Source organism: Mesorhizobium sp. B2-4-17 (assembly GCF_006441275.1).
GTDB lineage: Bacteria > Pseudomonadota > Alphaproteobacteria > Rhizobiales > Rhizobiaceae > Mesorhizobium.
Genome location: NZ_VFUX01000021.1, coordinates 1 through 57,091, shown reverse-complemented (window position 1 = coordinate 57,091; position 57,091 = coordinate 1). Strand labels below are relative to the sequence as shown.

Annotated in this window: 53 protein-coding genes and 2 tRNA genes (1 of these 55 cut by a window edge); 31 read left to right on the top strand and 24 right to left on the bottom strand. The window is 63.0% G+C overall.

Annotated elements, in window-relative coordinates; all coding sequences use genetic code 11:
• Positions 1-244: the 5' portion of an SDR family oxidoreductase gene (locus FJ548_RS17815; RefSeq protein WP_140610355.1), read on the bottom strand. The gene continues 503 nt to the left of window position 1, outside the view; only the first 244 of its 747 coding nucleotides appear in the window; the start codon lies at positions 242-244; its stop codon lies beyond the left edge, outside the window.
• A 309-nt stretch (positions 245-553) separates the two neighbouring features.
• Here FJ548_RS17815 and zwf point away from each other — a divergent pair, with 309 nt between their 5' ends.
• The 3 genes from zwf (at position 554) to edd (ending at position 4,618) form a co-directional block, all read left to right on the top strand.
• A complete protein-coding gene (zwf, locus tag FJ548_RS17810; RefSeq protein ID WP_140696677.1) occupies positions 554-2,023 on the top strand; it encodes a glucose-6-phosphate dehydrogenase in 1,470 nt (489 codons plus the stop codon).
• Positions 2,005-2,721, top strand: coding sequence for a 6-phosphogluconolactonase (gene pgl, locus FJ548_RS17805; protein ID WP_140696680.1), 717 nt, complete (start codon positions 2,005-2,007; stop codon positions 2,719-2,721). The genes zwf and pgl overlap by 19 nt, the downstream gene beginning before the upstream one ends.
• A gap of 73 nt (positions 2,722-2,794) precedes the next feature.
• Positions 2,795-4,618: a phosphogluconate dehydratase gene (gene edd / locus FJ548_RS17800; protein ID WP_140696683.1), complete on the top strand. Its 1,824-nt coding sequence runs from the start codon at positions 2,795-2,797 to the stop codon at positions 4,616-4,618.
• A 68-nt stretch (positions 4,619-4,686) separates the two neighbouring features.
• Here the strand turns inward: edd and FJ548_RS17795 are convergent, their stop codons facing one another.
• The 4 genes from FJ548_RS17795 to FJ548_RS17780 all read right to left on the bottom strand — a co-directional run bounded on the left by FJ548_RS17795 (position 4,687) and on the right by FJ548_RS17780 (position 9,648).
• The gene (locus FJ548_RS17795) at positions 4,687-6,339 is read right to left on the bottom strand and encodes a VWA domain-containing protein (protein WP_140696686.1); all 1,653 of its coding nucleotides are present in this window, start codon (positions 6,337-6,339) and stop codon (positions 4,687-4,689) included.
• Between the two features lie 128 nt (positions 6,340-6,467).
• Positions 6,468-7,466: a GlxA family transcriptional regulator gene (locus FJ548_RS17790; protein WP_115144991.1), complete on the bottom strand. Its 999-nt coding sequence runs from the start codon at positions 7,464-7,466 to the stop codon at positions 6,468-6,470.
• A gap of 27 nt (positions 7,467-7,493) precedes the next feature.
• A complete protein-coding gene (gene folD / locus FJ548_RS17785; protein WP_140696689.1) occupies positions 7,494-8,393 on the bottom strand; it encodes a bifunctional methylenetetrahydrofolate dehydrogenase/methenyltetrahydrofolate cyclohydrolase FolD in 900 nt (299 codons plus the stop codon).
• Between the two features lie 178 nt (positions 8,394-8,571).
• Positions 8,572-9,648 (bottom strand): hypothetical protein, encoded by a 1,077-nt coding sequence (locus FJ548_RS17780; RefSeq protein WP_246673432.1) that lies wholly within the window; start codon positions 9,646-9,648, stop codon positions 8,572-8,574.
• Positions 9,649-9,942: 294 nt separating this feature from the next.
• Between FJ548_RS17780 and proC the strand changes: the two genes are divergently transcribed.
• Positions 9,943-10,758, top strand: a complete 816-nt coding sequence (gene proC, locus FJ548_RS17775; RefSeq protein ID WP_140696691.1) for a pyrroline-5-carboxylate reductase — start codon at positions 9,943-9,945, stop codon at positions 10,756-10,758.
• A 3-nt stretch (positions 10,759-10,761) separates the two neighbouring features.
• Here proC and FJ548_RS17770 read toward each other — a convergent pair whose 3' ends face one another.
• On the bottom strand, positions 10,762-12,078 hold the full coding sequence (locus tag FJ548_RS17770) for an NAD(P)H-dependent oxidoreductase (protein ID WP_140778550.1): 1,317 nt from the start codon (positions 12,076-12,078) through the stop codon (positions 10,762-10,764).
• Between the two features lie 83 nt (positions 12,079-12,161).
• On the opposite strand from FJ548_RS17770, the gene FJ548_RS17765 reads away from it, so the two are divergent.
• Complete coding sequence (locus FJ548_RS17765; RefSeq protein ID WP_246678699.1) at positions 12,162-12,410, top strand: hypothetical protein; 249 nt, start codon at positions 12,162-12,164, stop codon at positions 12,408-12,410.
• Between the two features lie 36 nt (positions 12,411-12,446).
• Here FJ548_RS17765 and FJ548_RS17760 read toward each other — a convergent pair whose 3' ends face one another.
• The 4 genes from FJ548_RS17760 to FJ548_RS17745 all read right to left on the bottom strand — a co-directional run bounded on the left by FJ548_RS17760 (position 12,447) and on the right by FJ548_RS17745 (position 17,332).
• A complete protein-coding gene (locus FJ548_RS17760) occupies positions 12,447-13,841 on the bottom strand; it encodes a multicopper oxidase family protein (RefSeq protein WP_140778549.1) in 1,395 nt (464 codons plus the stop codon).
• A gap of 197 nt (positions 13,842-14,038) precedes the next feature.
• Positions 14,039-15,721, bottom strand: a complete 1,683-nt coding sequence (locus FJ548_RS17755) for a DUF882 domain-containing protein (protein WP_140778548.1) — start codon at positions 15,719-15,721, stop codon at positions 14,039-14,041.
• Positions 15,722-15,929: 208 nt separating this feature from the next.
• Entirely contained in the window at positions 15,930-17,072 is a 1,143-nt protein-coding gene (locus tag FJ548_RS17750) for a hypothetical protein (RefSeq protein WP_140696702.1), read from the bottom strand.
• Positions 17,073-17,257: 185 nt separating this feature from the next.
• A tRNA-Thr gene (locus tag FJ548_RS17745) sits at positions 17,258-17,332 on the bottom strand.
• 161 nt (positions 17,333-17,493) lie between these two features.
• Between FJ548_RS17745 and FJ548_RS17740 the strand changes: the two genes are divergently transcribed.
• The 9 genes from FJ548_RS17740 to yacG all read left to right on the top strand — a co-directional run bounded on the left by FJ548_RS17740 (position 17,494) and on the right by yacG (position 23,365).
• Entirely contained in the window at positions 17,494-17,670 is a 177-nt protein-coding gene (locus FJ548_RS17740; RefSeq protein ID WP_140778547.1) for a hypothetical protein, read from the top strand.
• A gap of 129 nt (positions 17,671-17,799) precedes the next feature.
• Positions 17,800-19,092, top strand: coding sequence for a UDP-N-acetylglucosamine 1-carboxyvinyltransferase (murA, locus tag FJ548_RS17735; protein ID WP_140778546.1), 1,293 nt, complete (start codon positions 17,800-17,802; stop codon positions 19,090-19,092).
• Positions 19,093-19,417: 325 nt separating this feature from the next.
• On the top strand, positions 19,418-19,852 hold the full coding sequence (locus FJ548_RS17730) for a DUF2948 family protein (RefSeq protein ID WP_140778545.1): 435 nt from the start codon (positions 19,418-19,420) through the stop codon (positions 19,850-19,852).
• A gap of 7 nt (positions 19,853-19,859) precedes the next feature.
• Positions 19,860-21,152 carry a histidinol dehydrogenase gene (gene hisD / locus FJ548_RS17725; protein ID WP_140778544.1) on the top strand — a complete coding sequence of 431 codons (1,293 nt, stop codon included), beginning with the start codon at positions 19,860-19,862 and terminating at the stop codon, positions 21,150-21,152.
• Positions 21,153-21,158: 6 nt separating this feature from the next.
• Positions 21,159-21,644, top strand: coding sequence for a UPF0262 family protein (locus FJ548_RS17720; RefSeq protein ID WP_140696707.1), 486 nt, complete (start codon positions 21,159-21,161; stop codon positions 21,642-21,644).
• Positions 21,645-21,692: 48 nt separating this feature from the next.
• Entirely contained in the window at positions 21,693-22,103 is a 411-nt protein-coding gene (locus tag FJ548_RS17715; RefSeq protein ID WP_140778543.1) for a low molecular weight phosphatase family protein, read from the top strand.
• Between the two features lie 199 nt (positions 22,104-22,302).
• Positions 22,303-22,521, top strand: coding sequence for a translation initiation factor IF-1 (gene infA / locus FJ548_RS17705; protein ID WP_006200926.1), 219 nt, complete (start codon positions 22,303-22,305; stop codon positions 22,519-22,521).
• Positions 22,522-22,544: 23 nt separating this feature from the next.
• Positions 22,545-23,171, top strand: a complete 627-nt coding sequence (locus tag FJ548_RS17700) for a Maf-like protein (protein WP_140610325.1) — start codon at positions 22,545-22,547, stop codon at positions 23,169-23,171.
• On the top strand, positions 23,168-23,365 hold the full coding sequence (yacG, locus tag FJ548_RS17695) for a DNA gyrase inhibitor YacG (protein ID WP_140778542.1): 198 nt from the start codon (positions 23,168-23,170) through the stop codon (positions 23,363-23,365). The genes FJ548_RS17700 and yacG overlap by 4 nt, the downstream gene beginning before the upstream one ends.
• Positions 23,366-23,452: 87 nt before the next feature.
• On the opposite strand, the gene FJ548_RS17690 is transcribed toward yacG, so the two are convergent.
• The gene (locus FJ548_RS17690; protein WP_140778541.1) at positions 23,453-24,850 is read right to left on the bottom strand and encodes an alpha-glucosidase/alpha-galactosidase; all 1,398 of its coding nucleotides are present in this window, start codon (positions 24,848-24,850) and stop codon (positions 23,453-23,455) included.
• A gap of 125 nt (positions 24,851-24,975) precedes the next feature.
• Here FJ548_RS17690 and FJ548_RS30845 point away from each other — a divergent pair, with 125 nt between their 5' ends.
• Entirely contained in the window at positions 24,976-25,281 is a 306-nt protein-coding gene (locus FJ548_RS30845) for a helix-turn-helix domain-containing protein (RefSeq protein ID WP_348640943.1), read from the top strand.
• Positions 25,282-25,316: 35 nt separating this feature from the next.
• A tRNA-Phe gene (locus tag FJ548_RS17680) sits at positions 25,317-25,392 on the top strand.
• Between the two features lie 55 nt (positions 25,393-25,447).
• Here FJ548_RS17680 and FJ548_RS29880 read toward each other — a convergent pair.
• The 5 genes from FJ548_RS29880 to FJ548_RS17650 form a co-directional block, all read right to left on the bottom strand.
• The gene (locus tag FJ548_RS29880; RefSeq protein ID WP_181168824.1) at positions 25,448-25,648 is read right to left on the bottom strand and encodes a hypothetical protein; all 201 of its coding nucleotides are present in this window, start codon (positions 25,646-25,648) and stop codon (positions 25,448-25,450) included.
• A gap of 333 nt (positions 25,649-25,981) precedes the next feature.
• Positions 25,982-26,995: a zinc-binding alcohol dehydrogenase family protein gene (locus tag FJ548_RS17665; protein WP_140778540.1), complete on the bottom strand. Its 1,014-nt coding sequence runs from the start codon at positions 26,993-26,995 to the stop codon at positions 25,982-25,984.
• Between the two features lie 74 nt (positions 26,996-27,069).
• A complete protein-coding gene (locus tag FJ548_RS17660) occupies positions 27,070-27,990 on the bottom strand; it encodes a sugar ABC transporter substrate-binding protein (RefSeq protein ID WP_140610332.1) in 921 nt (306 codons plus the stop codon).
• Positions 27,991-28,078: 88 nt separating this feature from the next.
• The gene (locus FJ548_RS17655; protein ID WP_140696721.1) at positions 28,079-28,864 is read right to left on the bottom strand and encodes an ATP-binding cassette domain-containing protein; all 786 of its coding nucleotides are present in this window, start codon (positions 28,862-28,864) and stop codon (positions 28,079-28,081) included.
• Positions 28,864-29,868 (bottom strand): ABC transporter permease, encoded by a 1,005-nt coding sequence (locus FJ548_RS17650; RefSeq protein ID WP_140778539.1) that lies wholly within the window; start codon positions 29,866-29,868, stop codon positions 28,864-28,866. The genes FJ548_RS17655 and FJ548_RS17650 overlap by 1 nt, the downstream gene beginning before the upstream one ends.
• A gap of 207 nt (positions 29,869-30,075) precedes the next feature.
• Here FJ548_RS17650 and FJ548_RS17645 point away from each other — a divergent pair, with 207 nt between their 5' ends.
• Positions 30,076-30,972, top strand: coding sequence for a GntR family transcriptional regulator (locus FJ548_RS17645; RefSeq protein ID WP_140778538.1), 897 nt, complete (start codon positions 30,076-30,078; stop codon positions 30,970-30,972).
• A 407-nt stretch (positions 30,973-31,379) separates the two neighbouring features.
• Here FJ548_RS17645 and FJ548_RS17640 read toward each other — a convergent pair whose 3' ends face one another.
• The 3 genes from FJ548_RS17640 to FJ548_RS17630 form a co-directional block, all read right to left on the bottom strand.
• On the bottom strand, positions 31,380-32,888 hold the full coding sequence (locus tag FJ548_RS17640; protein ID WP_140778537.1) for a tripartite tricarboxylate transporter permease: 1,509 nt from the start codon (positions 32,886-32,888) through the stop codon (positions 31,380-31,382).
• A gap of 27 nt (positions 32,889-32,915) precedes the next feature.
• Entirely contained in the window at positions 32,916-33,389 is a 474-nt protein-coding gene (locus FJ548_RS17635) for a tripartite tricarboxylate transporter TctB family protein (protein WP_140610336.1), read from the bottom strand.
• A 131-nt stretch (positions 33,390-33,520) separates the two neighbouring features.
• Positions 33,521-34,495, bottom strand: coding sequence for a tripartite tricarboxylate transporter substrate-binding protein (locus FJ548_RS17630; RefSeq protein ID WP_140778536.1), 975 nt, complete (start codon positions 34,493-34,495; stop codon positions 33,521-33,523).
• A 251-nt stretch (positions 34,496-34,746) separates the two neighbouring features.
• Here FJ548_RS17630 and FJ548_RS17625 point away from each other — a divergent pair, with 251 nt between their 5' ends.
• The 6 genes from FJ548_RS17625 to FJ548_RS17600 all read left to right on the top strand — a co-directional run bounded on the left by FJ548_RS17625 (position 34,747) and on the right by FJ548_RS17600 (position 39,318).
• Complete coding sequence (locus FJ548_RS17625; RefSeq protein ID WP_140610357.1) at positions 34,747-35,424, top strand: response regulator transcription factor; 678 nt, start codon at positions 34,747-34,749, stop codon at positions 35,422-35,424.
• Between the two features lie 22 nt (positions 35,425-35,446).
• On the top strand, positions 35,447-36,802 hold the full coding sequence (locus FJ548_RS17620) for a sensor histidine kinase (protein WP_246673436.1): 1,356 nt from the start codon (positions 35,447-35,449) through the stop codon (positions 36,800-36,802).
• Positions 36,799-37,890, top strand: a complete 1,092-nt coding sequence (locus FJ548_RS17615; RefSeq protein ID WP_140778535.1) for an ABC transporter substrate-binding protein — start codon at positions 36,799-36,801, stop codon at positions 37,888-37,890. The genes FJ548_RS17620 and FJ548_RS17615 overlap by 4 nt, the downstream gene beginning before the upstream one ends.
• A gap of 99 nt (positions 37,891-37,989) precedes the next feature.
• A complete protein-coding gene (locus tag FJ548_RS17610; RefSeq protein WP_140696738.1) occupies positions 37,990-38,184 on the top strand; it encodes a hypothetical protein in 195 nt (64 codons plus the stop codon).
• A gap of 33 nt (positions 38,185-38,217) precedes the next feature.
• Entirely contained in the window at positions 38,218-38,652 is a 435-nt protein-coding gene (locus FJ548_RS17605) for a hypothetical protein (protein ID WP_140778534.1), read from the top strand.
• A gap of 330 nt (positions 38,653-38,982) precedes the next feature.
• Positions 38,983-39,318 (top strand): hypothetical protein, encoded by a 336-nt coding sequence (locus FJ548_RS17600; RefSeq protein WP_140778533.1) that lies wholly within the window; start codon positions 38,983-38,985, stop codon positions 39,316-39,318.
• A 68-nt stretch (positions 39,319-39,386) separates the two neighbouring features.
• Here the strand turns inward: FJ548_RS17600 and ggt are convergent, their stop codons facing one another.
• The 3 genes from ggt to FJ548_RS17580 form a co-directional block, all read right to left on the bottom strand.
• On the bottom strand, positions 39,387-41,126 hold the full coding sequence (gene ggt, locus FJ548_RS17595; protein WP_140778532.1) for a gamma-glutamyltransferase: 1,740 nt from the start codon (positions 41,124-41,126) through the stop codon (positions 39,387-39,389).
• Positions 41,127-41,410: 284 nt separating this feature from the next.
• Positions 41,411-42,703: an L-rhamnose catabolism isomerase gene (rhaI, locus tag FJ548_RS17585; protein WP_140778530.1), complete on the bottom strand. Its 1,293-nt coding sequence runs from the start codon at positions 42,701-42,703 to the stop codon at positions 41,411-41,413.
• Positions 42,704-42,820: 117 nt separating this feature from the next.
• A complete protein-coding gene (locus tag FJ548_RS17580; RefSeq protein ID WP_140778529.1) occupies positions 42,821-44,923 on the bottom strand; it encodes a bifunctional rhamnulose-1-phosphate aldolase/short-chain dehydrogenase in 2,103 nt (700 codons plus the stop codon).
• Positions 44,924-45,107: 184 nt separating this feature from the next.
• Here FJ548_RS17580 and FJ548_RS17575 point away from each other — a divergent pair, with 184 nt between their 5' ends.
• The 7 genes from FJ548_RS17575 to FJ548_RS17545 all read left to right on the top strand — a co-directional run bounded on the left by FJ548_RS17575 (position 45,108) and on the right by FJ548_RS17545 (position 52,548).
• Entirely contained in the window at positions 45,108-45,911 is an 804-nt protein-coding gene (locus tag FJ548_RS17575) for a DeoR/GlpR family DNA-binding transcription regulator (protein ID WP_140778528.1), read from the top strand.
• Between the two features lie 55 nt (positions 45,912-45,966).
• Entirely contained in the window at positions 45,967-46,962 is a 996-nt protein-coding gene (gene rhaS / locus FJ548_RS17570; RefSeq protein ID WP_140610348.1) for a rhamnose ABC transporter substrate-binding protein, read from the top strand.
• Between the two features lie 113 nt (positions 46,963-47,075).
• Positions 47,076-48,632 (top strand): sugar ABC transporter ATP-binding protein, encoded by a 1,557-nt coding sequence (locus tag FJ548_RS17565; protein WP_246678694.1) that lies wholly within the window; start codon positions 47,076-47,078, stop codon positions 48,630-48,632.
• Complete coding sequence (locus FJ548_RS17560; protein WP_140778527.1) at positions 48,629-49,606, top strand: ABC transporter permease; 978 nt, start codon at positions 48,629-48,631, stop codon at positions 49,604-49,606. The genes FJ548_RS17565 and FJ548_RS17560 overlap by 4 nt, the downstream gene beginning before the upstream one ends.
• Before the next feature lie 223 nt (positions 49,607-49,829).
• Positions 49,830-50,834 carry an ABC transporter permease gene (locus FJ548_RS17555; RefSeq protein WP_140778526.1) on the top strand — a complete coding sequence of 335 codons (1,005 nt, stop codon included), beginning with the start codon at positions 49,830-49,832 and terminating at the stop codon, positions 50,832-50,834.
• Positions 50,834-51,151 (top strand): L-rhamnose mutarotase, encoded by a 318-nt coding sequence (gene rhaM / locus FJ548_RS17550; protein ID WP_140778525.1) that lies wholly within the window; start codon positions 50,834-50,836, stop codon positions 51,149-51,151. The genes FJ548_RS17555 and rhaM overlap by 1 nt, the downstream gene beginning before the upstream one ends.
• On the top strand, positions 51,148-52,548 hold the full coding sequence (locus FJ548_RS17545) for an FGGY-family carbohydrate kinase (protein WP_140778524.1): 1,401 nt from the start codon (positions 51,148-51,150) through the stop codon (positions 52,546-52,548). Before rhaM ends, FJ548_RS17545 begins: the two co-directional genes overlap by 4 nt.
• A 290-nt stretch (positions 52,549-52,838) precedes the next feature.
• On the opposite strand, the gene FJ548_RS17540 is transcribed toward FJ548_RS17545, so the two are convergent.
• Together FJ548_RS17540 and galE are read right to left on the bottom strand one after the other, a co-directional pair.
• Positions 52,839-54,089 carry a D-amino acid dehydrogenase gene (locus tag FJ548_RS17540; protein WP_140778523.1) on the bottom strand — a complete coding sequence of 417 codons (1,251 nt, stop codon included), beginning with the start codon at positions 54,087-54,089 and terminating at the stop codon, positions 52,839-52,841.
• Positions 54,090-54,291: 202 nt separating this feature from the next.
• A complete protein-coding gene (gene galE, locus FJ548_RS17535; protein WP_140778522.1) occupies positions 54,292-55,287 on the bottom strand; it encodes a UDP-glucose 4-epimerase GalE in 996 nt (331 codons plus the stop codon).
• Between the two features lie 199 nt (positions 55,288-55,486).
• Here galE and hemA point away from each other — a divergent pair, with 199 nt between their 5' ends.
• Positions 55,487-56,764 (top strand): 5-aminolevulinate synthase, encoded by a 1,278-nt coding sequence (hemA, locus tag FJ548_RS17530; RefSeq protein WP_140778521.1) that lies wholly within the window; start codon positions 55,487-55,489, stop codon positions 56,762-56,764.
• The last annotated feature ends 327 nt before the right edge of the window (positions 56,765-57,091 follow it).

The following is a 57,091-nucleotide window of genomic DNA, read 5'->3' as shown; positions in this document are numbered from 1 at the left end:
TGTCGATGCGGCCGAAGGCGCTTCTGGCGGCATAGACCATCTCGTCGAATTCAGAGCGCAGCGAAACGTCGGTCTGCGTCCAGATCGCCGCCTCGCCGATCTCGCCGGCGACGCGCTCCGCGCCCTTGGCGTTGAGATCGGCGACAACGACCCTGGCGCCCTCCTCGGCAAAGCGCCTGGCCATGCCTTCGCCAAAGCCCGAGGCCGCGCCGGTGATGACGGCAACCTTGTTTTCCAGACGCATGCTTTTCCCGCTCATTGATGTCCTCGATATCATTCCCCAGCTTGCACAATAGGCTGACGGCCGATGCGGTCCACACCGCGAGATTTCTCCCTTAGCTTTCGTCACATTCACGTTCTATGCTGCAACTGCGAAAGCTTCTGGAGTCTTCGTTCACCGACAAGACTCCGGCTGTCGCCAGTGTCAAGCGCACATGTGGACCCACGCATTATCCTGCGATTGGTCCTGATGTGACACCATGGCACTGGAAAATTTAAATCGATTAGAATATACCAGCCGCGTACTCGCGAGCGGCGTCAAAGCGGACAGACCATGACCAGCCAGATCATCCCCGTCGATCCTTTCGACTTCATCATCTTCGGCGGTACCGGCGACCTGTCGGAGCGCAAGCTTCTGCCGTCGCTCTACTATCGCCAGCGCGACCATCAATTCTCGGAGCCGACGCGCATCATCGGCACGTCGCGCTCGAAGATGAGCGACGAGGAATTCCGGGCCTTTGCCAAGCAGGCGATCTCGGACCATGTGAAGCCAGCAGACATCGACCCGAAGGAACTGGCAACATTCCTGGCCAGGCTAACCTACGTCGCGGCGGACGCGACCAACGGCGCCGGCTTCGACAAGTTGAAAAAGGCGATCGGCGACAGCGATCGCATCCGGGCCTTCTATCTGGCGGTGGCGCCGGCGCTGTTCGGCGATATCTCGCACCAGCTCCAGGAGCACAAGCTGATCACGCCGAACTCGCGCATCGTGCTGGAGAAGCCGATCGGCCGCGACCTTGCCTCGGCGCGCGCGCTCAACGACGCCGTGGGCGACGATTTCCACGAAAGCCAGATCTTCCGCATCGATCACTATCTCGGCAAGGAGACGGTGCAGAACCTGATGGCGCTGCGCTTTGCCAATGCTCTGTACGAGCCTTTGTGGAATTCCGCTCAGATCGACCATGTGCAGATCACCGTCGCCGAGACCGTGGGACTGGAGGACCGCGTCACCTACTACGACAAGGCCGGCGCGCTGCGCGACATGGTGCAGAACCACATGCTGCAGCTCCTGTGCCTGGTTGCCATGGAAACGCCGTCCTCGATGGACGCGGACGCCGTGCGCGACGAGAAGCTGAAGGTGCTGAGGGCGCTCAAACGCATCAACGGCAACGAAGCGCCGAAGCACACGGTACGCGGCCAGTATCGCGCCGGTGCGTCCGCCGGCGGTCCGGTCAAGGGATATGTCGAGGAACTCGGCAAGGACAGCACCACAGAGACCTTCGTCGCCATCAGGGCCGAAATCGGCAACTGGCGATGGGCCGGCGTTCCCTTCTATCTCAGGACCGGCAAGCGGCTGGCGACCCGCGTCTCGGAAATCGTCATCGAATTCAAGCCGATCCCCTATTCGATCTTCGGCGACAGTGCCGGCCCCATCTTCGCCAACCAGCTGGTCATCCGGCTGCAGCCGGACGAAGGCGTCAAGCAGTTCATCATGATCAAGGATCCGGGTCCGGGCGGCATGCGGCTGCGCCAGATCTCGCTCGACATGAGCTTTGCGCAATCCTTCGACGGCCGCGCGCCCGACGCCTATGAGCGGCTGATCATGGATGTCATCCGTGGCAACCAGACGCTGTTCATGCGCCGCGACGAAGTGGAGGCCGCCTGGAAGTGGATCGACCCGATCCAAAATGCCTGGGAAAGCGCCAGGCAGGAGGCGCAAGGCTATACGGCAGGCACCTGGGGCCCGTCGGCCTCGATAGCGCTGATCGAACGTGACGGGCGGACATGGCACGAGAGCAATTGAACAGCACCAGCTACAACTGGAATGCCTTTCCCGATCGCCCGGCGCTGGCGGCGGCACTGGCTGGGCGCGTTGCCGACCGCCTGATCAAGGCGATCGCCGAGCGCGGCGCTGCCTTGCTGGCTGTCTCCGGCGGCACGACGCCGGCAAAATTCTTTGCCGCGCTCTCGGCGGCGCCGATCGCCTGGGACAAGGTGATCGTGACGCTGGTCGACGAGCGTTTCGTGCCGGCCTCCTCGCCCCGCTCCAATGCCGGGCTGGTGGCCGCCAATCTGTTGCAGAACGCGGCCAAAGCGGCGCGTTTCGTGCCGCTCTATCATGAGGCCGCCGGCATCGAGGCTGCGGCGGCATCCGACGATGCGGCATTGCGGTCCCTGCCCTGGCCGCTCGATGTCGTGGTGCTTGGCATGGGGCCGGACGGCCACACCGCCTCGTTCTTTCCCGATGCCGACGATCTGCCGAAGTTGCTCGACCCGGCTACCGACAGGATCATCCTGCCGGTTCACGCGGCAAGTGCCGGCGAGCCACGGCTGACGCTCTCGCTGGCACGCATCATCGATGCCGGCTTCATCGCGCTGCATATAGAGGGCGAGGACAAGCGCACCGCTTTCGACGACGCAGTCGCGACCGAGCCGCGCAAGCCGATACGCGCCGTACTCGATGCCGCTCCCAGACCCGTAGAGGTTTTCTGGACGCCCTGATTTCACGTTTGAAGTGGTCCCGGCAAACGGCGGGAGGATGTTTCCGGGACCTCGCCTGAAAGGACCTGATGCCATGACCGCAAGACGCGACATCGAAGCCATCACCGAGCGCATCCGCCAACGTTCGAAAGCAGGCCGCGAGGCCTATCTCGGCCGCATCGCCGGCGCATCGAACCAGACCGCCAACCGGTCGGTGCTATCCTGCGGCAATCTTGCCCATGGCTTTGCGGTCTGCAGCCCTTCGGAAAAGCTGGCGCTCGGCGCCGACAAGGTGCCTAATCTCGGTATCATTACCTCCTACAACGACATGCTGTCGGCGCATCAGCCGTTCGAGACCTACCCTGCCCTGATCAAGGAGGCCGCGCGCGAGGCCGGCGGCATCGCCCAAGTGGCCGGCGGCGTGCCGGCAATGTGCGATGGTGTCACACAAGGCCAGCCCGGCATGGAGTTGTCGCTGTTTTCGCGCGACGTGATTGCCATGGCCGCCGCGATCGGCCTGTCGCACAACATGTTCGATGCCGCCGTCTATCTCGGGGTCTGCGACAAGATCGTGCCGGGACTTGTTATCGCGGCACTGACCTTCGGCCATCTGCCGGCGGTTTTCATTCCGGCGGGGCCGATGACGACCGGGTTGCCCAATGACGAGAAAGCCAAGGTCCGCCAACTCTATGCCGAAGGCAAGGTCGGACGGCCCGAACTGCTTGAGGCGGAGTCCAAATCCTATCATGGGCCGGGCACCTGCACTTTCTATGGCACGGCGAATTCCAACCAGATGCTGATGGAGATCATGGGCCTGCACACGCCCGGCGCCTCCTTCGTCAATCCCGGCACGCCGCTGCGCGAGGCGTTGACCCGTGAGGCGACGAAGCGGGCGCTGGCGATCACCGCGCTCGGCAATGCCTATACGCCGGTCGGGCGCATGATCGACGAGCGTTCTGTCGTCAACGGCGTCGTCGGCCTGCACGCCACCGGCGGCTCGACCAATCACACGATCCACCTGATCGCGATGGCGGCTGCAGCCGGCATCGCGCTGACCTGGCAGGATATTTCAGACCTCTCGGAAGCAGTGCCGCTCCTGGCACGCGTCTATCCGAATGGCCTTGCCGACGTGAATCATTTCCAGGCCGCCGGCGGGCTCGGCTTCCTGATCCGCGAACTGCTCGACGAAGGCGTCCTGCATGAGGATGTGCAGACCGTGTGGGGCGAAGGCTTGCGGCCCTATGCGGTCGAGGCGAAGCTCGGCGCCGACGGCAGCGTTGTGCGTGAACCCGCGCCGCGCGCCAGCGGCGATGAAAAGGTGCTGGCGCCGTTCAAGAAGGCATTCCAGCCGACGGGCGGCCTGAAGGTGCTTTCGGGCAATCTCGGCCACGCCGTGATCAAGACCTCCGCGGTCAAGCCGGAACGGCGCATCATCGAGGCGCCGGCCAAGGTGTTCGACAGCCAGCAGGGCCTGAACGAAGCGTTCAAGGCGGGCACGCTGACCGGCGACTTTATTGCCGTCATCCGCTTCCAGGGGCCGAAGGCCAACGGCATGCCGGAACTGCACAAGCTGACCACCGTGCTCGGCATCCTGCAGGATCGCGGCCAGCGCGTCGCGCTGGTGACCGACGGGCGGATGTCAGGCGCTTCCGGCAAGGTGCCGGCGGCGATCCATGTGACGCCGGAAGCGGTCGAGGACGGGCCGATCGCCAGGATCCATGAGGGCGACATCATCCGCCTCGACGCCGATGCCGGAACGCTGGAGGTGCTGATACCGGGGACGGAATTCGCGCTGCGCCGCACCGCCGAAGCCGACCTCATCGGCAACGAGTTCGGCTTCGGGCGCGAGCTTTTCGCCGGCTTGCGGCAGCTGGTGGGCCGCGCCGATCACGGCGCCAGCGCGTTCGGGACCGCCTGAGTTCTCTCCAAGCCATACGCAAAAGGGCGGCTTCAAGCCGCCCCTCTTACGACCAGCGGAAAACGGCATCACGGCTGGACCGTGATCTCGGCGCGTTCGCCGGCTTTCACTGCCACCGGCATTTCCTTGTCGTGGCCTTCGTCAGACAGGTGACGGACAACCACATAGTCGCCGGCCGGCATGGTCTGCTGCCAGGTGTCGCCATAACTCAGGCCGAGTGACTTGCGCTTGCCCTCGATATCCTTTTTCGACGACAGCACCTCGATCGAATAGGCACCGGGGGCGGACATGGCCAGAACGCCCGCATCGAGCGTCACCTTCACGTCCTGATTGTCGCCGGCCTTAATGCTGAAGGGCTGCTCGACGACGGTAAGATCAAGCGTGGCGACCGCCACATAGTCATCGGGCGGCAGCCAGAACTTGCTGTCGGGGCCATAGGAATGTTCGACGCTGTCTCGGCTGCCATCGATCTTCTTCTTCGCCTTGACGATCTCGAAGCCGACGCCTGAATTGTCGGCCTTGTCACCGCCTGAGGTGTAGTAGGCATTGAGGAGGGCATGGCCGACGCCGACCACGACATCCTTTTCAATTGTCTGTCCGGCGGTCAACTGAATGGTGTCCGTAACCGAGCCGCTGCCGATCTGAACCGTGAGCTTCTGTTCACCCGCCGGGACAACGACCTTTGAGTCGCCATAGTGGGTGGTGCTGCCGCCCGGATAGGCAAAATCCAGACGGGCTTCGCTGCTGATATCGGCGCCTTGATAGGCCTTGGGATGAATGAGCACGGTGCCCGCGTTCAAGGTGAAGAGCGGCTTGTAGACCTGGCCGGCCTCGATCTTGATCTTCTGCTCCACCTTGGCTTCGTCATCACGCGCCACGACAACATAGTCACCGGGGTCGAGATTGCCGTTGTAGGCGCCATATTCGGTGGTGACGGAATCGCCGCGTGAACCGTCCGACTTCGCCTTGTAGATCTCCCAGGCATTGCCGTCGGTGATCGGCTCGCCACCTTCGGCCATCACCACGCTCGGCTGAAAATTGAACTCGGATTTCGCGGATGCCGGCGCGGGTGCCGGGGCGGGAGCTGGCTCAGGCGCGGGTGCGGCGACGGTTTGGACCAAGGCCTCCTGCAGCGCTTTCTCGTCGGAGGCCTGGATGTACTTGCCGCCGGTATTGTCGGCGAGGCAAGCGATCTGCTTGCCTTCGTCGACGGTCAGGCCGAAGCCGACGACGTCGGCGGTGAAATCGACACCGGATGCCTTCAGCTCCTTGCCGAGCGCGCAGGGATCGCCGCCGCAAGTCTCGAGCCCATCGGTGATGAGGACGACGGTCGCCTTGTCCTCGGTGTATTTCAGCGCTTCGGCCGCCTGCTTGACGGCTGCCGTCAACGGCGTCTTGCCGAGAAATTTCAGACTGTCGGCAGCGTCGGTGATGGCGCTTGCCGAGCCTGCCTGAGGCGGCACGATCAGCTGGATGTCCTCGCAGCTGCCCTTCTCGCGATGGCCATAGGCCATGAAGCCGATTTCTTCGTCGGCGGGAACCGATTGAAGCACGGTCCTCAGCGATTCACGAGCGATTTCGAGCTTGGGCTTGCCGCCGATCTGCGCCCACATCGAGCCGGAAGCATCGAGGATGATGATGACGCGGTTGGCGGTGAAGCCGGCCGCCGTCATGACAAACAGGAGGATCGCCGCAGCGACGCCTCGCGCAAATACCGCCATCGAAATCTCCTGCGTTAGCCCCCTCGTCCGCACCGGGAAGCTATTGGACGCCGCGTCCGGACACAAGCCCGGCATGCGCCAAGTCGCTCATGCGCCCGGCGCCGGATGGGGCATCGCCCCGAAGCGGCTCAGTAGGTGGTGCGGCGCTCTTCGGAAGGCGGCCGGCCAAACTGCAGCCGGTAGCTCTGGGCAAAATAGGAATGCGAGGTGAAGCCGGTCGCGATCGCCACATCAAGGATCGGCATGTTGGTCTGGCGCAGCAATTCGCGTGCCCGCTCCAGCCGCAACCGCATGTAGTAGCGGCCGGGGGTGACGTTGAGGTGACGCAGGAACAGGCGCTCCACCTGGCGCACCGAAAGGCCGGCCGACTTGGCGAGTTGCACCGCCGAGAGCGGCTCGTCGAGGTGATCGGCCATCAGTTCGACGATGCGCCGCAGCTTCTCGGACTTGCCGGTCAGATCGCGCTCGGGTCCCACGCGCTGACGGTCGCCGGCCGAGCGGATGCGCTCATGCTGGAATTGGTTGGCGACGCCATTGGCGAGGTTCGAGCCGAAATCGCCGCGCACGATCTCGAGCATCAGGTCGATCGAGGTGGTGCCGCCGGCGCAGGTGTAGCGCTTGCGGTCGATCTCGAAGACGTTGCCGGTGCAGTTGATATCGGGAAAGCGCTCCATGAAGCCGGCGCGGTTTTCCCAATGGATGGTGCAGCGGTAACCGTCGAGCTGGCCGGCCTCGGCCAGCAGGTAGGATCCGACCGACAGCGCGCCAAGCGCATTGCCGCGCCGGCCCCAACTGCGCAACGCCGCCAGAACCTTGCTCTTGCCGGGGAATTCCGTCGTCAGGCCGACCGAGACGAAGAGGATGTCGACGGGCGGCAGGTCGGCGACGCTGTAGTCGATCTTCAGCGGCAGGCCGTTGGACGCCATCACCGGATCGCCGTCGGCCGACACCGTGGTCCAGCCATAGAAATCGCGACCAAGCAGACGGTTCGCCGAGCGGAACGTGTCGATCGCGGCCGCCAGCGAGAACATGGAAAACTTGTCGACCAGCAGGAAGGCGAACTGCCGGCCGCCCTGAACGGGATCAGTCGTGACCGGCCGTTCCGGGGAAATGGTGGGGTTAGGCAAAGCTGCGGCTTTCAGGGTCAACCCGGCTCAGAAGGAGGGCCGTTTCAACCCGGCCGCAAGGTAGGCCGAAGCTAACGTATTGGCCATCAGCATGGCAATGGTCATCGGCCCGACTCCACCTGGCACCGGCGTGATGGCGCCTGCCATCTTGGCCGCTTCGGCATAGGCGACATCGCCGACGAGGCGCGACTTGCCCTCGCCCTTTTCCGGCGCGGGAATGCGGTTGATGCCGACATCGATGACGGTGGCGCCGGGCTTGACCCAATCGCCCCTGATCATCTCGGGGCGACCGACGGCGGCGACAAGGATGTCGGCCGTGCGGGCAAGCGCCGGCAGGTCCTTGGTGCGGCTGTGGGCGATGGTGACGGTGCAGTTGGCGGCAAGCAGCAGATTGGCCATCGGCTTGCCGACGATGTTGGAACGGCCGACGACGACGGCGTTGAGGCCGGACAAATCCTTGCCGCGCACGCGCTCGATCAGGAGCATCGAGCCGGCGGGCGTGCAGGGAACAAAAGCCGTGTCGAGTTCGCCGGTGCCGAGCTTGCCGACATTGATGAAATGGAAGCCGTCGACATCCTTTTCCGGCGCGATGGCCTGGATGATCTTGCCGGCGTCGATATGGGCAGGCAGTGGAAGCTGCACCAGGATGCCGTTGATCTCAGGATCGGCGTTGAGCTCCCCGACGATCTCAAGCAGCGCTTGCTCGGAGGTCTCGGCCGGCAGCGTGTGTTGCAGCGAATGAAAGCCGCATTCCTTGGCGGTGCGGGATTTTGAGGCGACATAGACCTGGCTCGCCGGATCCTCGCCGACGATGACCACGGCGAGACCTGGCTTGGCGTTGCCTTTGGCGACCAGCTCGGCGGCCAGGGTCTTCACCGTCCGCACCACGTCTTCGGCAACGCTTTTTCCGTCGATCACTTCAGCCATGAACCACCCTCAACACCGTTTTACCCAACGCGCGTTCACAAAACACAATGCGCGCCGGCACCATGCAGCGCGGCATTGTCACGAAAATTCCGGCCCGCAATCCCGTCAAAGCGCCGTCCCATGCCGTTTACGCGAAACCGGGATGGTTTTGTTCGGCCTCGGCAACCTATCTTGTGGCTCAGAAGTAGCGGCGGCGGGCGCGGCTCTCGGCGAGTTCGCGGACCGCTTCGCGGAACTCCCGCAGGCTGGCGCGAATTTCGTCGATCGGCGCCTGTTCGGCACCTTCCTCGACTTGCGAGGGTTCTACCGGTGGCTGCACGGGGTAGGCCGACGGTTGCGGCGATGCGGGGGGCTGCGGTGGATACGGTATGTGCCCAGCATAGAGTGCCGCCATGGCCTGAGTGTAGGGATAGCCTACCGACGATCGCGCCTGCCACGGCCGCATCCGCGGATACCTCGCCTGCTGTGCATGGGGATAGGGCGGCGGAGCCGGATAGACCGATTGCAGCGGCAGCAGGGGTGACCGCGACGGCGGCCCCATCGGCCTGGAATAAGTCGTATCGAAGCCTGGGGGAAACGGCCGCGGATAGTCCGACACCACTGGCCGAGGCATGAAGACTGAATCCGGATTCGGGTGGCCGGAGGGCATGGCGGCATCCGCCCCCCGCGCGTTTTCACCAAAGGCGGCTAACGCGCTGGAAATGCCGTCGTCAGCCTCGTCGGATGGCTTGCGGGACAGGGCATTGCGCAGCCTCGCCATCAACGCACGGCCGACACCGGAGGCAAAACCCAGGAGCCGGCCGGCATGCGCCATCCCGGCCCGTAACGGGCCTTTCGCCTCGAGCGGCGCGAAACCCTTGGAGATCACATTCATGTTGGCGTTGTTGATGTCCTTCTGTTCGCCGGTTTCCTCGGCGCGCAGCAGGAACTGTTCATAGACGGAGCGCTTGGCGGCGGCCTCACGCTCCAGTTGGCGCATCGACACGAGATCGTCGTGTTGTGCAGTCGCTCCCGGCTGTCCGTCCGGCCGGAGCCGCTCTGTTTCGACGGCCGGCAGTGTCGGGTCCGTCCGCGCCTCCCGCCGTGAACGGGCCAGGCGATGGCGCGTGGCGGCGTCTTCGCGCCATGCCGGATCCGCTCGGTCCCCTATCGAGACCAGGGACGCGTCCTTGCCGTCCTCACCGCGTATGGCCTGGCCGAGCGCCAGCAATGAAAGCTCGCGCCTCCAGTCTTCACGGTTTTCCCTGTCGACCATTATCTTGGAGCTTCACTCTTTGGCCGCCTGGCGGCGGCGGTCGGCCATTCGTTAAGCCACGCTAAACAAGCATAGGAAACAAAAGGTTAACTTTGGCAGGCCAGTGCATAAGCTTTTCATAACCTCAAGCACTGGAATTGCAGTGCATTCGGGCCTCGGAATGGCACCCTAAGCTTTCCCGCCTATCGCTCCCAGCACACGAACGATCGCGATGCGCGATCATCGCGTCCGTGCTGACAGGGCTTTCCCGCTGAGGCGCGAACGTCTATGCAGAGCCTTCCTTGGGAGGGTTCCATGACGATCAGGCTCGTTCTCGCCGGCTGCGGCAATATGGGTTACGCGATGCTCTCGGGCTGGCTGAAATCCGGCAAGCTTTCGCCGTCGACGGTTTTCGTGGTCGAGCCCAATGCCGATTTGCGCAACCGCGCCGCCGCACTCGGCTGCGGCACGGCAGCGGATGCCGGCGGCATTCCAGCCGACGCCGTGCCTGATCTCGTCGTCGTCGCGGTGAAGCCGCAGGTGATCCGCGACGTCACCGCCGCCTACAAGCGTTTCGGCGACGGCCGCACGACTTTCGTCAGCATCGCCGCCGGCACGCCGGTCGCCACCTTCGAGGAGATCCTGGGCAGCCGCGCGCCGATCGTGCGCTGCATGCCCAACACGCCGGCGGCGATCGGCAAGGGCATGATGGTGGTGTTTTCCAACCCCCTGGTATCCGACGATGCCAAGCGTTTCGTCGTCGACCTGCTGTCGGCCAGCGGCGAAGTGGCCACCATCGATGATGAAGGCCTGATGGACGCAGTGACCGCCGTCTCCGGATCGGGCCCGGCCTATATCTTCCATTTCATCGAGGCGCTGACCGTGGCCGCCGAGAAGGCCGGCTTGCCCCCGGCAACCGCCAGATTGCTGGCCATGCAGACCGTCCATGGCGCCGCCTCGCTCGCCGCCGAAAGCAACGAGGAACCGGGCGTGCTGCGCCAGCAGGTGACCAGCCCGAACGGGACGACAGCGGCAGCGCTGGCCGTGCTGATGGGCGAAGACCGGCTGACCAACCTGCTGATAGAGGCCGTCGAGGCGGCGCGGCTGCGGTCGATCGAACTGGGGAAGTAACCCTCAACCCGCGCCGTAAAGCATCTCATCCTGCAGCCGGCGCAAGGCGAACAGTCTCGTCGTCTGGTCGGGGGCCGCATTGTCGGTGGTCAGCAGTTCGCCTTTGCCAACCGGCTTCAACACCTTGCCGCCCTCGAGCAGGCCGACCGGCACGGCGCACCGGGCGCGGGCTTCGCCGACGGTCATGGTCCAGGACCGGTAGCAGGTCTCGCCGATCGCATCGAAGGTCTCGCCGGGGGTCAGGTCCCGCTTGGCGACGGCACAGACTTCGGCGACGGGCCTTGGCAGCGGCACCATGTCTGGCTTGCCGGAAAGCACGATGCGGGCGGCGGTCAGCGGCACTTCCAGCGACGTCAGATGATAGGGCCGGAACAGGCTGTAGTAAGGGCCATGGCCGATATGCAAATCGTCCATGCGCTCGATGATGCGCGGATGCGTCGCCTCGACAATGACGAAGACACCGGGCGCCACGCCCTTGCCGATGGTGTAGTCGACGACGCCCTTTTTGGTGAGGAGCCCGCCATCCTGGCGCGGGATCAGCACTTTGGCGAGGTCGTCGCGGTCGGCCTTGGGGCCGTGCATGCCGGGCACATCAGGCACCAGGCCGGTGGCGTTGGCGATCGCGCACATCTCGACCATGGTCTTGGAGCCGTCGACGAACTCGACCAGCATGCGCGGGTTCATGTTGCGACGGATCGCTTCCTCGCGATAGTCGTCGGGCACGGCGTCGCGGTTGAGTGGGTTGTTCTTGCCCTTGCCGGCCGAGACGATCGTCAGGCCAAGGGCGGAAGCGAACTCGATCAACTCCATGCAACTCGACGGCTCGTCGCCGGCGCCGACCGAATAGACGACGCCAAGCCGGTCGGCCTGCTGCTTGAGGTAGCAGCCGATGGTGACGTCGGCCTCGACATTCATCATCACCAGATGCTTGCCATGCTCCATCGCCATCAGGTCGAAATCGGCGGCGACGCCAGGCTTGCCGGTGGCGTCGATGACGACATCGATCAGGGGATTGGTGACCAGCATCTCGTTGGAGGTGATGGCGATCCTGCCGCTCTCGATGGCGCCGGTGACTTTCGATGCGGTGTCGGCCTCGACCGCCATCGCCTCGTCGCCATAGGCGATGCGGATGGCATCGCGCGCCGTGTGCGGGCGGCGGGTGGACACGGCGCAAACCGAAATGCCCGGCATCAGCATGCCTTGCGTGACTAGGTCGGTGCCCATTTCGCCCGAACCGATGACGCCGATGCGCACCGGACGGCCGTCGGCGGCGCGGCTGGCGAGATCACGGGCAAGGCCGGTCAGGGCGACGTTGGTCATGCAGGACGTCCACAGCTTCTTGATTGCTCGCCGGATTAGCAGGGACCGGCCATCTGTGCCAACGAAACCGGCTCCGGCCGGCAATTCCAGCCGAAATTGGCCAGGGAAAAGCGCCTTTACCTTGGTCGATTGGCCCAAAGGGCCTCACCTTCAACGCCCAGCAGGCTAAGGCGACCGAGGTACCGGGGCTAGCGGACGGCGTCGACTTCATCGTCGCCACCACGCCGATCTCGGCTTCGGTGACCAAGCCGGTCATCAAGGGCCTCGCCTTCCTCACCGGCATCGGCAAGGACAAGGTGCTCGACGAGATCGAAGCGGAGCTGCGCAAGTAGGGCGCCGACGACGCGGTCCTGGCGACGGGCTTGGCCTCAAACCACCCTGACGTAGCTCGTCATGCCCGATTTCTGGTGCTCAATGATGTGGCAGTGCAGCAGCCAGTCGCCCAGATTGTCGGCGACGAAGCCCAGGCTCACCTTCTCGTTGGGCTGAATGAGATAAGTATCCGAAATCAGCGGTTGAACCGGTCGTGTCGACGACGACAGCACCTTGAAGCTCATGCCGTGCAGATGCATCGGATGCGATTGCGGCGTCAGGTTCTCCATGTCGATGACATAGCTTTTGCCGAGCTTCAGTTCGGCCAGCGGCGCGGTCGGGTCCGGCGTGTCGCCTGGCCACGGCACCTTGTTGATCGCCCAGAAACCGTAACCGAGCGAACCGCAGATACCGTTGCTCGGAATGTTTTCGGCCGTGGCGCTGAGCGCCAGGGAAATATGCTGCGCGCTGGTCAGATCGACATCCGCCACCGGATTGACCTCCAGCGGCGCAACATCGCGGATGTCTCGCCTGAGCGAGCTGCCCATCGCGCGCAGGGTCGTCAGGATTTTGGGCTTGGTGCCCCTGACATCCCGCAGGCTGACGATCGCGCCCTCCTCGTCCGGCATGCGGATGGCGAGTTCCATGCGCTGTCCCGGGCCAAGCAGCAGGGCATCGGGCAAAAAAAGCTCAGGCACCGGGTTGCCGTCGAGTGCCATGACGTCAGCCTCCGCTCCATCGACTCGGAAGGCGTAGATGCGGGTGACATCGGTGATGGCGACGCGCAGCCGCACCAGCCCGCCGGCCGGCGCGTCATATTGCGGCTGGTCGTGCCAGTTGGCGGTGCGCACCGTGCCGTAGGTGCCGGTTCTGGCGGCATCGCGCGGCCGGAACTGGTCGATGAACTGGCCATCGTCGCCGAGCCGCCAGTCGCGCAGGTTGAGGACAAATTCGGCGTCGAATTTCGGATCGTTCGGGTTCTCGACCACGATCACGCCGGTCAGGCCCTGGCCCATCTGCTCCAGCGTGTTGCAATGCGGGTGGTACCAGAAGGTGCCGGCATCGGGAGGCGTGAAGGCGTAGTCGAAATGATCGCCGGTGTAGACGTAGGGCTGGACCAGGAACGGCACGCCATCCATCTTGTTCGGCAGGCGGATGCCGTGCCAGTGGATGGTTGTCGGATCGTCGATGGCGTTGACCAGGCGCGCGGCGAAGGGCTCGCCCTTTTTCATCCTGAGCACCGGCGGCATGCCGGCGCTGCCATAGGTCAGCACATTCCTCGTCGGGCCAATGCCCATCAGCTGCGCCTGGATTTTCGCCGTCTGCAGCACCACCGGTTCAGGCGCCGCGGCGGCCCAGCCGTCGAGCCTGCCGATGGCGGCAAGCCCGACACCGCTCGCACCGGCAACCGCGGCCGTTTTGAGAAGCCCGCGACGTGTGAGTAGAGTCATTCAGCGCTCCAACCACAGGGGTGAACCCGCATCCAGTGCCGCCTTGGATCACAGGCGAGCCACCGGCGCAAATGCCGACACATTGCACATGGCGATTGCCTGAGCCATCGTTTCGAAGCAGGCGAAGATCGGATCGAAGCGGTCCGGTATCGCGCACATACCTATACATGCCACGTCCAACGCGTGCGTTCGTCGACCTATTTGAAGCTGGCGATGGGCAGGAACTTCACCGCGGAGCCGGTGAAGCGGCGGTGGTCGGACGTCTTTCCTCGCGGCTGGAACCCGTCGAGATAGACGTGCTCGGGCGCCGTACGGATGAAATTGGCGGCAATGACAGGCGCCGCTGCCGAACCCACCTTGCCGGCGATCTCGCGACCCGCCCCGAACGGCCGGCCGGCCGACGCAGCGGGCACAATGACAGGCGGGGCTTTGGCGCCACCGCGTGGCTGGACACGGTCGGCCTTGGGGCTCGCCCCGACGCGATCTTCGGGTTTCGACGCGGAGACCGGTAGCCGCTGGCCGGCCAGTCCATCGGGGCCGGCATGATGCCTTGCCAGCAAGGCAGCGATGACATCGCCGGATCCGGCCTCCGGCCGAGGCCCGGCGCTTGTCCGCGGCCGCCATGTCGGCAAGGGGATATTGAGCGACACCACGTCCGGCGCGGCGGTTGCGGCAGCGGCATTCGTGTTGCCCAAGGGAATTTCGGCATTGGCTGCCGCCGGCTTGGCAGCCGACAGTTCGGCCCGAGCCGCGGAGGCGCTGGCTGTCGCGAAAGGCACGGTTTCTCGGGTCGGCGTTGCGGCGATCGGAACACTCACCGTGGCCTCGGCGCGCGGTGCGAAGGCCGGCAGAGGCACCGCGCCTGGCTTCATCGCCATGACGATCGCTTCAGGCGTCTTCGCCTGCTGCTCGACTGGCGCTTCTTCGGCCGGAGCGGCGGAAGCCCGCTGGATATCCGCCCGCTGGGCTGCCTCCGGCAGCACGATGGCGATGCCCTGTCCGGCCGGCCTGGGTTCAACGGACTTCGGTTCAACGGATTTGGTTTCAACGGATTTGGCCGGCTTGCGTGGCGCTGGCACCGCTTCCTCGACGTCATCCGCTTCGTCCGAGCTGCGACTGCCCAGAAGCGTCGCCAGCAGGCCACGTGCCGGCCTGCGCTGGCCGCCGTCGGCGCTTGCCAGTTCGATGTTGGGCGTGCCGGCTGCCTTGCGCGATTTGTAGGCGGCAAACGCCTGCTCGTAGCCGGGCAGCGGCTTGCCGTCGCTCGGCACATGCAGCGTGTTGCCGTTCGGGAAGACCCTGGCGAGTTCCTGGCGGCTGATGCCCGGCCAATGCCGCACATTGCCGACATCCATATGGATGAAAGGCGAACCGGAGGTCGGATAATAACCGACGCCGCCGCCCTGCATCTTGAGGCCGATGTCGCGCAGCTTCTTCAGCGGCACATCCGGCAGGAAGAAGTCCATCGCGCGGCCAACCATGTGTTGGCTTTCCCGGGCCACGCCCTTCGAGCGGCCGCGCAGCATGGCGTTGGTCGCCGGCGAACGATAGGCGCTGACCACATGGATATAGGCTGTCGAGCCGCTGGCCCGATAGGCCTGCCAGACAAGGTCGAGCAGGCGCGGATCCATCCTGGTCGGCTCGTTGCGGCGCCAGTCGCGCAGCATGAAATTGATCTTCTTCAATCCCGCCTGATCGTAGCGCCCGTTGCGCTTGAAGACGATCTCGGCCTTCTCGCCCGTATGGAGATGTTGGATCTTCAGGGCGCGCGTCTCCGCGAATGCAGTGGTGACGCACATGCAAAGGAACGCGACTGCAATGGCCGGCAGCCATGTCCAACGATGGGAGGCGCCATTCTGTTCGCTTTCAATCACGTTCATGCCTTGCACATTGTTCTTGTTTCGGGCGATTTAACGTCTTCGCCTGATGCGGAGCCTTCTTTTCAAGCTCTACCTGACAAGCAGGCTTGACCACGCAGACGGGCCATCCGTTCTACAACACGCCGATGAACAGCGTCTTGGTTAACGAATCGTGTTCGTGCCCAGAACCGCTGTCCCGCAATGGCGGTTGCCCGCAATGGGATCTGCTTCAGCGAAACAGATATTTCGAGACTTCCGGATTGCCGCGCCGCCACATCACATTGTCCAGGAAGTAGTGGTGCACGTTGATGAATATCCAGGCGATGAAGAGGAAAAACGATGAGCCGAGCACTGCCTTGTCGTAAGGAATGAGGTCGGCCAGCGCCATCGGCACCAGCCAGAAACCGAGCGCTCCCAGAATTGCGCCCACGATGATGAACGCCAGCACGCGCAGCCTGTACAGCGGTCCAAGAATGGACAGGAGCTTCAATGCCGGCTTCTCGACGGCATCGGCACGGTCGCGCTCGAGATTGGTCTGATAGCGCCAGACCACCGCCAGATATTGCAAGGAATGCATCGCCGGCACGACGAGCAGCCAGAGCGGGTTCAATGTCACGAACAGGATCCAGGCATAGAGGGACACGACATAGGCGACAACGCCATTATAGGGCAGCGCGCCACCGTGCTTGCGCCAGCGATTGATGAACATCACGGCGGTTGCCGCCGAGGAGGCGGCGGCGATCGACATGGCGATGGTGATGAGCCACGGCGGGACCGCGAAGGTGTAGTAGTCCAAACCCCAGAACTGCCTCTGGGTGATGACCACGTTTGTCTGAAGCCATGCGAACAGCCACACGGCATAGCCGTTGACCAGCAACACCTTCTTGTCCTGATCGCCGAAGAATTTGCGCTTCAGCACGGCATCCACCATCAGCATGCCGTAGCCCTGCTTGACGTAGTGCCAGCCCACGAAAAAGCCCATCGCGTTGGTCGCATAGCCGAGCAGCCGGGTGTTCCCCGTCAATGAGCCATAGGCAAAGAAGGCAATCATCGCCAGCGGGACGACGATGCCCGCCAAAATATAGCGGATCTGCAGATTGCGGCTGTAGCCGTCGCCGCACACCTTGCGCGCGAAATTGCGATAGAAGATCTGGTATGAATGACCAAAGTGCGGCTGGTTTATGAGATGGGAAAGCAAGAACATCGTCAGCGTCACGGCAGCTTCGTATCTGAGCGGCACAAAATACAGGACCGGCAGGATCAGAAGCGCGCTTCCGCCAAGCATGAAAAAGTCGATGAACGGGCCAAAGAGATATTTTTGCGGCGCGGCTGCGACTAAAGCCGGGGCATCCGCCGAAAGGTGAAGTGCCATGCTCCCTTCCCCTGTGAGCGTTTATTTAGCCATCGACGGGCGCGCGCGACAAGCCGTTGGCGCGTGAAAACCACAGGGTTGGACGGGTGCGGTAAAGGAGGCAGGCATGTTGCGGGGCGCCGAACAGCGCTTGGTCGATGCACGCCGGGCGTCAAAGCAGATAAATTCGAGATTCGGAGATAGGCTGGTGCTGCGAGAGAGGATTGAACTCTCGACCTCTCCCTTACCAAGGGAGTGCTCTACCACTGAGCTACCGCAGCCGCTGATGGCGGGGCTTCTGCCATATCGAACCGACAAGCGCAAGGCCAAGAACAACGCTTCTGTGAAAGCCTTCGCCGGATAGCTTTCAATGACATGGCGGCGCCACAATCTTGGCTATCCCTGAATATCGGTTTGGCCGGTCGCCGGCCGGGACGGGACGATGAGCGACAAGACAATTTCACCGAAAAACAGCGGCACGGACCGCAAAACCAGGCTTGCCGAGCAGCTGCGCGCCAATCTGCAGAAGCGCAAGGCGCAGTCGCGCTCGCGCCGCACCGGCGAGGCCGACCAGCGGCCGGACGGGCTCACCGCTGCCAAGAAAATGCAAAAAGATTAACTCAAATCGGCCATTCTTGGGGCGCAGCGGGCGAAATCCTATTTCTTGAACCAGACCGGCCGATGGTCTAGACGGGCCGACACTCAAACGATTGAAGCGGCCTTTTTTGGCCGAGAGGGACGTTCTCCAATGGATCGCATCAGAATTGTCGGCGGCAACAAGCTTGCCGGAAGCATTCCGATCTCGGGCGCGAAAAACGCCGCCCTGCCGCTGATGATCGCCTCGCTTTTGACCGACGACACGCTGACCTTGGAAAACGTGCCGCATCTGGCCGATGTCGAGCAACTGATCCGCATCCTTGGCAATCACGGCGTCGACTATTCGGTCAACGGCCGCCGCGAAAAGCAGAATGAGGGCTATTCGCGCACCATCAACTTCTCGGCCCGCAACATCGTCGACACCACGGCGCCTTACGAGCTGGTGTCGAAGATGCGGGCCTCCTTCTGGGTGATCGGGCCGCTGCTGGCCCGCATGGGCGAGGCCAAGGTGTCGCTGCCAGGCGGCTGCGCCATCGGCACGCGGCCGGTCGACCTGTTCCTCGAAGGCCTCCAAGCACTGGGCGCGGACATCGATGTCGACACCGGCTACGTCATCGCCAAGACCCGCAATGGCCGCCTTGTCGGCAACCGCTATGTGTTCCCGAAAGTGTCGGTCGGCGCCACCCATGTGCTGATGATGGCGGCCTCGCTGGCCAAGGGCGAGACGGTGCTTGAAAACGCCGCCTGCGAGCCCGAAATCGTCAATCTCGCCGATTGCCTCAACGCCATGGGCGCGAAAATTTCTGGCGCCGGCACGCCTGTTATCACCGTCGATGGGGTCGAGGCGCTGTCGGGCGCCCGCGTACGCGTGATCCCCGACCGCATCGAGACCGGAACCTACGCCATGGCGGTCGCCATGACCGGCGGCGACGTCGTGCTCGAAGGCGCGCGTCCCGAGCTTTTGCAGACAGCGCTGGACGTGATTTCGCAGACCGGCGCCGAGATCACGCAGACCAATTCCGGCATCCGCGTCAAGCGCAACGGCGCCGGCATTTCGCCTGTCGACGTGACGACGGCGCCCTTCCCGGCCTTCCCGACCGATCTGCAGGCGCAGTTCATGGGCCTGATGACCATGGCCAAGGGCAAGTCGCGCATCACCGAGACCATCTTCGAGAACCGCTTCATGCATGTCCAGGAACTGGCCCGGCTCGGCGCCCACATCACGCTTTCCGGCCAGACGGCGATCGTCGACGGCGTGGCTAAGCTGAAAGGCGCACCGGTGATGGCGACCGATCTTCGCGCCTCGGTGTCGCTGGTCATCGCCGGCCTGGCGGCCGAAGGCGAGACCACGGTCAACCGGGTCTACCATCTCGACCGCGGCTTCGAGCGGCTGGAGGAAAAGCTGTCCAATTGCGGCGCGTTGATCGAGCGGATTTCCGCTTAGCGACCCCAAGGCAGCCGCTTCAAGGCGGCGTCCAATGGGCAATTGTCGAGTCGGCACCGCCCCTCATTTGCCTGACGGCATCCGCGATCGGGGGCGTCCTTTTACCCCGTCCCTATACGGGGAGAAGTGCCCGGCAGGGCGGTGGGGCCAGCGCAAAGCTGAAGCGATTGTCCTGTCGCAGAACCTCTATGGCGGTTGCGTGCTTCGAAAAGACCGCCTAGAGCCTGTTTTGTCCGAGCATGATCTTTGCCAAAACCGGTTTCCACTTTTCGGGATCATGCTCTAACAGAAGGCTGAACAGTCAACTTTCAGGTGCGAAATCCGCATGAATGCCCTCAAGCTTATCGCGCTCGACGACCAGGACCTGGGCATCGTCTCGGCCCATGTCCAGGATGCCGTGATGAAAGTTTCGGACCTCCAATATCTGCCCGCGGCCAAGCGTTTCGTGCTGACCATGAACCGCTTCGTCTGGGAGGCGAAGTCAGGCCTGTTTCGCCAGCATAACGAGCGGCGCCAGGCGGTGCTGCATTTCGACCGGGTGCTGGGCGCCAAGACCAACGGCATTGCCCGCGACAACCCGGCCGAGGTGCTGTCCCTGCTGGCCATCAGCTTCATCGAGATCAGCAAGCCCGCCGGCATCGTCGAGCTGATCTTTTCGGGCGGCGGCACCATCATGCTCGATGTCGAGTGCATCGAGGCCCGCCTTGCCGACATCGGCGGCGCGTGGCAAGCCACGTCACGTCCCGTGCATAGGGCTTGAGCGTCTCATGGCCATCACGCTTCGCCACTCCGACGCCGATTTCGAGCAGCGTTTCGCCGCCTTCCTCACCACCAAGCGGGAAGTGTCCGCCGACGTCGAGACCGCGGTGCGCGAGATCATCGCGCGGGTACGCGCCGAGGGCGACGCGGCGCTGATCGACTATTCCAGCCGATTCGACCGCGCCGACCTCAAAAGCATCGGCATTGCCGTAACGAAGGACGAAATCGCCCGCGCCTATGAGGGCGCCGATGCGCCAACGATAAAGGCGCTGGAATTCGCGTGCGACCGGATACGCGCCTATCATGAGCAGCAGCTTCCGAAGGACAATCGCTACACGGATGCCGCCGGCGTCGAGCTCGGCTGGCGCTGGACGGCGATCGAAGCCGTCGGCCTCTATGTGCCGGGCGGCACCGCAAGCTATCCAAGCTCGGTGCTGATGAACGCCATACCGGCCAAGGTTGCCGGCGTCGAACGCATCGCCATCTGCGTGCCTGCCTCCGGCGGCGCCATACCGCCACTGGTGCTGGTGGCGGCCGACATATCAGGCGTTTCCGAAATCTACCGCGTCGGCGGCGCGCAGGCGATCGCGGCCCTTGCCTATGGCACCGAAACGATCCGTCCGGTGGCCAAGGTCGTCGGCCCCGGCAATGCCTATGTGGCGGCGGCAAAGCGGCAGGTGTTCGGCACGGTCGGCATCGACATGATCGCCGGCCCCTCGGAAATACTCGTGGTGGCCGACGGCGACAACGATCCGGACTGGATCGCCGCCGATCTGCTGGCCCAGGCCGAACACGATGTGTCGGCGCAGTCGATCCTGATCACCGACGATCCGGCCTTCGGCAAAGCTGTCGAACGGGCCGTCGAACGCCAGTTGCAGAGCCTGCCACGCGGCGAGACGGCCGCGGCGAGCTGGCGTGATTTCGGCGCGGTGATCGAAGTTCCGACCATCGAGGCCGCACTGCCGCTGGTCGACCGCATCGCGGCCGAGCATGTCGAGCTGGCCATCGACGATGCCGAAGGCTTCCTGTCGCGGATGCGCAATGCCGGCGCCGTCTTTCTCGGCCGCCACACGCCCGAAGCCATCGGCGACTATGTCGGCGGCTCCAATCACGTGCTGCCGACCGCACGCTCGGCGCGGTTCTCGTCGGGCTTGTCGGTGCTCGACTTCGTCAAGCGCACCTCGGTGCTCAGACTTGGACCGGAGCAGTTGCGCGTTCTGGCGCCGGCGGCGATCGCGCTCGCCAGGGCGGAAGGGCTCGACGCGCATGGCCGCTCCGTCGCCATACGGTTGAACATGTAGGCTGATATGACGGGCTCCGATCAAACCCGCGCAAAACTGATCGATGTCGAACTCGATGAATCGATCGGCCGTTCGACGCCCGATGTCGAGCATGAGCGGGCGGTGGCGATCTTCGACCTGATCGAGGAGAACAGTTTCCGGCCCGTCAATGACAGCGGCACAGGCCCCTACCGGCTGAAACTGTCACTGGCCGAACAGCGCCTGGTCTTTGCCGTGGCGCGCGAGGACGGCACCGGGGTCGTCACCCATATTCTGTCGCTGACGCCGCTGCGGCGCATCGTCAAGGACTACTACATGATCTGCGAAAGCTATTACGACGCCATCCGCTCCTCGACGCCGAGCCATATCGAGGCCATCGACATGGGCCGCCGGGGCCTGCACAATGAGGGCTCGCAGACGCTGATGGACCGGCTCTCCGGCAAGATCGACATCGACTTCGATACGGCGCGCCGGCTGTTCACGCTGGTCTGCGTGCTGCACTGGCGGGGCTGATCCCTGGCACCCGGCGCCCTGCCCCGCTCGATCCTGTTCCTGTGCGGCATGAATGCCGTGCGCTCGCCGATGGCCGAGCAACTGGTGCGCCGGATGCTGCCCGCTACCATTTTCGTCGCCTCGGCCGGCGTGCGCGCCGGCGAGCGTGACCCGTTCGTCGATGCCGTGCTTGCCGAGGAAGGCCTGTCGCTGGACGACCGTCACCCGAGGACGCTGGACGATCTCGAGGACGACTATTTCGATCTGATCGTGACGCTGGCGCCGGAGGCGCACCACGCCGCGCTCGAGCTCACCCGCTCGCTCGCCGTCGAGGTCGAATATTGGCCGACGCCGGACCCAACCGATGCCGGCGGCACGCGCGAACAGATCATGGCGGCCTATCGCGATGTGCGCGAGCGGCTGAAGTTGCGCATAAGCCGACGTTTTTTGCTTCCAGAAGCAAAAAACGCGACGGATTAAGCGTGTTCACAAGCGCACGATTATCATATAGGTTCCGCCGAAATTCCGGCTGGAGTCGGATGATTTGGGGTCTGTTCGACCTGAAATCCGAATCCGCCTCCAGGTCAAAGAGTAGAGCATGATGTTGTCCGAAAACCGCTTCACACTTTTCGGCATCATGCTCTAGGCGCCGGAACTGCCATCCAAGCAAAGGTATCGAATGCCGAAGGAAGAAGTCCTCGAGTTTCCTGGTGTCGTGACGGAATTGTTGCCCAACGCGATGTTCAGGGTGAAGCTCGAAAACGAACACGAGATCATCGCCCATACGGCCGGCCGCATGCGTAAGAACCGCATCCGCGTGCTGACCGGCGACAAGGTTCTGGTCGAGATGACGCCATACGACCTGACCAAGGGCCGCATCACCTACCGCTTCAAGTAAGATCAAGGCCCGGCCGGAACGCAATGAGCATTTTGCACAAGCTGGTGCTTGCCTCGGGTTCCCCGCGCCGCATCGAACTCTTGCAGCAGGCCGGTATCGAACCGGACCGTGTGCTGCCCGCCGATGTCGACGAAACACCGCTGCGTGCCGAGCATCCGCGCTCACTGGCCAAGCGCCTGTGCCAGGAAAAGGCCGAGAAGGCGCTTGCCTCGCTGAAGACCGAGACGGACTATGCGCCAAGCTTCGTGCTGGCCGCCGACACGGTGGTCGCGGTCGGACGGCGCATCCTGCCCAAGGCCGAAACACTGGATGACGCCGCCAATTGCCTCGGGCTGTTGTCCGGCCGTTCGCACCGGGTCTATTCCGGCATCTGCCTGATCACGCCGGGCGGCAAGCTGCGCCAGCGGCTGGTCGAGACGCGGGTGCGTTTCAAGCGGCTGCCGCGCGAGGAGATCGATGCCTATGTCGCCTCGGGCGAATGGCGCGGCAAGGCCGGCGGCTATGCCGTCCAGGGCCTCGCCGGTGCCTTCGTCGTCAAGCTCGTCGGCTCCTACACCAACATCGTCGGCCTGCCGCTCTACGAGACGGTGGCGCTGCTTTCCGGCGAAGGCTTCAAGATCCATCAAAGCTGGCAGTCCGCGCGGCCATGAGCCTCGACGACAAGGTGACGCCGCTGCGGCCCAAGCGCCCTTGCCCCGAATGTGGCAAGCCGTCGGCGCGCGAGACCTATCCATTCTGCTCGAAGCGCTGCAAGGACATCGACCTCAACCGCTGGCTGAAGGGCGCCTATGTCATCCCCGCCCGGGACGACGAGGAAGACCCCGACGCCGACGAGCCGAAATAGGGCTGGGATCGCACCGTCAGGCCGCCCCGGTCTTGCGGGCAGCGCCTGACCCCGAAAATCGATCTCCGGAAAGGATCACGCGCAAAATCAAAGTGCTACCGCGTCCTTTGCGCGTCCAAGATGGACGCGCGGCGCTGTGGTGCGCGCCCAAGCCGGCAGCCAGTCGCCGTGGGCGGCCAGGAGATCATCGACCAGTGACCATATCTGGTCGAGATCGAGCTCGGCTGATGTGTGCGGATCCATCATCGCCGCATGGTAGATGTGCTCGCGATTCTCAGCCATCAGCGCGCGCACCGTCAGTTCCTGGACGTTGATGTTGGTGCGGATCAGCGCCGTCAGCTGCGGCGGCAGGCCGCCTATATAGGTCGGCTGGATGCCGGAGGCATCGACCAGGCATGGCACTTCGGCGGCGCAATCGCGCGGCAGCGAAGTGATGCAGCCATTGTTGCGGACATTGCCGTAGATGACCGACGGCTCGCCCGTCCAGACCGAATTCATGATCGAGGAGGCATATTCCCTCGATTGTTCGACCTGAATGCGGTCGGCCGAACGATAGGCTTGCGCCTGTCCCTTCCAGTGCTCGATCTGCTCGACGCAGCGCTTGGGGTATTCATCGAGCGGAATGCCGTATTTCTCGATCAGGTCGGGGCGGCCCTGCTTGATGAAATAGGGCGTGTATTCGGCGAAATGCTCCGAGCTTTCGGTGACGAAATAACCGAGCCGCGTCAGCATCTCGTAACGCACCTTGTTGGGGCAGCGCGGATTCCAGCCGGGCTTGGGGGCGCGGCCCTCGCGGTAGGCGCGGATGAGGTCGGGATAAAGGTCGCGGTAGGAACCGTCCGGCTGGCGATGCTCGAAACTGAGATAGAAGGCCATGTGGTTGATGCCGGCCGAGCGGTAGCGGATCTCCTCATAGGGAAGGTCGAGATCGTGCGCCAGTTCCATCGCCGTGCCTTGCACCGAGTGGCACAGCCCGACCTGCCTGATGTCAGGATATTTCTCTGCGATCGCCCAGGTGTTGATCGCCATCGGGTTGACGTATTGCAGCATGGTCGCCTGCGGGCAGACGGCCAGCATGTCCTCGCAGATTGTCCACAGATGCGGAACGGTCCTGAGGCCCCGCATGATACCGCCGACGCCGAGCGTATCGGCGATGGTCTGGCGCAGGCCGTATTTCTTCGGCACCTCGAAGTCGGTGACGGTGCACGGCTCGTAGCCGCCGATCTGGAAGGCGACGACGACGAAGTCAGCGCCGGCGAGCGCCTTGCGCTGGTCGGAATGGGTCTCGGCCTGCGCCTTGACGCCGAGCGTCGCGATCAGCTTGTTGACGACGACGGCGCTCTCTTCCAGCCGCTGCGGATTGATGTCCATCAGCGCGATCGTCGCGCCTGAAAGGGCTGGCCGCTGCAGCACGTCGCCGACGATGTTCTTCATGAACACGGTCGAGCCGGCGCCGATGAAAGTGATCCTGGGATGTCTGGCCACGCCAACCTCCGGGCATATGTTCACGCCATAGCCTTATGCCGCGTGCAGGCTGCCGCCGTCCAGCCGCTCGAGTTCAGCCGGGCAAAGCGCGACGGGTATGACGCTCAAATGAACATATCGAGCTGTTGCGGCTGAACCGCGCGCCGGCGCTGTTGATGCATCAGGACGCGAACGTGCCGCGCATTGCGATGAACCCTGGCTTCGGCTCGCTCAGCACCTTCAACAAATCCATCCGCAAGCTGACCGGCATGGCGCGGTCCAACTTCCGCAAGGGATTGGCAAGCGCCAAACAGGCGCGCGCATGGCACGGAAGCAGCCCATCGGGCAGCATTTCTTTTCCTGCAGGAAATCCACATCTAGGCGCTGGACAGGCCGGATTCCCATGCTATAACCCACGCGCTTTCAAGGGGCGCCCACGGCGCTTCCCGTGAAATCCGGAGCGCGAGTTATTCGTTAGCCGGAACAGGCCCAGATAGCTCAGTTGGTAGAGCAGCGGACTGAAAATCCGCGTGTCGGTGGTTCGAATCCGCCTCTGGGCACCATCACTTATTTTAAGATTTTTCCGTCGATTCCGCATTTCGCAATCCAAGTTTTCTTTTATTGGCGAACTGCCAAAGCCTCATCAAACCATAGCGAAGCTGAATTTCGCTTGGTCTCTCGTTTTGCCACAATTGCTGGCGTGTCGTAGGGCCAGTGCAACTCGACAGCGCGAAAGCCCACCTGAGCAGCCGCCGCTATACGCTTCAGCAGTGGCAGGTCCAGCCATAAGAACTCCAAATTTGCCGAAAGTCTTGCCATCTACTTCAGCTTGAATAACGAGTCGACCGTGGCCTTGTCTTCGACGGGCGGGTGGCGGACGACTTCAAGCTGATGACCGGCACATGGGTGCAGGCCGGCAAGCTGCGGCTCGACATGCTGGAGTCATTCGGCGGGCTGGTCCAGGACCTGGTGGTCTGCGGCCATGACCGCGTGGAAGTCGGCATGCTGGTCTTCCCGCGTCCCACGCAACTGCCGGCCGCCAACAGTTCCCAGGACACCTTGGTGAACGAGGCATTGATGGCGGCCATTGCCAACCGGATGGTTCGGACGACTTTTGCTTCCCTTGTGTGTTGGGGTGCCTCAGTGAACAGCCTAAACGGCTATCACCGCCTTGATAAGCCCCGACTTTTGGTGGACCCAATGCGGGATATCGCGGAGGCTGTCGCGCAGGGTCGTGCGGTCCGTTATAAGCTTGGCCACAGGAACGGTGTCATCGTGCATTGCCGCCATGACGTGGTCAAAGTCGACTCGAAGCGCGTTGCGGCTGCCCATCAACATCATCTCGCGCTTGTGGAATTCGGGATCGGAAAAGCTGATCTCCTCCTTGATGACGCTGACCATTATCAAGGCTCCCCCATGCGCCACATAAGCGAAAGCGGCCTCTATCGACGCCCTGTTGCCGGTCGCATCAAAAACAAGGTCGAAACACTCGCCATCGGTTCGCTCCCGCACCAGGTCGGCGGGCGACAACGAAAGTCCATCGATAACGGGGAAACCGAGTTGACCTTCGGCGAAATCTAGCCTTTCCCGGCGGACGTCCATGATCGTCACTATCTGGCCGGCAATACGTGCAAATAGCGCCGTGCCGAGTCCGATAGGGCCGGCGCCGATGACCAGAGCACGTTTCCTGGCGGCAAGTTGGGAGCGCCGCACCGCGTGGGCACCGATGGCCAGGAATTCGATCGCCGCCGCATGGTCGAGCGACAATCCTCCGATCGGATAGAGATTGTCGGCAGGCACGAGCAACTCTTCACACATACCGCCGTCGCGATGAACGCCCAACACCTCGATCGATACGCAGCAATTCGGCTTGTTATCACGGCAGGCTATGCATCTGCCGCAAGCAAAATAAGGATTTACGACGACGCGTTCGCCGATGCGGATAGGGACGCCTTCCCCGATCGCAGTCACCGTGCCTGCGAGTTCATGCCCCATGACACGTGGATAGGCCAGGTAGGGATGCTTGCCTTCGAAGATGTGATAATCGGTGCCACATATACCGACATGGCTGATGCTGACCAGCGCCCATCCTGCCCCCGGCGGGCCGGGTGGGGAGCGATCTTCGAAGATCAGTTCGCCGGGTCGTCGGCAAACGAGCGCTTTCATGCGGATCACCTTCCTTGGAGTGTTCCAAAAAGAACCCGGCGGTTGAGAAGACCGCCGGGCCAAGGTGTGGGAGCTTATTCGAAGTCCTTGACGTTCTGCGGCGTCACGAGGCCAGCGCCGGTGTCCACATTGGCGTCGACGGCCTCTCCGCGGATCGCCTTGACCACAGTATCGATGCCAAGCTCGCCCATCTTTGCCGGAAATTGTGCAACGCTGGCGTCTTCCGCACCCGACTTGATCGCTTCGATCTCGCCGCAGCAGGCGTCGAAGCCGACCAGTATGATCTTATGATTGGCCATGCCCGCATTGCTGATCGACTTGACGGCGCCTGGGATTGGCGGGCCACAGGCCGAGTAGATCGCCTTGAGATCGGGATTGGCGGTGAGGATGTCTTCGGTCACCGACGTGCCAAGTTCGAGCGTGCAGTTGGTTGCGCCCTTGCCGACAACGTCGACCTTGACGTCGCCCAACCCCTGCATCATGCCGGTGACGCGGTCGTCCAGTGCCGGCACCCCGGGAACGCCCTGCAGGATACCGATCTTGTCGCCACTCTTCAGCACGGTCTTGAGGTACTCCCCGGCGATCTTGCCGCCGTTGAGGTTGTTGGTCGAGACCAGCGCTGTTTGACCTTTCCAGTTGGGAATGCTGTTGTCGACGAGAACCACCTTGATGCCGGCAGCGACCGCCTTGTCGAGCGCCGGCGCAACCGTCGGGTCGACCGGAGTGACAGCCAGGCCCTTGACGCCTTGCGTGATCATGGACTCGATCAGCGCAATCTGGCCCTCGATGTCGGTCGCGGCCTGACCCTGGCCGGTAACCAGCTCGATTTCAGGATGAGCGGCCGCGTATTTCTTGGCGGCCTGTTCCATGGTCGAATAGAACGGCACTGGGAATTTGGTGATCAGGCCGATCTTGATCTTGTCTGCTGCCGAAGCCGGCAGCGCAAACACGACCGCGATAGCGATCCCTGCAAACAGTTTTCGGTTGATTGGCATTCCATTCCTCCCTTGAATTGAGACGCCTCCCGGTGGGGAAGGCCTCAGGCATTTGAGGGCCGCAACGGTCCCCAAAATCTCGAACGGATCAGGCTCCAACGATCATGGAAACCAGCTCTTGTTTGTTGTGCCTGGTCGGCACCAGCTCGCCGACCTTGCGGCCCTGGCGAAGCACCACGGCGCGATCGGCGAGTTCGACGACATGCTCCATATTGTGAGTTATCAGGATCACGGCATTGCCCTGGTCGCGGAGCGCAGCAACCAGATTGAGCACTTGGCGTGATTCACGCAGACCGAGTGCAGCGGTCGGCTCATCCAGGATGACCACCTTGCGGGCAAATACGGTGGACCTGGCGACGGCGATGGCTTGCCTTTGTCCCCCGGACATCATGGCGACGACCGCGTCGAGCCGCGGCAGGGTGACCCTGAGGTTTGCCAGCAGGACACGGGTCTCGGCGTCCATCCTGCGCTGCTGCAGAAATCGCAAGCCGCGCGGAAGCCATTGCGGCCAGGCCAATTCGCGACCGGCAAAGAAGTTCTGCCCGGGCGTCAGATTGTCGAACAGCGCCAGATCCTGGTAGACGGTCTCGATACCGGCGAAGCGCGCATCCGCGGGGGAGCGTATCTGCGTCGGCGCACCATCCAGGACAATCGCCCCGGCATCGAGTTGGTGTACGCCGCTGATGCATTTGGTCAGCGTCGACTTGCCCGCGCCATTGTCGCCGAGCAGGCCGACGATTTCGCCTTGCCGCACTTCGATGCTGACGTCGTCCAGGGCCAGAACCGAACCGAAACGCTTGGTGGCACCGCGTACGGCCAGCACGGGTTGGTCGGCAATGGCGGCCCGATCGGCATTGGTCGCAACGGCGCTCATCACTGCCTCCCAGCCTGCATGACACGCACACGCCCTTCGAGATAGTTGCGCAGCACGTCGGACTCGACCGCGATAACGATGACCACGCCGATGACAATGAGCTGGAAGAAGACGTTGACGTTGAGCAGGTTGAGTGCGTTGCGGATGACGCCAATCATGATGGCGCCGATTAGGGCATGGCCGAGATGGCCACGGCCGCCGAGAAAACTGGCACCGCCGATAATCACCGCCGCGATCGTATCCAGTTCAAGCAAATTGCCAAACAGGGGGGAACCGGCGTCGGTGCGGCCGGCGAGTATGACCGCGCCAATGCCGGCGCACAGCCCCGAGATCACGTAGACCGAGACCAGGACCCAGTGCACAGGAATGCCCATGCGCAAGGCAGCGTCGGGGCGACCGCCGACAGCATAAATCCACCGCCCCCAGACCATCGTCTTGGCCACAGCGAAAAGGACCGCCGCAACGCCTGCAACGACAAAGACCGATCCCGGCAGACCCCAGACCGCATCGCGCCCCAGCGCATCTATCGAATCTGGCATTCCAGGAATGGCGCGCCCATCGGCCAGTTGAAGCGCCAAGCCCTTGGCGATGCTCAAGGTTGCCAGGGTGATTATGAAAGGATGCGGCAGCCGCCCGAAGACGTAGAAGAGCCCGTTGATGGCGCCCACCGCCGCACCGCAGCCAACCATCACCGCGATAACCGCGATGGCGGGAGCGCCGGCATGAAAGCTAAGGGCGCCGACGACGGAAGCCAGTGCGACGTTCGATCCGACCGAAAGGTCGATGCCGCGTGTGAGGATCACCAAATGCTGGCCCATTGCGACAACCGAGATGACGGCGGTCTGGCCGAGGATATTGCTGAGATTGCGCCCGGTCAGGAAATAGGGTGACAGGAAACTGAGAACGGCTATCAGCAACAGCAATATGATGACCGGGCCGGCGCCCAGCAATGCCAATCCGAGCGCCAGGCCAGGGACGGCGCCCGGCCTCTTCGGCGCAAGCATTGAGGCTTGGCTAACAGCGGTGCTGGTGTTTTCCGTTTTGGGCAAAACCCCCTCCCCGCCCAGGCTTGCGTAAGCTTGGGGCGTCAGAACCAAGGCTTTATTTTAGCTTCCTCTTATCGATAAAAAACAATCAACCCCGCTTGGTCAAGTTGTTTTTTATGGATAAAGTTCATGCAAAAAGGACAAGGTTGCTGAGAGGCAAGTCCGATGCGAACCGACACCGTCTACAAGAAGGCTTTCAACCGCGTCGCCACCATGCTGCGCGATGGACAATTGGCTGGTGAATTACCGTCCGAAAATGAGCTCAGACGGCGAGTGGGAGTGAGCCGCACGACCGTCCGAAAGGTTCTACAGGAACTTGCTCACCGCCAACTTGTCGCCGAGCGCAGCGGCGTGAGGACGGCGGGCCGTGCGGTGGAGGATAGCGACTACTACCCCGACGACGAAACCACGTCCCGAGCCAAGCACGTCGAACAGCAGTTCATGGAGTGGATGCTGCGGGGTGACACCAGACCCGGCACCAGCATCAACGAACTTGAGCTTGCGCGGCAATTCGGTGTTGCGACCAATGGAATTCGCGAGTTCCTCATTCGCTTTAGCCGATTTGGATTGCTCGAAAAAAGGCCGAATACCGGCTGGCTATTCAAGGGCTTCACCGAAGACTTCGCCCTCGAGCTGTTCGAGATCCGGGTGATGTTCGAGTTACGATCGGCGCATTTGTTTTCGAGGCAGCCTGACAACTCTCCTCTGTGGGGAAAACTCGCCGCGCTCAAGAGCGCGCATACCGAACTGCTGAAACGGATTGAAAGCCGCTTTCACGACTTCTCCGGTCTCGACAACCGGTTTCATCGGCTCATAAACGAAGCTTCGCCCAATCGCTTCATCGACGATTTCTATGACATCATTACCTTCATTTTTCACTACCACTATCAGTGGAACAAGCGGGACGAAAAGCAGCGCAACCAAGCGGCGATCCTTGAGCATCTCGCCTATATCGACGCCCTTGAAAGCCGCGACTCCGAGCGAATTGAGCGAGCCTGCGAAGCGCATCTGGCTTCGGCAAGAGCAACGCTGATGCGTTCGCTGATTGGACTTAATGAATGATGGAAACCGACCCATTGAATGGCAACGGGGTATCTCTGGAATATCTGGAGACCGAAGGTTGACACATGACAGATTCCCACCCGCGCGCTGGCCGGTATGCTTGCCATTGTTGTCGTTGACGACGGCAAGCAGTTGCTCGATCCCGTTCCGCCCATCGGCGCCCAACCCCGAACTCGGATAGATGGAGCGCAACGGTTCGATATCCGCGTGAGCTGACGGGTCGAGCATCAATGGAACTCGGTGCAACTCTGCTGCTCGGGCGCGTCTTCACCGGCACGAAGCGCATGGTCGGCCGGGTCACTGCCTACGCAATTCGGGCTGAGGCGCGGCCCAGAATATCGCCACACCTTGATCGGGACGTGCCAGTCCGCGCCAGGCAGTAAGGCGCCGCTCGCCTGGCGGCCCCCTCATTCGGTGGCCATCAGCATCTTGCGCCGGCGGGAACGCCGCGACAGGTAGAAAGGCACGATGGCGACGGCCGCGGCCAGAACCCAGAGCAGGTTGCAGATGGTACTGCTGAAGAGGATAGACGGATCACCGCCGCTGATCGCCAAAGCGTTGCGCAGGTTCACCTCCATCAGCCGGCCCAGTACGAAGCCGAGGATGATCGGCGCCATCTCGAAGCCCGCCTTACGCAGGAGCCAACCCACCATGCCGATGCTCATCATCAGAAAAATCGAGAAGACCGACGAGTGAGTGGAATAGACGCCGACGATCGACAGGACCAAGATGCCCGGCACGAGCAGCCAGTTAGGCACGGTCAGGACGCGAGCGAATATCTGCACGAGCGGCAGGTTGAGTGCCAGCAGGATCAGGTTGCCTACAAAGAGCGAGGCGACGAGACCGCCCACGATCTCGGGCCGTTCGGTGAGTAGCATAGGGCCAGGCTGGATGTTGTAGAGCATCAGTGCGCCAAGCATGACGGCGGTGGTGCCCGAACCGGGAACACCGAGCGTCAACATAGGCACGAAGGCGCCGCAGGCCGTCGCGTTGTTGGCCGCTTCGGGCGCGGCGAGACCACGCACGTCGCCCTTGCCGAAGGTCCCTTCGGTATCGGACAAGCGCTTGGCCGTCGTGTAGGAGATGGCGCTCGAGACCGAGGCGCCCGTGCCCGGCAGAACACCGATGACGAAGCCGATGAGCGAGCTGCGCAGGGTCGTGCCGGTGCACTTCACGATATCGCTCATCCGTGCGGTCATCCGACCCAGTTCGCGGATTACAGTCATGCCACGCCCCTGGTTTTCCAGGATGATCAGCGCTTCGGAGATCGAGAACAAGCCGATGACGAGCACGACGAACTCGATGCCGTCGCCAAGCTCCGGCTCGTTGAAGGTGAAGCGGTAGGCCCCAGACGTTGCGTCGAGACCGACCGTTGCCAGCATCAGACCGAGCGTGCAGCCGATGAGCGTCTTTGCAGGATAGCTGCCGACCATCGAACCCAGCGTCGCAAAGGCAAACATCATCAGCACGAAGTATTCGGCGGGACCAAAACCGATCGCCAGACCGGCCAGCAGGGGCGCGAACAGCGCCAGGCCGATGGAACCGAGTATGCCGCCCACGAAGGAGGCGATGCCAGAGAGGGCGAGTGCTTCTCCCGCACGCCCCTGGCGTGCCATGGGATAGCCGTCCATTGCCGTCATGACGGCGCCGGCATCCCCTGGCACATTCAGCAAGATCGAGGAAATGCGGCCGCCATATTCGGCGCCGCAATAGATCGCCGCGAGCAGGATCATGGTGCTCTCCGCTGGCAGGCCCATCGTATAAGCAATGGGAAGCAGCAGGGCTATGCCATTGATGGGGCCAATGGCTGGCAGTGCGCCGACGAGCGTACCGATGAAGCAGCCGATGAGGCCGATGAGCAGGTTCTGTCCGGTCAGAGCGACCGCAAAACCCTGCCAGAGATATTCGAGGTTCATGATTAACCTTTCCGATCCGACCTTGCCTCAGCGTCCGAAGAGCGTGCCGGACGGCAGGTAGACTTCCAGCAGGTAGGAGAAGACGACCCACCAGAGGGTGGCATGGCCGGCCGCTCCGATGAGCGCCTTACCCGGCGACGCTCCGAAGATAAGTGCGGAGCCGAGCGTTAGGACGAAAATGGAAACGGCAAAGCCTGCCGGTTCGAACAGGACGACGGAAACGACCAGGAGAACCGGCAGCGCGAGCACGCGGGCAAGCAGAGCGCCGGACGGAAACCCCTCCGCGGAGCCAGGCGAGAAGAAATACCAGACGGCAAGCAGGCCGAGCACCACGGCGAGCGCTATGGGAAAGACCCGCGGGCCTAGGGGATCGGAGGAGAAGGAGTATTCGATGACGCTTCCGCCAATACCGTAGGCGACGGCAAGCGCGAGCAGACATATGGCGGCGCCGCGGCCGATCACCTGCACGGCCCGCGGAGAGGGATGCGATTCATCAGACATGGGTATTCCTTTATTTTCCGAGACCGCGGCCGCTGTCCGCTGCCTTCCTCGTTTTCCGCCCTCGCCATCGGCATGCCGATGGCGAGGGTCGTCCGCCTTGTGTCTTGACGGGAACCTGCGAGGGCGTCGCACTACATGCCGGCTTCCTTGGCGAGGATCTTGAAGCGGGCGACATCCGACTTCACGCGATCCTCGAAGTCCTTGCCAAGCAGGGTGAACTCGAACAGGCCCCGCGCTTCACGCTCCTTGGCGAATTCCGACGTTTCGGAAGCTTTCTTGAAAGCATCCACCCACCAGTCGTAATCCGCATCCGAGACGTCCTTGCCGACATAGTAGCCGCGCCAGACCGGCCAATCGATGTCGAAGCCTTGTTCATGGGCGGTCGGAACATTCGTAAGATCACCCGGCAGACGTTCCGGCGACATGACCGCAAGGATGCGGACCTTGCCGGCAACATGGTGCTTGACCATCTCCGCCGCATCGCCCGAACCGACTTTCACATGGCCGCCTTCGAGGGCGGTCAGAACCGCGCCACCGCCTTCAAGCGCGACATAGCGCATGGATTTGGGCTCCTGGCCGGCCGCCTTGGCGAGCAGTGAACCCTTCATCCAGTCCTGCGAGCCCACGGCGCCGCCACCCGCAATTGCAAAGCTAGCCGGATCGGCCTTGTAGGCCTCGACCAGTTCGCCGAGTGTCTTGTAGGGCGAATCCGCCGCGACGACGAGCACGCCATAGTCGGCGCCGAGCGCACCGAGCCAGCGCACGGCGTTCTCATCATACTGGCCGAACTTGCCCTGGGCGAAGAGCAGCGCTGATCCGGAAGACGCCGCGGTGATCACGTTTCCGTCCTTGCCGCGCTTGCCGATAACGTGGTTGTAAGCGACGGCACCGACTCCGCCTTCCATGTAGGTGACGGCCATGGGCTTGGAAATCTGCTTCGTCTCGAGCAGAGCATTGGCCGCAAGTCGGCAGGTCAAGTCGAAGCCGCCGCCGGGCTTGGCGCCGGCAAGGCATTCCGGCTTCGTCGGTTCCGCCTGTGCGGATGCTGCAAATGCCAGAGCGGCCATCGCCGCGCCAAAAAGGGCACTGCTGAAAACTTGCTTCATAGGGTTCCTCCCACGGGATTTTGAGCGGTGGCGAGAAAATTCCGCACGCCGATCGCTACATCAGGCCATTGGGCCTGGCGTATCAGTGGACATGTCCGATTTCCTCCCCGACCGGCCCCTTCGCTCTCCACCGGGCCGGCACGATCACACTAGCCCGCGTTCCTGTCACCATCCTGTCACGCCTTTGCCGCAGCTGTGAGCGCGTCCCTTCATCAACTTGTTGGCGGCACGGACCCATGCGGTCATGGCGCGTGCGTATTCTCTTGGTCGAAGACACTCATGACGTGGGCGAAGCCATTAGCCGGCGCTTTCAGCAGACGGGCCACACCGTCGACTGGGAGACCGATGGGGTTGCCGCATCCGAAATCCTGAGCTTCACCGAATACGACCTCGTCATCCTCGATGTCATGCTCCCCGGCGTCGACGGCTTCTCCATCCTTAGGAAGCTGCGCCAGTCCGGGAGCGGCGTCCCCGTCCTCGTGCTGACGGCCCGCTCCGAGGTGGACGACCGGGTCAGCGCGCTCGATCTCGGCGCCGACGACTATCTGGTCAAGCCTTTCGACTTTCGCGAGTTGGAGGCAAGGGCGCGTGTCCTTCTGCGACGGCGAAGCGGCGGCGAGCCGACCAACGTGATCGTTTGCGGCGATATCAGCCTCGACCGCGCCAACCGCAATGTGATGGTAGGCAAGCGCGAGATCCAGCTTAAGCGCCGCGAGATCGTCTTGCTCGAGATCCTCGCTTCGCGCCCCGGCAAGGTCTTCAGCAAGGATGAACTGCTGGACCAGTTGTTCGGCTTCGAGGAGGCCGCGGGCGAGAACGCAATCGAACTTTATATCGGGCGCCTGCGCAAGAAACTGGAAGGCGCGCGCGCGCGGATCGTCACGCTGAGGGGCAGCGGCTATCAACTGGTCTCCGACGATGCCGCATAGAAGTTCGTTGTTCTCCCGCCTCATGCGGCGCGTCGGCGTCGTTCTGGCGCTGGGTGCGGGAACGCTCATCACCGCCGCCTGGATTTACGCGCGCGCCGCCGCCGACGATGCCTATGACCGGCTGCTCCTCGGCGCGGCCTTCCAGATGAGCGAGAGCCTCAGCGTCGCCGACGGAAATCTCCGCTTCGTCCTTCCGCCCTCGGCTTTCGAAATCCTCGGGCTCGCCAATGACGACCGCATCTTCTACAGGGTCATCGATCCTTCGGGCGCGACCCTGACCGGCTATGCCGACCTGGCCGCCGAGGCGGACCTTTCCGCGAGCCGCGCCGCCCCCATCTTCGGCGATGACGCCTATCTGGGCGCCCCGGTGCGCACCGTAACCGTGTCGCACGCCATGAGCATGCCCGAAGGGCCGGGCTGGGCCTATGTCGTCGTGGCACAGACCGTCGAGGCCCGCCATGCGCTCGCCTCGGAGCTGACGGTCCGGGCGACGATGCTGGTCGCGCTGATGAGCCTCTTTGCCGTCGCCGGGACAGCGCTGGCGGTGCGTTACTCGCTGCGACCAGTCGATGACCTCGCTGCCGCGCTCCGGCAGCGTGACCCGCAGGATCTGACACCCCTCGCTGTCGCGGTGCCCAACGAACTGTCTCCGTTCGTGACGTCCATCAACTACTTCATCATCCGCCTTGACGAGCGCATTAAACTGCTACAGCGCTACATCGCCGACAGCGCCCACCAGATCCGCACGCCGCTGACGGCGCTTTCCGCCCAGGTGAGCCTGATAGACGAGCAGAGGCTTGCGCCGGAAGATCGCCGTCACCTGAAGCGCGTTCAAAGCCGCACCATCGAACTAACCGGCTTCACTAATCAGCTTCTCAACCATGCAATGGTGATCCACCGCTTCGACTCAGTCCAGCTCGTGCCCGTCTCGCTGAACGATGTCGCACGCATGGCATTTCGCAACGCCGTCCCGATCACGGTGGATCCCGACATGATCGTCTCCTTCGAACCCGCGGATGAAGACCTCATGGCGATGGGCGACATGCTCAGCCTGCGCGAGGCGATCGTCAATGTGATCGACAATGCGCTGCGTCATGGCGCGACCGCCAGACTGGAGGTGCGTGTGCGCCAACGAGAAAATTTCGGTCGAATCGAGGTGATCGACGATGGACCGGGGATCAAGGAGGCTGATTGGCCGAATATCATCAGCCGCTTCTATTCGCGAAGCCCTGACGCGCGCGGGTCCTCGGGGCTCGGTTTCGCCATCGCGTCGGAAGTCGCGACGGTCCTGCGTGGCCAGCTCGGTTTCCGCGAGCGATCTGAAAACGAGCCGTTTTGTGTCTATCTGGAATTGCCGCTCGTGCGAGGGCAGCCATGACAGCGCACATCCGCACCCTCGCGCTCGCCGGGCTCGCCTGGCTGGTCCCGACCCTTGCCGGCGCCATCGAAGGTGAAAGCGAGACTTTTCCCGCGACAGCGAAGGAGGCGGGCCGCCTGGTCATCCACGCGGCGACGGATCTTGAGGCCATGCGGCCGCTGCTGCGCGATTTCCAGGCACTCAACCCTAACATCCGGATCGACTACGTAGACTATGTCACAAACGATCTTTTCCGCGAGGCACGGGACGCATGCAGAGCGGGGACCTCCGAGGCTGACATCCTCCTCTCCTCGTCGGTCGACCAGTTGGTTCGGCTCGCCAACGACGGCTGCGCCCAACGGCACGACTCGCCTGAAACACGGAGTGTGCCAGACTGGGGGAATTGGCGGGACGAGGTTTTCGGTTTCACATTCGAACCCGTCGTGTTCGTTTACGACCGGCGCCGGGTTCCGCCCGAGGATGTGCCGAGAAGTCACGACGCGCTCCTGGAACTCCTGCGCCGCAAGCCCGACGCCTACCGGGCACGCATAGGAACCTACGATATTCAGGCTTCCGGCATCGGCTATCTTTTGGCATTCTACGATTCCCGCCAGGCACCTACGGCAAACGGGCGACTGCTCGAAGCTCTGAGCCGCGTGGAAACCATCGTGCGCTGCTGCAACAATGAAGTGCTTGGCGAGCTTGCAGCGGGGCGGATCAGCATCGCCTACAACGTGCTCGGCTCCTACGCCTATGCGGCGGCGCTCGCCAATCCAGATCTGCGCATCGTGCTGCCCCGGGACTACGCGCTCATCCTGTCGCGGGGTGCCTTGATTCCCGCTGCTGCGGCCCATCCCGATCTCGGCAAGCGTTTCCTCAACTATCTCCTGTCGGCTCGCGGCCGGCAGGTCGCGAAGGACGCTTCATTCTTCTTTGCCGAGGACGCCCCCCTGCCCGTCGGTGTCGACGGACCCGAGGCATTGATGGACTCGGGGATCGGCCGCCCCATCCGCATCGGCCCGGCGCTTCTTGCCGCACAGGACGAAATCCAGCGAAGTACATTCATCGAGGATTGGCGCAGACACATCGGAGAATATCCACAGCGTTGATGCCGTGCTCTTTGAGGCCACGTACCCCAGTCGGAGCTCCCGTCTCCAGCTCGCACCTCGGCGCGCGGCAGCTTCAAAGCGACGGTAGAAGCACAGATCGTGAGCGCATTTGCCCAGCGTCGATTTGCCCGCGACGTTCTCGGCAAACGACCATTTTCCATACACCACGAACGGGCCGAGTCCATTTTGACCGATGTGCTTGGCTGCGCCACCTCGGCCTGGCTCGCTGAAAACGACTTTGCTCTCATCAGGCCCTTAGCGGATTCAATTTGCTTGGTGATGTGCGATCCCTAGGGCAAACTCGCTGCCGGGGCTGCAGGAGGTGAAATGAGAGCACGTGCAGCGACGCTCGGGGATCTCGAGGATGTCTTTCATGGCCTATCCAAGCGGATGTCGGACGAATACGCGGCGGCCGGCAAGGACAGCAAGGTCGCCTACGACAATCTGATGATGAATTTGAAGGAAGGCCGGGCGCACGCGCTTGTCGAGGGCGAGAAGGCCGTGGCGATCATCGCCTGGCATGAAAACAGCGACGCCGCCGATACGCTGTTCGCCGCGCAGGAGGATTTTTTCCGTGGCTCCACCGTTCGCTTCTGCAAACGGCATATCAGGCATATCCAGGCGCTCGCCGGCAACCTGCCCGTCCATTCGCGCAGCTGGCTGCAGGGGCCTGATGTCGAGCGCTGGTTCAAGATCATCGGCTATGTCGAGCAGGGCCAGGAGAACGGGGCCAGATTATTCGCGTTGCAGCCCGCCAGGTAGAGATCGCGCCATGCCACGTAACGGCAAATCAGCACTCGGGCCGGCATAGGCCGGCAGCGCTGCGACTCCCGGCCGCAGCCGCGAAAAGGCTGCCGGCGCTGAATTCATCAACGGCACCATCCTTCTCCGCTGACACGGCCCAAAAGGAATGGGATGGCGGCGTGCAATCCGGGCGCAGACGCCTGTTGCATTCGAGCCAGACAGCCGGAAAATCGGTGACAAGAGCGGCCGGAACGTGTTGAAGATGACGGTCAACGCGGAGAGGGACGCGCGATCGGGTTGCACTCGGCAAGTGTTGATGGTTTGTTGCCGGTCAGCGGAGAACCAGTGATGCGAGAATCCATGGGGCAAGACGAATACGGGTCGTTCGATCCGGACGACCTGCCGAATCTGAATGCGATCGGGCCGGCCATGGGCAGCGGCAACGACTTCGAGAGATACGCGGTCGCCGTGATCATCGTGTTCGGCGCCTTGATCATTGGCGGGCTGATGGCCGCGTCGATGACCTTCGGCCATCGCAACGGTTTCCTGTTCGCGCTTGGCGGCGCCACGTCGGCCTGGATTTCCGGAAACGCGCTTCTGCTGGACCGGCCGCGCATCTACGCGCTGTTCGTCGGCATCGCCGCCCTGATGCTTGTCGCATCGACCATCACCCTGGTAACGTGACAGCCCTGCCGGTCTCCAGACCAAAAGCGGCTGACCCGTAGGCTCTCGATCGAAAGCCACCCCGGGTATCAATATCCGAGCGCCTCGCCCGATGCGGCGCGGCTGTCGATGGCGCCATTGTAGCGCGCGCCGCCCCCCTTCCCGATTTCCGCCAGGCTCTTGCCGCCGACAAGGATGCCGGCCGCCTGGCCCCAGGTCTGGTCGCTGAGCTCGAGGTGATAGCCCATGCCGGCCAGCAGTCTTTCTGTGTCGGGCGACAGGCCGAACGGTTCGACATAGACCGTGTCGGGCAGCCATTGGTGGTGGATGCGCGGCGCGTCGACCGCCTCCTGGATGTTCATGCCGTGATCGATGACGTTGACGATCGCCTCCAGCGTGATGGTGATGATGCGCGAGCCGCCCGGGCTGCCGATGACCATGAACGGCTTGCCGTCCTTGGCGACGATGGTTGGGCTCATCGACGACAGCGGCGTCTTCTTCGGCTGGATGGCGTTCGCCTCGCCCTGGACCAGGCCGTAGAGATTGGGCACGCCGGGCTTCTGGGTGAAATCATCCATCTCGTTGTTGAGCAGAATGCCGGTGCCGTCGGCGACGACGCCGGCGCCGAAGGAGCCGTTCAGCGTGTAGGTGACCGCGACCGCGTTGCCGTCCTTGTCGATGATCGAATAGTGCGTGGTTTCCTTGGACTCGCCAAAGCCCTTCGGCATCAGATCCTTCGAAACGCCGGCCCGGAACGGGTCGATCTTGTCGCGGATGTTCTTGGCGTAGGCTTTGTCCAGCAGTTTGGAGACCGGATTGTCGACAAAGTCGGGGTCGCCGAGTGCTGAATTGCGATCGACATAGGCATGGCGCATGGCCTCGACCATGACATGGACCGTCTCGGCCGAAGCCGGGCCGAGGTAAGACAGCGGATAGCTCTCGAGCACGTTGAGGATTTCGCAGATGATAACGCCGCCGGAACTTGGCGGCGGCGAGGAGGTGATCTCGTAACCGCGGTAATTGCAGGTCACGGGCCTCAGTTCGCGCACCGCGTATTGTTCGAAATCCGGCTTGGTCAGGATGCCGCCCCTGGCGCCGCTCGCCTTGACAATGGCGTCGGCGATGGCGCCCTTGTAGAAGGCGTCGGGGCCTTTGTCGGAAATGGCCGAGAGCGAGGCGGCAAGGTCGGGCTGGACCAGCTTCTCGCCGATGCCATAGGGCTTGCCGTTGGGCTTGAGGAAGATTGCCGCCGCCGCCGGGTCCTTCGCCAGCCTTTCAGCGCTGCCGGCGAACGAGGCGGCATCGCCCTGATTGAGGATGAAACCGTCCCTGGCATAGTTGATCGCCGGCGTCATCAGATCTTGCCTGGACAAGGTGCCATATTTCTGGCGGGCCATCTCGAAACCGGCCACCGACCCCGGCACGCCGACCGCCAGATAGCCGTCGAGGCTGGCGCCCTTCACCGGATTGCCATCCTTGTCGAGATACATGGTCCTGGTCGCGGCAAGTGGCGCGCGTTCACGGAAATCGAGGAAGGTCGATTTGCCGTCCTTGAAGCGTATGGTCATAAAGCCGCCGCCACCGATGTTGCCGGCATTGGGGTAGACGACCGCAAGGGCATAGCCGACGGCAACCGCCGCATCGACGGCGTTGCCACCTTTCTTCAACACGTCGATGCCGACTTCTGACGCCAGATGCTGGGCCGTTACCACCATGCCGTTCTCGCCCTTGGCGGGTGCCGGCGAGGCGGCAAAAACGGTTGTGAATGGGACGAAGGCAAAGGTCAGTGAAAGACTGGCGGCGATCAGGGTCCGGCGGGTAAGATGCATGTCGGGTCTCCGGGCGTAAGGACGCTTAGGAAAGACCGTTGGGATTGGTGAGTCCAGCCAATTGTGACAGTTGGCGATCCTCGACGCCCCCTCTGGCCTGCCGGCCATCTCCCCGCAGGGGCGAGAGTGGATGTCGCCGTCGCTTTCGCCAATCACCGCCGTTGCAGGAACAGCGCCTTCGGCGAAGCTGCTGATCTCCCCCTTTGCGGGGGAGATGTCCGGCAGGACAGAGGGGGGTGCTCAAGCGCTGCCGTCGCCCGTCGGGTCGAGAGAGAAGAAGTTGACTACACAATCCCGCCGGAACCGCCGGCGACCGCCGGACGTTCCGCCGCGACCTTGGCGCGGTAGCCCGCCGCTCGATAAGCCGCGACGGGATCGATGGCGCCGCCAGTCCTCAGCCGCGCCATCGCCAGGATTGGCTCGACATCGGTGCGGTAGGCCGCCTTCAGCGTCTGTGTCGCCATCAGTGCATCGTTGCTGTCCTGATAGCCTTCGAGCGCCTTGCGGTCGACCAGCAGTGCCTGTGCATAGGCGCGCTGCACCTCTACCGCCGACAGCATCAGGCTTTCGATCGGATCGGTGACGTTATGGCTCTGGTCGAGCATATGGGCGGGGTCAAAACCCTCAGCACCGGACAATTCGGCATCGACCAGCTCGTTGAAGACTAGGAACAACCGGTAGGGATCGATCGAGCCGGCATCGAGATCGTCGTCGCCATATTTGGAATCGTTGAAGTGGAAGCCACCGAGTTTCCTGAACTGGATCAGCCGCGACACGATCATCTCGATGTTGACGTTGGGCGCGTGGTGGCCGAGGTCGACAAGGCAGAAGGCCTGGTCGCCGAGTTCCTTCGCGATGATGTAGTTGGTGCCCCAGTCCTGCACGACCGTGGAATAGAAGGCCGGCTCGTACATCTTGTGTTCGGTGAACAGCTTCCAGTCGGCCGGCAGCCCGGCATAGATTTGCCTCATCGCATCGAGATAGCGCTCGAATGCCCTGGCGAAGTTGACCTGGCCGGGGAAGTTCGAACCGTCGCCGATCCACACCGTCAGCGCCTTGGAGCCAAGCGTCCTGCCGATCTCGATGCATTCGAGATTGTGCTCGACCGCCTGGCGGCGCGTGCCGGCGTCGGCATGCGACAGCGAGCCGAATTTGTAGGACAGCGTCTGGTCCCTGGCGTCGGAAAAGGTGTTGGAATTCATCGCGTCAAAGCCGAGGCCGAAGCGCGAGGCCGCCTGCTTCAGCCGGTTCGGATCGGCCTTGTCCCACGGAATATGCAGCGACACGGTCGGTGTTGCCTGCGTCAATTGTTGGATGACCGCGCAGTCCTCGATCTTGTCGAAGATGTCGCGCGGCTCGCCGGCGCCGGGAAAACGCGCGAAGCGCGTGCCGCCGGTGCCGACGCCCCAGGACGGGATCGCCACGGCGAATTTCTCGACATTGTCCCTGATGGCGTCAATGGCGATGCCGCGCCGGTCGAGCCGCTCGCCGAGCGAGGCGTAGTCGCGTTCGAGGTCGGCCTTGCGCGCCGCATTGTCCCGTTCGACGATGTCGGCGGAGATGATGGTTTCGGACACTGCTGTTCCTCCCAGAATGCGTACGGCTGGCGCCGCCCCTCATCCGCCTGCCGGCACCTTCTCCCCGTGAAGAACGGGGAGAGGGTAAGGGTGAGGGGCAGCGCCAACTTTAACAAGTTACCGCGTAAAGCTCTGCGCGTTGCCGGCGTCGACATTGACGATGTTGCCGGTCGACTTGGCCGACATGTCGGAAGCGAAGAAATAGATCGCTTCCGCAATGTCTTCCGGAAAGACCGAGCGCTTCAGCATCGAGCGCGAGCGGTAGTGTTCCTCCAGGTCGTCCGTGGACATCTTGTAGGCGGCGGCGCGCTGTTCCTTCCACTCACCGGTCCAGATCTTCGAGCCGCGCAGCACCGCGTCCGGGTTGACGACATTGACCCGGATCTGCGCTTCCGCGCCCTCCAGCGCGAGGCAGCGGGCGAGATGAATCTCGGCTGCTTTGGCGGTGCAATAGGCGGCGGCATTGGGCGACGCGGCAAGGCCGTTCTTCGAGGCGACGAAGACGACATTGCCGCCGATCCCCTGCACCCTGAACAGCCGGAAGGCTTCCCGCGAAACCAGGAAATAACCGGTCGACAGGATATCCATGTTCTTGTTCCACAGCGCCAGCGTCGTCTCCTCGATCGGCGCCGAGGAGGCCAGCCCAGCATTGGACACCAGAATATCGATGCCGCCGAACTCGACCGCCGTCTCGGCAAAGCCGGCGACGACCTGGTCTTCCGAAGTGACGTTGATGACAACAGGCCGGACGAAATCCTTGCCATAGGCCTTGGCCAGTTCCTCATTGGCGCTGGCGAGTGCCGTTTCGTCGATGTCGGCCAGCACCACGCAGGCGCCTTCGCGCAGCAGGCGGTTGGCGGTCGCTCGGCCAATGCCGCCGGCACCGCCGGTGACCAGCGCGATCTGGCCGGCGAGCGACTTCGGCTTCGGCATGCGCTGCAGCTTCAAATCCTCGAGCAGCCAGTATTCGATGTCGAAAGCTTCCTGCGCGGGCAGACCGACATAGGAGGAGACCGTCGAGGCGCCACGCATGACGTTGATGGCATTGACGTAGAATTCGCCAGAGATGCGTGCCGTCGCCTTGTCGCCGGCGAAGGTGAACATGCCGACACCCGGCATCAAATAGACCACAGCGTTGGGATCGCGGATGGCGGGCGAGTCCGGATGCTTGCAGCTGTCGTAATAAGCCTGGTAGCCGACCCGATAGGCGGCGACATCATCGGCGAGGCGCGCGATGACGGCATCGACGTCCGGTTTCGCCGGATCGAATTCGATGACCAGCGGCCGGATCTTGGTGCGCAGGAAATGATCCGGACATGAGGTGCCTAGTGCCGCAAGCGGGCGCAAATCCCTGGAGTTGACGAATTCGAGCACGGCGGGCGAATCGTCGAAATGGCCGAGCTTGTGGCTTTTCTCCGAAATCAGGCCCCGGATTTTCGGCATCAGTTTCGCCGCGATGGCGCGCCGAGCCGAAGTGTTGAGCGACTTCACCACTTCGCCGCCGAAGATGGCAAGGCCTTCGGAGCGGCGCTCGAACCATTCGATCGCCTGGTTGATCACCGAGATCGTCGTTTCGTAGCATTCCTTTGGGGTGTCGCCCCAGGTGAACAGGCCATGGCTTTCAAGGATGACACCCTTGGCCTGGGGATGTTCGAGGCAGAATTTCTCCAGCCAGAGGCCAAGTTCGAAGCCAGGCCGCTTCCACGGCAGCCAGCCTATGGCGTCGCCGAAGATCTCCTTCGTCAGCGCCCTCGAATCCTTCGCTGCGGCGATCGCGATGATGGCATCGGGATGCATGTGATCGACAAAGGGCTTCGGCACGTAAGCATGCAGCGGCGTGTCGATCGAGGCCGCGCGCGGATTGAGATTGAAGGTGCAGTGGGGGAGATATCCCACCATCTCGTCCTCGTGCTCGACCCCGCGATAAAGGCCCTTGAGCGCGCGCAGCTTGTCCATGTAGAGGGTGGCGAAGCCGTCGAGCTTGATCGAAGCGCTGTCGCCGCCCGAGCCCTTGACCCAAAGCACCTCGACAGTCTCGCCGGTAAGCGAATCCTTCTGCCAGATCTTCGATGACGTATTGCCGCCGCCATAGTTGGTGACACGCTTGTCGGAACCGAGCGTGTTCGAGCGATAGACCAGAAGCTCAGGCTCGCTCATTCCCTTGGCCTTCGCATCATCCCAGAGATTGGCGAGGCGCGAGCCGGAGCGCTTGTCGAGCATGGATATCCTCCCTCGGGACCAGAAAGCGCGGTCCCTTTTCGTTGGGAATGTCTACGCAAGAGGCCAGCTTGTCAATCATAAACGATCAATATCGATCATATTGCACCGCACAATGAAATTATATGATCGGAAATGATTGACACTGCTCTTCTTGAGTGCCTAGATGGCCAGGCAGGGAGGAACCATGCACGAAAAAGAGCGCCACAGGATCATTCTGTCCGCCGTCCAGGAAAAACCTGTGGTGACGGTGCAGGAGATGGTCGACCTGACGGAATCCTCCGAGGCGACGATCCGGCGCGATATCGCCGCGCTTCACGTGCAAAAGCGTCTGCGCCGGGTGCGCGGCGGCGCCGAAGCAATCTCGCCGCCGCAATTCATCGGCCTTGCCGGCCGGCCCTTCTCCGTCAATGAAACCCTCAATGCCGCGCAGAAGCGGGCAATCGCGCGCGAAGCCGTCGAGTTGTGTGGGGACGGCGAGCCGATCATCATCAATGGCGGCACCACCACATTCCAGATGGTGCATTTCCTGACCGGCCGCCGCATGCCGATCTTCACCAATTCGTTCCCGATCGCCGAGCATCTGCTCAAGCATTCCAAGAACACGGTGATGCTGTCGGGCGGCACCATCTATCGCGAGCAGAACATCATCCTGTCGCCCTTCGACAATGACGTGACGCGCAATTTCTACGCGCGCCGCATGTTCATGGGCGCCCAGGGACTCGGCCCGCTCGGCCTCATGGAAGGCGACCCGCTGCTGATCCAGGCGGAACAGAAACTGATCGATCAGGCCGACGAGCTGGTGGTGCTAGTCGATTCCTCGAAGTTCCGCAAACGCTCGAGCCTGATCCTGTGTGGTCTGACGCGCATCGCCACCGTCATCACCGATGACGGCATCGAGGATCGCGAAGCCAAGATGCTGGAGACCGCCGGAGTGACGCTGATCGTCGCCCACAACACGGCAAAGGAAGAATCTTCACTGCAGGCCTGAGATCACCTCACGCCCGCAGCGGCGATGGAATGCAACGCTCAAGGGAGGATATTCGATGAGCTTTTTGAAGAAATTGCTGGTAACAGCGGCCTTCTCGGCCGCCATGTTCGTGAATGCCGCCTATGCCGAGAACGTCAAGATCGCGCTGGTGGTGAAGTCGCTCGGCAACGGCTTCTTCGATGCCGCCAACAAGGGCGCCGAAGAGGCGGCCAAGGAACTCGGCGACGTCGACATCATCTACACCGGCCCGACCAAGGCCACCGCCGAGGCGCAGATCGAAGTCGTCAATTCGCTGATCGCGCAGAAGGTCAACGCCATCGCGATCTCCGCCAATGACGCCGACGCGCTGGTGCCGGTGCTGAAGAAAGCCATGGAGCGCGGCATCACCGTCATCTCCTGGGATTCGGGCGTCGCCAAGGAGGGCCGCCAGCTTCACCTCAACCCGTCCGATACCGGCCTGATCGGCGAGACCATCATCAAGCTCGCCGCCGACTATCTGCCGGAAGGCGGCGATGTCGCCATCCTGTCGGCCTCCTCGACCGCGACAAACCAGAACGCCTGGATCGAAGCGGCCAAGAAGGTGCTGCCGGAGAAGTTCCCCAAGATCAAGCTGGTCGCCACCGTCTATGGCGATGACGACTCGGCCAAGAGCACCGACGAAGCCAAGGGCCTGTTGAAGTCCTACCCGAATCTCAAGGCGATCATCGCGCCGACCACAGTCGGCGTCGTCGCCGCCGCCCAGGTCGTCACCGACGAGAACCTGATCGGCAAGGTCAATGTCACCGGCCTGGCGCTGCCGTCCGAGTTCAAGAAGTTCATCGACAACGGGGCCAGCCAGGCGGTCGCGCTGTGGAACCCGATCGATCTCGGCTACTCGGCCGTGTACCTCGCCCATGATCTGGCCGTGAAGAAGGAAGAAGCGAAGCCCGGCGCCACGCTGTCGATCGGCCGTGTCGGCAAGGTGACGCTCGACGACACCAACTCGGCTGCGATGGCTCCGCCCTTCCAGTTCGACAAGAGCAACATCGAGAAGTTCTCCAAGATCTATTGATCCTGGAGCCGGTACCCTCCCCCTTGTGGGGAGGGTTGGCGAGACGGTCGTGCGAAGCAATACCGACGAGACCGGGTGGGGGTGGCGACGTCTCCGCACATTAGGACTTTGATATGCTTGTAGACCCCCACCCCGCTCACTTTGTTCGCGACCCTCCCCACAAGGGGGAGGGTAAGGCAGTTCCCCGCCTGACCCTGTCCGGCATCTCAAAGAGCTTTCCCGGCGTGCGCGCGCTGCACAATGTCAGCCTGTCGCTCTATCCGGGCCAGGTGACGGCGTTGATCGGCGAAAACGGTGCCGGCAAGTCGACACTGGTCAAGATCATGACCGGAATCTACCAGCCCGACGAGGGCACAATCAGCATCGACGGCCAGGCCGTCACCTTGCCCAGCGCGCATGCCGCTTTCGGGCACGGCGTCACCGCGATCCATCAGGAAACCGTGCTGTTCGACGACCTTTCGGTCGCTGAAAACATCTTTCTCGGCCATGCACCGCGCTCGCGTTTCGGCACCATCGATTGGCGCACGATGCGCAAGGACGCCCGAGAAGTGCTCGACACCATGCATGCGGGCCATATCGATGCCGACGCACGGCTGAAGGACCTCGGAATCGCCAACAAGCACCTGGTTGCCGTGGCGCGCGCCATGTCGATCGACGCCCAGATCGTCATCATGGACGAGCCGACAGCCGCGCTTTCGATGAAGGAGATCGAGGAGTTGTTCCTGCTCATCGAATTCCTCAAGAGCGAAGGCAAGGCGATTCTGTTCATCAGCCACAAGTTCGACGAGATCTACCGCATCGCGGACCGCTATACGGTGTTCCGCGATGGCGAGATGGTCGGAGAAGGCCTGATCAAGGATACCAGCCAGAGCCAGATCGTGCGCATGATGGTCGGCCGTTCGGTCGACCACATCTTTCCACAGCGCAAGGCCGAGATCGGCGCGCCGGTGCTGTCCGTCTCCGGCCTGTCGCATCCGACCGAATTCAACGACATCGGCTTCGAACTGCACAAGGGCGAAATCCTCGGCTTCTATGGCCTTATCGGGGCCGGGCGCAGCGAGGTGATGCAGGCGATTTCGGGCATCACCCGCACATCGGCCGGCACGATCACGCTGGAAGGCAAGATAATCGCGCCAAAATCGGCGGCGGATTCGATCGAGGCCGGCATCGTCTACGTGCCGGAAGAACGTGGCAAGCAGGGTGTGGTGATCGGCCTGCCGATCTTCCAGAATGTCTCGCTGCCCTCGCTCACGCGCACCTCCAAATCCGGCCTGTTGCGGCTGGCGGAAGAGTTTTCGCTCGCCCGCACCTACACAGAGCGGCTGGATCTGCGTGCCTCCTCGCTCAGCCAGGATGTCGGCACGCTGTCGGGTGGCAACCAGCAGAAGGTCGTCATCGCCAAATGGCTGGCGACCGCGCCCAAGGTGATCATTCTCGACGAACCGACCAAAGGCGTCGACATCGGTTCGAAGGCCGCCGTGCACGGCTTCATGGCAGAGCTGGTGGCGCAAGGCCTGTCGGTGATCATGGTTTCGTCGGAACTGCCGGAGATTCTCGGCATGTCCGACCGCGTCGTCGTCATGCGCGAGGGTCTCGTCGCGGCGGTCTACGACAACAAGGGACTGGACGCCGAGACGCTGGTCCGGACGGCGGCGGGGATCGCGGCATGAAAGCTATCCTGAAATATCGCGAAATCTGGCTACTCGCCGCTATCGCCGTTCTCATCGGGTTGATCTCGACCCGTTTTCCCGCCTTTGCCAACCCCGGCAATCTGCGCCAGGTGTTCAACGACACATCGATCCTGATGATCCTGGCGCTCGGCCAGATGGTGGTCATCCTGACCCGGTCGATCGATCTTTCCATGGCTTCCAACCTGTGCTTCACCGGCATGGTGGTGGCGATGCTGAACGCCGCGCACCCGGCGATCCCCATCCCCCTGCTGATCGTCATCGCGCTGGCCGTCGGGCTGGTGCTCGGCGCCATCAACGGCCTTCTGGTGTGGCGGCTGAACATCCCCTCGATCGTGGTGACACTGGGCACGTTGACCATCTATCGCGGCGCCACCTTCGTTCTGTCCGGCGGCGCGTGGGTCAATGCCGACAAAATGAGCCCGGATTTCATCGGCTTCCAGCGCACCGCCTTCCTCGGCGTTCCCGTGCTCTCCTGGATCGCCGTTCTGGTCATCGCGCTGTTCTTCACCCTGATGACGCGGACCGCGCTCGGGCGCTCGATCTACGCCATCGGCGTCAACCCGACGGCGTCGGTCTATGCCGGCATCGATGTCGGGCGCACGAAATTCATTGTCTTCTGCATCTCGGGCATGATCGGCGGCCTCTCGGGCTACCTCTGGATCTCGCGCTATGTGATCGCCTCGGTCGAGGTCGCCAACGGCTACGAGCTCAACATCATCGCCGCCTGCGTCATTGGCGGCATCTCGATTGCAGGCGGCATCGGCTCGGTCGGCGGCGCGGTGTTAGGGGCGCTGTTCCTCGGCATCATCTCCAACGCGTTGCCGGTCATCAACATCTCGCCCTTCTGGCAAATGGCGATTTCGGGCAGCGCGATCATCCTGGCCGTCGTGCTCAACGCCCGCGGCGAACGCCAGCAGGGCCGCATTATCCTGAGAAAGATCGAGGCGGCATGAGCAGCACTTCGCTCCGGTTGTTCCAGCTAATCGGCCGGTCGCCTTCGGCGACAGGCCTGTTTTCAACGTTTGCGCCGCCCCTCACCCTTACCCTCTCCCCGTATAAAAACGGGGAGAGGGGGCCGCCAGCGTTGGAGCGCTTCCCTTCTCCCCGTTACTACACGGGGAGAAGGTGCCGGCAGGCGGATGAGGGGCAGCGCCAAAGTTCGGAGGGTGTTGCTCCATGATCGATGCAACAAACACCCCTGCCCCGCGCCACATCCCCGACCGGCTCGACAAGCCGCTGTCCTCGGCGATCTTCTCGTGGGAAGCGCTGCTCGTCATCATCGCGGTTCTCATCTTCGCCATAAACAGCTTCGCCTCGCCCTATTTCCTCGATCCCTATTCGCTGTCGGACCTGACGTTCAATTTCACCGAAAAGGGCCTGATCGCCTTCGCCATGGCGCTGCTGATCATTTCGGGCGAGATCGACCTGTCGGTCGCGGCCATCGTCGCGCTCGCGTCGACGCTGATGGGCATGGCGGTGCAGGCCGGCGCCGGGACACCGGTTCTGGTGCTGATCGGCATCGTCGTCGGGCTCGGCTGCGGCGCCTTCAATGGCTTACTGGTGACAAGGCTCGGCCTGCCTTCCATCGTCGTCACCATCGGCACGATGAGCCTGTTTCGCGGCATCGCCTTCATCATCCTCGGCGACCAGGCCTACAAGGGCTATCCGGAAAGCTTCGCCTTCTTCGGGCAAGGCTATGTCTGGTGGGTGGTGTCGTTCGAACTGGTGCTCTTCCTCATAGCCGCCGTCGCTTACTGGTTCCTGCTGCACCGGACGAGCTTCGGCCGCCGCGTCTTCGCCATCGGCAACAATCCGGTCGCGGCGCAGTTTTCCGGCGTGCGCGTCGGGCGCATCAAATTCATCCTGTTTTGCCTGACCGGACTGATGTCGGGCATCGCCTCGGTGCTGATCACCTCCCGGCTCGGCTCCACCCGACCGTCGATCGCGCAGGGCTACGAGCTCGAAATCATCACCATGGTGGTGCTCGGCGGCGTCAGCATTCTCGGCGGTGCCGGCAGCATTCTAGGCGTCGTGCTCGCCGCCTTCATCATGGGGCTGGTGACCTTCGGCCTCGGCCTGCTCAACGTGCCCGGCATCGTCATGTCGATCTTCATCGGTCTGCTGCTGATCATCGTCATCGCGCTGCCGATCGTCTGGCGGCGGCTGCGCGGAGGACGCTGATGGCCGAAAAATACGCGTTCAAGATGATGCTCAAGCCCGGCATGAAGGCCGAGTACAAGAAGCGCCATGACGATATCTGGCCGTCGCTGGTGGCGCTGCTGAAGCAGGCCGGGGTGTCCGATTATTCCATCCATCTCGATGACGAAACCAACATCCTGTTCGGTGTGCTGTGGCGGCGGGATGGTCACGGCATGGCCGAGTTGCCAAAGCATCCGGTGATGCAGCGCTGGTGGGCTCATATGGCCGACATCATGGAGACCAAGCCGGACAACGAGCCGGTGGCGGTGCCGCTGGAAACGGTGTTCCACCTGGAATGAGCACGATACGCCATGTCGCCGTCATCGATATCGGCAAAACCAATGCCAAGGTGGCGCTGGTCGATCTGGTCACCTTGAGCGAGGTCGCGCTGCGTCGCATGGCAAATGCGCCGGTGCGTCAGGCGCCCTACCCGCACCACGATGTCGAAGCGCTGTGGAATTTCATCCTCGACGGCCTGGCGGGCCTCAACCGCGAGCAGCGCATCGACGCCATTTCGATCACCACCCACGGCGCGACAGGCGTGCTGGTCGACGCAGCGGGCGAACTCGTGTTGCCCGTCCTCGATTATGAGTTCGACGGTCCCGACAGTCTGGCAGCGGACTATGACGCGACCCGCCCGTCCTTCGCCGAAACCGGCACGCCGCGCCTGCCGCTCGGCCTCAATCTCGGCGCGCAATTCTTCTGGCAGCAGAAGCGTTTCCCGGCGGAGTTCGCCAGGGCCACCGCGATGCTGATGTACCCGCAATATTGGGCGCTGCGGCTGACCGGCGTCGCCGCCAATGAGGTGACCTCGCTGGGCTGCCATACCGATCTCTGGAACCCCTGGACGTCCGACTATTCCTCGATGGTCGACAAGATGGGCTGGCGGCGGCTGATGGCGCCGGTGCGGCCGGCGAAGGACCGGCTGGGGCCGATCCTGCCGGCGCTTGCCCCGCAGACCGGGCTCGATCCGCAAACACCGGTGTTTTGCGGGCTGCACGATTCCAACGCCTCGCTGCTGCCGCATCTCCTGGCCGACACGCCACCCTTTTGCGTCGTCTCGACCGGCACCTGGGTGGTGTCGATGGCGGTGGGCGGCAAAAAGATCGCGCTCGATCCGGTGCGGGACACGCTGGTCAACGTCAATGCGCTCGGCGATCCCGTGCCATCGGCGCGCTTCATGGGCGGGCGCGAGTTCTCGCTGCTCACCGATGGCAAGCCGCAGGGCTGGAGCGAGGACGACGTCGCCGCCGTGCTGGCGCGAAAGGCTCTGCTGCTGCCTTCCACCCAGCAGGGCTCCGGCCCCTTCCCGCATCGCGCGGCGCAGTGGGTCGATGCCGAGCTTTTAAGTCCCGGCCAGCGCTTCGTCGCCGTTTCGTTTTACCTGGCGCTGATGACAGCGACCTGCCTGGAACTGATCGGCGGCGACGGGCCGACGACGGTGGAAGGGCCTTTCGCGCAGAACCGGCTTTTTATCCGCATGCTGGCGGCGGCGACAGGGCGGCCGGTCGTCGCGTCGGAGACCTCGACCGGCACCAGCATCGGCGCGGCGCTGATCGCGTCGGACGGCGCCACCGTGATGAGTAAGGGCGAGCGGATTGCGCCGCCGGCCGATCCAGTTTGGCGCGACTACGCGCGAGCTTGGCAGCAAGCGATCATTCGTGCGACTGATGATGGGTCAGTACGTAGCCAATAGAAACCCCCATGACTGTTTTGACGCCGGAACCAAGAGCTATTGTGTGCGGGCACGTCTTTCGCGCGGAGAGGCGGGTAAATTTGGTCGTTCGTCACTTCGACGGCGAGTGGCAGCTAACATGCGGAGAACATGACCATCCCGCTGATTGCTCTGATTTCGAGGTTGTGGGCCTCAGACATCTTATCGCCAGGCAAGACGACTTGGCGAGCGTTGGCGAGCTTGAATACGGGTGGCTTGCCGAATGGGTTGCGGACGAGTGGATTGTGTGTCGGCATGACGACTAGTCTCCGTCAATTGACGTAGAGCAGTCCCTGCGGATCGATCTCCGGCCTGCGGCCGGCGACGAGGTCGGACAGGAATTTTCCGGAGCCGCAGGCCATCGTCCAGCCGAGGTGGCCATGGCCGGTGTCGAGATAGAGGTTGCGGTATTTCGCCTGGCCGAAGACGGGCACCGAATTGGGCATCATCGGCCTCAGGCCTGCCCAAAGCAGCGCCTTTTTCTCGTCGAACGCGCCCGGGAACAGATCCTTGCCGGTGTTCAGGATAGAGCTGAAATCGCTCGGCTTGAAACTGCGATCGAAGCCGGTGAATTCCGCGGTGGAGGACATCCGCAGCCGGTTTCCCAGCCTCGAATAGCCGATCAACCGATCCTCGTCGGCGCCGCCCATGGTCGGTCCTTTGTTCTCGTCCTCAAGCGGGACGGTCACGGTATAGCCCTTAACCGGATAGACAGGCAGATCGATGCCGTAACGACGGCCGAGCAGGCCGCTTTCCGGCCCCAACGAGATCACGACGGCGTTGCCTGTGACCGGGCCGGCCGACGTCATGACGGCGCGCACGGTGTCGCCCTCGATGTCGAGGCCCTGAACGGTCGTGCCGAACAGGAATTTGACGCCGAGTTTTTCCACCGCATAGGCGGCGAGCTTGTCGGCGAGTTGTTTGGAATCGCCTGTCTGGTCGATCGGGGAGTAGACACCGCCGGCGATTTTTTCCTTGACGCCAGCCAGCCCCGGCTCCAGTTCGACCAGCCGGTCGCGGCCGACGATCTCGATCGGAAGGCCGTGCTCGCCAAGATAGCGGTAATTGTCGGTGCCTGTGTCCAGGCTCTTCTGCGTGCGGAAGAAGTACAGGATACCCCGCTTGCGCTCGTCGTAGTGGATGCCGGTGGTCTCCGAGAGGGCGTTGATGCAATCGCGCGAATAGAGCGCGAGCCGCAGCTTGACGCTGGTGTTGGCGCGCATGCGCGCCACGGTGCATTCGCGCAGAAAGCGCAGGCTCCAGGCGTAGAAATAGGGATCGAGACTCAACCTGACCTTGATGCCGAGATCATGGTTCCAGAGCCCCCGCAGGAAGGTCTTCAGCGCGGAAGGCGAGGCCCAGGCGGTGGCGTCGCCTGGCGAGACCAGACCTGCGTTCGACCGGCTGGTGCCGCGCGCCGCCGCCTCATGGCGCTCGATCACCGTCACCTCGTGCCCGTCCCTTGCCAAGTAATAGGCGGCGGCCGTACCGACGACGCCGGCTCCGAGCACCAAAATCTTCATGCGCCTCCCCAAAGATCATGCCGGGGCGGAAGCTTCCGCGCGCCGCCTCCCGATGAGCCTCAATACCGCGTATGAATGCGCCCCGCGAGCCCTTGGCCCAACAGCTCCCCGCGCATGCCCCCGAACCGGAGTTCGGAACGGATCACGCGCAGAATCATCAGGTGTGCGGCGTCCTTTGCGCGTCCAAGAGGAGGGCTGTCGTTCAGCCCCGCGCGGAGTTCTTGCCGGTCAGGATGCGTTCCCAGGCGAGCGCGTCGGCAACGATCTGGTCGAGATCGTCGTGTTCCGGCGTCCAGCCGAGTTCCGCGCGGGCGAGGTCCGAATTGGCGACCACGGCCGCGGCGTCGCCGGGACGCCGGTCGCCCATTCTCACCTCGAAATCCCGGCCGAAGGCGCGGCGCACGCTGTCGATCACCTCGAGCACCGAATAGCCATGGCTGTAGCCGCAATTGGCAACGAGGCTCTGTCCTCCGGCGCGCAGCCGCTGCAGGGCCAGCCGATGCGCGGCGGCCAGATCGCTGACATGGATATAGTCGCGCATGCAGGTGCCGTCAGGCGTCGGATAATCGGTGCCGAAGACTTGCATGAACGGACGCTTGCCGAGCGCGGTTTCGCAAGCGACCTTGATGAGGTGGGTGGCGCCAGGGGTAGACTGGCCGGTGCGGCCCTTCGGGTCGGCGCCGGCAACGTTGAAGTAGCGCAGCGCGGTATAGCGCAGGCCGTGCGCCAGGCCAGCATCGCGCAGCATCCATTCGCTCATCAGCTTGGACAGGCCATAGGGCGATTCCGGCGCCAGGCGGCCATCCTCGCGCACCGGTTCCAGCCCGGCGCCGCCATAGACGGCGGCTGTCGAGGAAAAGATGAAATTCGGCACGCCTTCGCGCACGGCGGTCTCGATCAGCGTGCGTGTCTTGCAGGTGTTGTTCTCGTAATAAGCGAGCGGATCGGCGACGGATTCGGGGACCACGATCGAGCCGGCGAAATGGATGATCGCGTCGACCTTGTTGTCCCGGATGATCGAGCCTACCAATTCCCTGTCGGCGACATCACCGACGACCAGCTTTGCTTCTGGCGCAACCGCCCATTCGAAGCCGGTGGAAAGCCGGTCGAGAACGACCACGCTCTCGCCGGCATCCAGCAATTCCCAGACCATGTGGCTGCCGATGTAGCCGGCACCACCCGTCACCAAAACCGTCATCCCAAGTCCTCGCTTACCCAAGATTTATGTGGCATCGTGCTGAAACAAACGTGATCCACAGAGCGTATCGTGAATGGAGAATAGGCCACGATCCGCCCTCGTTAGGAACGGGTGTGGGGCGTGGCATTTTGACCAAAATGGCCCGGTGGACGACCAATCGGCCAATGATTATGATCCCGCGCAAAATTGGGAAGTCGACATGAATTACCAGCGGTTCTTCGAAGAAGCGATCGACCAACTCCATGCCGAGCGTCGCTACCGCGTCTTCGCCGACCTCGAGCGTATCGCGGGCAAGTTTCCGCGCGCCATCTGGCGCTCCAACGGCCGCGCCGAGGAAATCACCGTCTGGTGTTCCAATGACTATCTCGGCATGGGCCAGCACGCCGACGTCATCGCCGCGTTCCAGAACGCGGCCGGCAAGATGGGCTCGGGCGCCGGCGGCACCCGCAACATTTCGGGCACCTCCAACCCGCTGGTCGAGCTTGAGCATGAGCTTGCCGACCTGCACGGCAAGGAAGCGGCCCTGGTATTCACCTCCGGCTTCGTCTCCAACGAAGCGTCGATCTCGACCATCGCGCGGCTCTTGCCCAATTGCCTGATCATCTCGGACGAGTTGAACCATGCCTCGATGATCGAGGGCGTGCGGCGCTCGGGCGCCGAGAAGAAGATCTTCCGCCACAATGACGTCGCGCATCTGGAAAGCCTACTGCAGGCGGCGGGGCGCGAACGCGCCAAGCTGATCGTCTTCGAAAGCGTCTATTCGATGGATGGTGACATCGCGCCGATCAGAGAGATCGTCGAGCTCGCCGAGCGCTACAACGCCATGACCTATATCGACGAGGTCCATGCCGTGGGCATGTACGGCCCACGCGGCGGCGGCATCACCGAGCGCGAGGGGCTGGCCGATCGCATCGACATCATCGAAGGCACGCTCGCCAAGGCGTTCGGCACGCTGGGCGGCTACATCACCGGCACCAGTGCCGTCGTCGACGCGGTGCGCTCCTATGCGCCCGGCTTCATCTTCACCACGGCGCTGCCGCCGGCGATCGCCGCCGCGGCCACCACGTCGATCCGGCACCTCAAGCAATCGCAGGCCGAGCGCGAGGCCCAGCAGCAACAGGCGAGCCGCACCAAGCAGATCCTATCGGCCGCCGGCCTGCCGGTGATGGACTCCCCGACCCACATCGTGCCGCTGCTGGTTGGCGATCCGGAGCTGTGCAAGATGGCCAGCGACCGCCTGCTCGGCGTGCACGGCCTCTATATCCAGCCGATCAACTATCCGACCGTGCCGCGCGGCACGGAGCGGCTGCGCATCACGCCGACGCCGTTCCATTCGGACGCCCTGATCGCCGAACTGCAGGACGCGCTGGTCGAGACCTGGGACGCGCTCGGCATTCCCTACGGCTCGGCCGGACGGCCCTCGGTCGCCAAAAGCGACCGCATCATTCCGCTGCTGGTGCCCAAGTCGGGCGGCTGAAAGCCGTCATCCAGAAAGTGCCGTGGTTCTGCAATGCTGCGTCGCTTGCAAGTCACGGAATGGATCCTAGGGTTTCCGCTACGTCGCTTCGCTCCTGCTCCACCCTAGGATGACGAAGACCGAGGTGTTTTTTGGCCAAATCGCGGAAGCAGCAGATTGGCCTCGTAAACCTTGGCGACTGGCCGCAAGCTACTCGTCCCTTCGTCATCCTAGCGCGTAGCAAGGAGCGAAGCGACGCGGCGCAGACCCTGGTGTTTGATCCCGAGCTTTAATGGTGCGATATTTTCTTCCGACTGGAAGGATGCGTTATGGGACAAGTTCTGCACG

Coding starts and splice junctions, on each gene's coding strand:
- FJ548_RS17795 (WP_140696686.1), bottom strand. CDS start 6,339: ATGGCGGTATTTGCGCGAGGCGTCGCTGCGGCGATCCTCCTGTTTGTC.
- FJ548_RS17600 (WP_140778533.1), top strand. CDS start 38,983: ATGCGAGAATCCATGGGGCAAGACGAATACGGGTCGTTCGATCCGGAC.
- FJ548_RS17635 (WP_140610336.1), bottom strand. CDS start 33,389: ATGTCTGATGAATCGCATCCCTCTCCGCGGGCCGTGCAGGTGATCGGC.
- murA (WP_140778546.1), top strand. CDS start 17,800: ATGGATCGCATCAGAATTGTCGGCGGCAACAAGCTTGCCGGAAGCATT.
- ggt (WP_140778532.1), bottom strand. CDS start 41,126: ATGCATCTTACCCGCCGGACCCTGATCGCCGCCAGTCTTTCACTGACC.
- FJ548_RS17720 (WP_140696707.1), top strand. CDS start 21,159: ATGACGGGCTCCGATCAAACCCGCGCAAAACTGATCGATGTCGAACTC.
- hisD (WP_140778544.1), top strand. CDS start 19,860: ATGGCCATCACGCTTCGCCACTCCGACGCCGATTTCGAGCAGCGTTTC.
- FJ548_RS17660 (WP_140610332.1), bottom strand. CDS start 27,990: ATGCCAATCAACCGAAAACTGTTTGCAGGGATCGCTATCGCGGTCGTG.
- FJ548_RS17780 (WP_246673432.1), bottom strand. CDS start 9,648: ATGGTCGACAGGGAAAACCGTGAAGACTGGAGGCGCGAGCTTTCATTG.
- FJ548_RS17715 (WP_140778543.1), top strand. CDS start 21,693: ATGAATGCCGTGCGCTCGCCGATGGCCGAGCAACTGGTGCGCCGGATG.
- FJ548_RS17605 (WP_140778534.1), top strand. CDS start 38,218: ATGAGAGCACGTGCAGCGACGCTCGGGGATCTCGAGGATGTCTTTCAT.
- FJ548_RS17565 (WP_246678694.1), top strand. CDS start 47,076: ATGCTTGTAGACCCCCACCCCGCTCACTTTGTTCGCGACCCTCCCCAC.
- FJ548_RS17620 (WP_246673436.1), top strand. CDS start 35,447: ATGCGGCGCGTCGGCGTCGTTCTGGCGCTGGGTGCGGGAACGCTCATC.
- proC (WP_140696691.1), top strand. CDS start 9,943: ATGACGATCAGGCTCGTTCTCGCCGGCTGCGGCAATATGGGTTACGCG.
- FJ548_RS17665 (WP_140778540.1), bottom strand. CDS start 26,995: ATGAAAGCGCTCGTTTGCCGACGACCCGGCGAACTGATCTTCGAAGAT.
- FJ548_RS17740 (WP_140778547.1), top strand. CDS start 17,494: ATGAGCGACAAGACAATTTCACCGAAAAACAGCGGCACGGACCGCAAA.
- FJ548_RS29880 (WP_181168824.1), bottom strand. CDS start 25,648: ATGGCAAGACTTTCGGCAAATTTGGAGTTCTTATGGCTGGACCTGCCA.
- FJ548_RS17730 (WP_140778545.1), top strand. CDS start 19,418: ATGAATGCCCTCAAGCTTATCGCGCTCGACGACCAGGACCTGGGCATC.
- yacG (WP_140778542.1), top strand. CDS start 23,168: ATGAGCCTCGACGACAAGGTGACGCCGCTGCGGCCCAAGCGCCCTTGC.
- FJ548_RS17580 (WP_140778529.1), bottom strand. CDS start 44,923: ATGCTCGACAAGCGCTCCGGCTCGCGCCTCGCCAATCTCTGGGATGAT.
- FJ548_RS17540 (WP_140778523.1), bottom strand. CDS start 54,089: ATGAAGATTTTGGTGCTCGGAGCCGGCGTCGTCGGTACGGCCGCCGCC.
- galE (WP_140778522.1), bottom strand. CDS start 55,287: ATGACGGTTTTGGTGACGGGTGGTGCCGGCTACATCGGCAGCCACATG.
- FJ548_RS17645 (WP_140778538.1), top strand. CDS start 30,076: ATGCGAACCGACACCGTCTACAAGAAGGCTTTCAACCGCGTCGCCACC.
- FJ548_RS17545 (WP_140778524.1), top strand. CDS start 51,148: ATGAGCACGATACGCCATGTCGCCGTCATCGATATCGGCAAAACCAAT.
- FJ548_RS17655 (WP_140696721.1), bottom strand. CDS start 28,864: ATGAGCGCCGTTGCGACCAATGCCGATCGGGCCGCCATTGCCGACCAA.
- FJ548_RS17770 (WP_140778550.1), bottom strand. CDS start 12,078: ATGACCAACGTCGCCCTGACCGGCCTTGCCCGTGATCTCGCCAGCCGC.
- folD (WP_140696689.1), bottom strand. CDS start 8,393: ATGGCTGAAGTGATCGACGGAAAAAGCGTTGCCGAAGACGTGGTGCGG.
- infA (WP_006200926.1), top strand. CDS start 22,303: ATGCCGAAGGAAGAAGTCCTCGAGTTTCCTGGTGTCGTGACGGAATTG.
- FJ548_RS17555 (WP_140778526.1), top strand. CDS start 49,830: ATGATCGATGCAACAAACACCCCTGCCCCGCGCCACATCCCCGACCGG.
- FJ548_RS17755 (WP_140778548.1), bottom strand. CDS start 15,721: ATGAACGTGATTGAAAGCGAACAGAATGGCGCCTCCCATCGTTGGACA.
- FJ548_RS17650 (WP_140778539.1), bottom strand. CDS start 29,868: ATGCTTGCGCCGAAGAGGCCGGGCGCCGTCCCTGGCCTGGCGCTCGGA.
- FJ548_RS17630 (WP_140778536.1), bottom strand. CDS start 34,495: ATGAAGCAAGTTTTCAGCAGTGCCCTTTTTGGCGCGGCGATGGCCGCT.
- pgl (WP_140696680.1), top strand. CDS start 2,005: ATGGCACGAGAGCAATTGAACAGCACCAGCTACAACTGGAATGCCTTT.
- FJ548_RS17700 (WP_140610325.1), top strand. CDS start 22,545: ATGAGCATTTTGCACAAGCTGGTGCTTGCCTCGGGTTCCCCGCGCCGC.
- FJ548_RS17640 (WP_140778537.1), bottom strand. CDS start 32,888: ATGAACCTCGAATATCTCTGGCAGGGTTTTGCGGTCGCTCTGACCGGA.
- FJ548_RS17750 (WP_140696702.1), bottom strand. CDS start 17,072: ATGGCACTTCACCTTTCGGCGGATGCCCCGGCTTTAGTCGCAGCCGCG.
- rhaM (WP_140778525.1), top strand. CDS start 50,834: ATGGCCGAAAAATACGCGTTCAAGATGATGCTCAAGCCCGGCATGAAG.
- rhaS (WP_140610348.1), top strand. CDS start 45,967: ATGAGCTTTTTGAAGAAATTGCTGGTAACAGCGGCCTTCTCGGCCGCC.
- FJ548_RS17760 (WP_140778549.1), bottom strand. CDS start 13,841: ATGACTCTACTCACACGTCGCGGGCTTCTCAAAACGGCCGCGGTTGCC.
- FJ548_RS17575 (WP_140778528.1), top strand. CDS start 45,108: ATGCACGAAAAAGAGCGCCACAGGATCATTCTGTCCGCCGTCCAGGAA.
- FJ548_RS17560 (WP_140778527.1), top strand. CDS start 48,629: ATGAAAGCTATCCTGAAATATCGCGAAATCTGGCTACTCGCCGCTATC.
- edd (WP_140696683.1), top strand. CDS start 2,795: ATGACCGCAAGACGCGACATCGAAGCCATCACCGAGCGCATCCGCCAA.
- FJ548_RS17615 (WP_140778535.1), top strand. CDS start 36,799: ATGACAGCGCACATCCGCACCCTCGCGCTCGCCGGGCTCGCCTGGCTG.
- zwf (WP_140696677.1), top strand. CDS start 554: ATGACCAGCCAGATCATCCCCGTCGATCCTTTCGACTTCATCATCTTC.
- hemA (WP_140778521.1), top strand. CDS start 55,487: ATGAATTACCAGCGGTTCTTCGAAGAAGCGATCGACCAACTCCATGCC.